The organism is Shewanella litoralis (assembly GCF_009828585.1).
GTDB classification, from domain to species: domain Bacteria; phylum Pseudomonadota; class Gammaproteobacteria; order Enterobacterales; family Shewanellaceae; genus Shewanella; species Shewanella litoralis.
In genome coordinates, this window is the sequence record NZ_WSRZ01000020.1 from 1 (window position 1) to 57,671 (window position 57,671).

The 57,671-nt window shown below is 42.8% G+C and carries 44 protein-coding genes and 2 tRNA genes (1 of these 46 running past the window's edge); 15 read left to right on the forward strand and 31 right to left on the reverse strand.

Translation table 11 applies throughout. From position 1 onward, the window contains the following. Nucleotides 1-420 precede the first annotated feature (420 nt). The 6 genes from GQA99_RS15225 to GQA99_RS15250 all read left to right on the forward strand — a co-directional run bounded on the left by GQA99_RS15225 (nt 421) and on the right by GQA99_RS15250 (nt 10,439). Entirely contained in the window at nt 421-1,524 is a 1,104-nt protein-coding gene (locus GQA99_RS15225) for an efflux RND transporter periplasmic adaptor subunit (protein ID WP_160055180.1), read from the forward strand. Beyond that, the gene (locus GQA99_RS15230) at nt 1,524-4,628 is read left to right on the forward strand and encodes a multidrug efflux RND transporter permease subunit (RefSeq protein ID WP_160055183.1); all 3,105 of its coding nucleotides are present in this window, start codon (nt 1,524-1,526) and stop codon (nt 4,626-4,628) included. Before GQA99_RS15225 ends, GQA99_RS15230 begins: the two co-directional genes overlap by 1 nt. A gap of 17 nt (nt 4,629-4,645) precedes the next feature. Further along, nucleotides 4,646-5,119 (forward strand): LabA-like NYN domain-containing protein, encoded by a 474-nt coding sequence (locus GQA99_RS15235; RefSeq protein WP_160055185.1) that lies wholly within the window; start codon nt 4,646-4,648, stop codon nt 5,117-5,119. Nucleotides 5,120-5,237: 118 nt separating this feature from the next. Continuing rightward, nucleotides 5,238-9,050, forward strand: a complete 3,813-nt coding sequence (locus GQA99_RS15240; protein WP_160055188.1) for an EAL domain-containing protein — start codon at nt 5,238-5,240, stop codon at nt 9,048-9,050. A 116-nt stretch (nt 9,051-9,166) separates the two neighbouring features. Next, nucleotides 9,167-9,982: a substrate-binding periplasmic protein gene (locus GQA99_RS15245; protein WP_160055191.1), complete on the forward strand. Its 816-nt coding sequence runs from the start codon at nt 9,167-9,169 to the stop codon at nt 9,980-9,982. 19 nt (nt 9,983-10,001) lie between these two features. Further along, on the forward strand, nt 10,002-10,439 hold the full coding sequence (locus GQA99_RS15250; protein ID WP_160055194.1) for a thioesterase family protein: 438 nt from the start codon (nt 10,002-10,004) through the stop codon (nt 10,437-10,439). Nucleotides 10,440-10,463: 24 nt separating this feature from the next. Here GQA99_RS15250 and GQA99_RS15255 read toward each other — a convergent pair whose 3' ends face one another. Then, nucleotides 10,464-11,942 carry a putative bifunctional diguanylate cyclase/phosphodiesterase gene (locus GQA99_RS15255; protein WP_160055394.1) on the reverse strand — a complete coding sequence of 493 codons (1,479 nt, stop codon included), beginning with the start codon at nt 11,940-11,942 and terminating at the stop codon, nt 10,464-10,466. Between the two features lie 153 nt (nt 11,943-12,095). Continuing rightward, nucleotides 12,096-12,938, reverse strand: a complete 843-nt coding sequence (locus tag GQA99_RS15260; protein ID WP_160055197.1) for an HDOD domain-containing protein — start codon at nt 12,936-12,938, stop codon at nt 12,096-12,098. Nucleotides 12,939-13,187: 249 nt separating this feature from the next. On the opposite strand from GQA99_RS15260, the gene trhP reads away from it, so the two are divergent. Next, nucleotides 13,188-14,552, forward strand: a complete 1,365-nt coding sequence (gene trhP, locus GQA99_RS15265) for a prephenate-dependent tRNA uridine(34) hydroxylase TrhP (protein WP_160055200.1) — start codon at nt 13,188-13,190, stop codon at nt 14,550-14,552. 6 nt (nt 14,553-14,558) lie between these two features. After that, nucleotides 14,559-14,807, forward strand: coding sequence for a YfhL family 4Fe-4S dicluster ferredoxin (locus tag GQA99_RS15270; RefSeq protein ID WP_160055203.1), 249 nt, complete (start codon nt 14,559-14,561; stop codon nt 14,805-14,807). An 88-nt stretch (nt 14,808-14,895) separates the two neighbouring features. Here GQA99_RS15270 and ubiT read toward each other — a convergent pair whose 3' ends face one another. Continuing rightward, nucleotides 14,896-15,402: a ubiquinone anaerobic biosynthesis accessory factor UbiT gene (ubiT, locus tag GQA99_RS15275; protein ID WP_160055206.1), complete on the reverse strand. Its 507-nt coding sequence runs from the start codon at nt 15,400-15,402 to the stop codon at nt 14,896-14,898. A 140-nt stretch (nt 15,403-15,542) separates the two neighbouring features. On the opposite strand from ubiT, the gene ubiU reads away from it, so the two are divergent. From ubiU to GQA99_RS15295, 4 genes are all read left to right on the forward strand, one after another. Continuing rightward, entirely contained in the window at nt 15,543-16,544 is a 1,002-nt protein-coding gene (gene ubiU, locus GQA99_RS15280; RefSeq protein ID WP_160055209.1) for a ubiquinone anaerobic biosynthesis protein UbiU, read from the forward strand. Nucleotides 16,545-16,552: 8 nt separating this feature from the next. Then, nucleotides 16,553-17,479, forward strand: coding sequence for a U32 family peptidase (locus GQA99_RS15285; RefSeq protein WP_160055212.1), 927 nt, complete (start codon nt 16,553-16,555; stop codon nt 17,477-17,479). Nucleotides 17,480-17,947: 468 nt separating this feature from the next. Next, nucleotides 17,948-19,225: a YjiH family protein gene (locus GQA99_RS15290; protein WP_373291446.1), complete on the forward strand. Its 1,278-nt coding sequence runs from the start codon at nt 17,948-17,950 to the stop codon at nt 19,223-19,225. 170 nt (nt 19,226-19,395) lie between these two features. Continuing rightward, nucleotides 19,396-19,761 (forward strand): PilZ domain-containing protein, encoded by a 366-nt coding sequence (locus GQA99_RS15295; RefSeq protein WP_160055218.1) that lies wholly within the window; start codon nt 19,396-19,398, stop codon nt 19,759-19,761. An 83-nt stretch (nt 19,762-19,844) separates the two neighbouring features. Here GQA99_RS15295 and radA read toward each other — a convergent pair whose 3' ends face one another. Beyond that, on the reverse strand, nt 19,845-21,224 hold the full coding sequence (radA, locus tag GQA99_RS15300) for a DNA repair protein RadA (RefSeq protein WP_160055221.1): 1,380 nt from the start codon (nt 21,222-21,224) through the stop codon (nt 19,845-19,847). A gap of 783 nt (nt 21,225-22,007) precedes the next feature. Between radA and GQA99_RS15305 the strand changes: the two genes are divergently transcribed. Then, the gene (locus GQA99_RS15305) at nt 22,008-24,017 is read left to right on the forward strand and encodes a PilZ domain-containing protein (RefSeq protein WP_229785939.1); all 2,010 of its coding nucleotides are present in this window, start codon (nt 22,008-22,010) and stop codon (nt 24,015-24,017) included. Nucleotides 24,018-24,191: 174 nt separating this feature from the next. Here the strand turns inward: GQA99_RS15305 and GQA99_RS15310 are convergent, their stop codons facing one another. The 4 genes from GQA99_RS15310 to pnp form a co-directional block, all read right to left on the reverse strand. Next, the gene (locus GQA99_RS15310; RefSeq protein WP_160055224.1) at nt 24,192-24,953 is read right to left on the reverse strand and encodes a TatD family hydrolase; all 762 of its coding nucleotides are present in this window, start codon (nt 24,951-24,953) and stop codon (nt 24,192-24,194) included. A 225-nt stretch (nt 24,954-25,178) separates the two neighbouring features. After that, entirely contained in the window at nt 25,179-26,759 is a 1,581-nt protein-coding gene (gene prfC, locus GQA99_RS15315; RefSeq protein ID WP_160055226.1) for a peptide chain release factor 3, read from the reverse strand. Between the two features lie 75 nt (nt 26,760-26,834). Further along, nucleotides 26,835-27,746: a lipoprotein NlpI gene (gene nlpI, locus GQA99_RS15320; protein ID WP_160055229.1), complete on the reverse strand. Its 912-nt coding sequence runs from the start codon at nt 27,744-27,746 to the stop codon at nt 26,835-26,837. 149 nt (nt 27,747-27,895) lie between these two features. After that, entirely contained in the window at nt 27,896-29,992 is a 2,097-nt protein-coding gene (gene pnp / locus GQA99_RS15325; RefSeq protein WP_160055232.1) for a polyribonucleotide nucleotidyltransferase, read from the reverse strand. A 685-nt stretch (nt 29,993-30,677) separates the two neighbouring features. Between pnp and GQA99_RS15330 the strand changes: the two genes are divergently transcribed. Then, a complete protein-coding gene (locus GQA99_RS15330) occupies nt 30,678-32,714 on the forward strand; it encodes a putative bifunctional diguanylate cyclase/phosphodiesterase (protein WP_160055235.1) in 2,037 nt (678 codons plus the stop codon). Between the two features lie 215 nt (nt 32,715-32,929). Here GQA99_RS15330 and rpsO read toward each other — a convergent pair whose 3' ends face one another. The 14 genes from rpsO to rlmE form a co-directional block, all read right to left on the reverse strand. Further along, on the reverse strand, nt 32,930-33,199 hold the full coding sequence (gene rpsO, locus GQA99_RS15335; RefSeq protein ID WP_160055238.1) for a 30S ribosomal protein S15: 270 nt from the start codon (nt 33,197-33,199) through the stop codon (nt 32,930-32,932). Between the two features lie 143 nt (nt 33,200-33,342). Then, entirely contained in the window at nt 33,343-34,290 is a 948-nt protein-coding gene (gene truB / locus GQA99_RS15340) for a tRNA pseudouridine(55) synthase TruB (RefSeq protein ID WP_160055240.1), read from the reverse strand. Beyond that, the gene (gene rbfA / locus GQA99_RS15345; RefSeq protein ID WP_160055242.1) at nt 34,290-34,721 is read right to left on the reverse strand and encodes a 30S ribosome-binding factor RbfA; all 432 of its coding nucleotides are present in this window, start codon (nt 34,719-34,721) and stop codon (nt 34,290-34,292) included. The genes truB and rbfA overlap by 1 nt, the downstream gene beginning before the upstream one ends. 66 nt (nt 34,722-34,787) lie before the next feature. Next, nucleotides 34,788-37,439 carry a translation initiation factor IF-2 gene (gene infB, locus GQA99_RS15350; protein ID WP_160055245.1) on the reverse strand — a complete coding sequence of 884 codons (2,652 nt, stop codon included), beginning with the start codon at nt 37,437-37,439 and terminating at the stop codon, nt 34,788-34,790. A 25-nt stretch (nt 37,440-37,464) separates the two neighbouring features. Next, nucleotides 37,465-38,964, reverse strand: coding sequence for a transcription termination factor NusA (nusA, locus tag GQA99_RS15355; protein ID WP_160055248.1), 1,500 nt, complete (start codon nt 38,962-38,964; stop codon nt 37,465-37,467). Between the two features lie 31 nt (nt 38,965-38,995). Continuing rightward, the gene (gene rimP, locus GQA99_RS15360; RefSeq protein ID WP_160055251.1) at nt 38,996-39,451 is read right to left on the reverse strand and encodes a ribosome maturation factor RimP; all 456 of its coding nucleotides are present in this window, start codon (nt 39,449-39,451) and stop codon (nt 38,996-38,998) included. Between the two features lie 170 nt (nt 39,452-39,621). Then, a tRNA-Met gene (locus tag GQA99_RS15365) sits at nt 39,622-39,697 on the reverse strand. An 82-nt stretch (nt 39,698-39,779) separates the two neighbouring features. Next, nucleotides 39,780-39,866, reverse strand: a tRNA-Leu gene (locus GQA99_RS15370). A 13-nt stretch (nt 39,867-39,879) separates the two neighbouring features. Continuing rightward, nucleotides 39,880-40,215: a preprotein translocase subunit SecG gene (gene secG, locus GQA99_RS15375; protein WP_160055254.1), complete on the reverse strand. Its 336-nt coding sequence runs from the start codon at nt 40,213-40,215 to the stop codon at nt 39,880-39,882. A gap of 4 nt (nt 40,216-40,219) precedes the next feature. Further along, nucleotides 40,220-41,002: a triose-phosphate isomerase gene (tpiA, locus tag GQA99_RS15380; RefSeq protein ID WP_160055257.1), complete on the reverse strand. Its 783-nt coding sequence runs from the start codon at nt 41,000-41,002 to the stop codon at nt 40,220-40,222. Between the two features lie 138 nt (nt 41,003-41,140). Then, on the reverse strand, nt 41,141-42,478 hold the full coding sequence (gene glmM / locus GQA99_RS15385) for a phosphoglucosamine mutase (protein WP_160055260.1): 1,338 nt from the start codon (nt 42,476-42,478) through the stop codon (nt 41,141-41,143). Nucleotides 42,479-42,555: 77 nt separating this feature from the next. Then, the gene (gene folP / locus GQA99_RS15390; RefSeq protein WP_160055262.1) at nt 42,556-43,389 is read right to left on the reverse strand and encodes a dihydropteroate synthase; all 834 of its coding nucleotides are present in this window, start codon (nt 43,387-43,389) and stop codon (nt 42,556-42,558) included. A gap of 69 nt (nt 43,390-43,458) precedes the next feature. Next, complete coding sequence (ftsH, locus tag GQA99_RS15395; protein WP_160055265.1) at nt 43,459-45,408, reverse strand: ATP-dependent zinc metalloprotease FtsH; 1,950 nt, start codon at nt 45,406-45,408, stop codon at nt 43,459-43,461. 45 nt (nt 45,409-45,453) lie between these two features. After that, a complete protein-coding gene (rlmE, locus tag GQA99_RS15400) occupies nt 45,454-46,083 on the reverse strand; it encodes a 23S rRNA (uridine(2552)-2'-O)-methyltransferase RlmE (RefSeq protein WP_160055268.1) in 630 nt (209 codons plus the stop codon). A 90-nt stretch (nt 46,084-46,173) separates the two neighbouring features. Between rlmE and yhbY the strand changes: the two genes are divergently transcribed. After that, complete coding sequence (gene yhbY / locus GQA99_RS15405) at nt 46,174-46,476, forward strand: ribosome assembly RNA-binding protein YhbY (protein ID WP_160055271.1); 303 nt, start codon at nt 46,174-46,176, stop codon at nt 46,474-46,476. A 72-nt stretch (nt 46,477-46,548) separates the two neighbouring features. Here yhbY and secF read toward each other — a convergent pair whose 3' ends face one another. The 9 genes from secF to GQA99_RS15450 form a co-directional block, all read right to left on the reverse strand. Beyond that, complete coding sequence (gene secF / locus GQA99_RS15410) at nt 46,549-47,457, reverse strand: protein translocase subunit SecF (RefSeq protein ID WP_160055396.1); 909 nt, start codon at nt 47,455-47,457, stop codon at nt 46,549-46,551. Nucleotides 47,458-47,520: 63 nt separating this feature from the next. Continuing rightward, on the reverse strand, nt 47,521-49,344 hold the full coding sequence (secD, locus tag GQA99_RS15415) for a protein translocase subunit SecD (protein ID WP_160055274.1): 1,824 nt from the start codon (nt 49,342-49,344) through the stop codon (nt 47,521-47,523). Nucleotides 49,345-49,482: 138 nt separating this feature from the next. Then, entirely contained in the window at nt 49,483-49,992 is a 510-nt protein-coding gene (locus GQA99_RS15420) for a hypothetical protein (RefSeq protein WP_206194583.1), read from the reverse strand. Between the two features lie 333 nt (nt 49,993-50,325). Further along, a complete protein-coding gene (greA, locus tag GQA99_RS15425; protein WP_160055279.1) occupies nt 50,326-50,802 on the reverse strand; it encodes a transcription elongation factor GreA in 477 nt (158 codons plus the stop codon). Nucleotides 50,803-51,027: 225 nt separating this feature from the next. Further along, nucleotides 51,028-54,249 (reverse strand): carbamoyl-phosphate synthase large subunit, encoded by a 3,222-nt coding sequence (carB, locus tag GQA99_RS15430; protein WP_160055281.1) that lies wholly within the window; start codon nt 54,247-54,249, stop codon nt 51,028-51,030. Between the two features lie 22 nt (nt 54,250-54,271). Further along, the gene (carA, locus tag GQA99_RS15435) at nt 54,272-55,429 is read right to left on the reverse strand and encodes a glutamine-hydrolyzing carbamoyl-phosphate synthase small subunit (RefSeq protein ID WP_160055398.1); all 1,158 of its coding nucleotides are present in this window, start codon (nt 55,427-55,429) and stop codon (nt 54,272-54,274) included. A gap of 172 nt (nt 55,430-55,601) precedes the next feature. Continuing rightward, nucleotides 55,602-56,414, reverse strand: coding sequence for a 4-hydroxy-tetrahydrodipicolinate reductase (dapB, locus tag GQA99_RS15440; RefSeq protein WP_160055284.1), 813 nt, complete (start codon nt 56,412-56,414; stop codon nt 55,602-55,604). A 73-nt stretch (nt 56,415-56,487) separates the two neighbouring features. After that, entirely contained in the window at nt 56,488-57,105 is a 618-nt protein-coding gene (gene bamJ, locus GQA99_RS15445) for a BamJ family beta-barrel-assembly machinery protein (RefSeq protein ID WP_160055287.1), read from the reverse strand. Between the two features lie 81 nt (nt 57,106-57,186). Continuing rightward, nucleotides 57,187-57,671: the 3' portion of a M48 family metallopeptidase gene (locus GQA99_RS15450; RefSeq protein WP_160055290.1), read on the reverse strand. The gene runs 322 nt beyond the window's last position; only the last 485 of its 807 coding nucleotides appear in the window; the start codon falls outside the window, past its right edge; it ends in the stop codon at nt 57,187-57,189.

The following is a 57,671-nucleotide window of genomic DNA, read 5'->3' on the forward strand; positions in this document are numbered from 1 at the left end:
CCATCTCTAATTCATATTGCTGTGGACTAGGCTCTCGAAGCATGATGATAAACTTGGTTATTATCTGTACTTCTATTAGATCAAAGCCCTAGACGAATGTCTAGAGCTTTGTCAGCAGTCTGAAGCCATATCAAATGATATGGCTTTTTTGTGGGTAAATGAGCGTAAAGGTCTCAATTTGGCAAGTACAACAGTGAAGGGTTAGAGTATTTGAGCTTGATGGTTTAAATATGATGGTTTAAATATGATGGTTTAAATATGATGGTTTGAATATGGTTATTTGAAAAAGTGCCTTGTTACAAACAAACCAAAAGCTTTACATTACTTTACGCTCATTTTTGTCCAACATAATTACAATATGTTCATATGCTAATTCACCACCAGCGGCTCCCCGCGCATTGTTTATAGAGATGTCCCAACATGATAATAAAGCATGGCTTGAATACGCTTTCAGCGGCCTTGATGATCCTCACCACCAGCATATTAAGTGTCAATGTAATCGCGGCGCCAAAACCACAACGGGTTGAAAAAGTGGTTCCGGTGGTCACCGCAAGTGTTGAACAACATGACTTATCTCAATCTATTACGCTAATTGGTAAGTTAGCCGCAACAGATTCGGTCATGATTGCGCCACAAGTGGGCGGAAAAATAGCCAATATTGCAGTGACCTCTAATCAACATGTTTCCAAAGGTCAGGTCTTACTGACTTTAGACAATAGCAAGGCAAAAGCCAGTGTTTTAGAAGCTCAGGCATACCATAAAGATGAAGTGCGTAAACTCAATGAGTTTTTAAAGCTGATTAATGTCAATGCTATCACTCAAACCGAAATAGAAGCGCAAAAGTCGAGTGTCGACATTGCCCTCGCCCGTTTACAGTCAGCGCAAACTGACTTGGCCTATCACACCTTAGTGGCCCCTTTTAGCGGCAATACCGGCCTAGTTAACTTTAGCCGCGGAAAAATGGTCAGCATGAATGAAGAATTATTGTCATTAGACGACCTATCGATTCTGCAATTAGATTTACAAGTCCCTGAGCACTACTTATCACTATTAAGCACAGGTATGCCGGTCAATGCCATCAGCAGAGCCTGGGCCAAAGAAACCTTTGTCGGCAACATTATTGCTATCGACCCACGCGTTAATGAACAAACCCTAAATCTGAATATTCGCAGCCAGTTCGACAATCAACACGGTAAATTAAAACCAGGCATGATGATGTCGGCCACCCTCACCTTTCCCAGCGTTTCAGCCCCTATCGTTCCAGTGCAAGCGTTAGAGTACTCGGGCACCAAACGATTTGTGTATGTTATCAACCAGGATAACATCGCTAAACGCACTGAGGTGGTTTTAGGTGCAAGGATTAAAGATCAGGTATTAATTGAATCTGGGATCAAAATTGGCGACAACATTGTGGTCCAAGGGTTAGTGAATATGCGCGATGGCATTAAAGTGAACGACCTTGCCCATTCAAGCTCTGCAAATCAGGCCAGCATGAAAACTGCGCAAACTCAGGAGCGTAAATAATGTGGCTAAGTGATACTGCAGTTAAGCGCCCGGTTGTTGCTATTGTACTCAGCTTGCTCCTTTGCGTGTTTGGCATGGTGTCTTTTTCTAAACTGGCTGTAAGAGAAATGCCTGATGTACAAAACCCGGTTGTTACTGTGATGACAACCTACAGCGGAGCATCAGCAACCATTATGGAAAGCAAGATCACTAAAGCCCTTGAGGATGAACTCACGGGGATCAGTGGTATTGATGAAATCACCTCAACAACCCGCAATGGCATGTCACGCATATCAATTGAGTTTGAATTAGGTTGGGATTTAACCGAGGGTGTCAGTGATGTCCGGGATGCAGTAGCCAAAGCTCAACGCCGTTTACCCGACGAAGCAGATGACCCCATAGTGTCAAAAGATAACGGCACTGGTGAGCCTTCAATCTATGTCAACTTAAGTTCAGAAAACATGGACCGGACACAATTAACGGACTACGCGCAGCGCGTTTTAGAAGACCGATTTAGCCTGATCACCGGCGTCAGTTCTGTCAATATCTCTGGCGGCCTGTATAAGGTCATGTATGTACAATTAAAGCCTCAGTTAATGGCCGGCAGAAATGTCACAACCAGCGACATTATTAGTGCATTAAATACCGAAAACCTTGAAACACCCGGCGGTGAAGTCCGTAACGACACCACGGTAATGTCAGTGAGAACCAAGCGTCTCTACTTCAGTCCAGAAGATTTTAATTACTTAGTGGTGCACACAGCCTCTGATGGTACGCCAATTTACCTCAAAGATGTAGCCAATGTTTTTATTGGCGCAGAGAATGAAAACTCAACTTTCAAAAGCAATGGCATTGTTAACTTAAGCCTTGGCATTGTGCCGCAGTCAGATGCCAATCCATTAGATATTTCAAAACGAGTTCAACAAGAAGTCGATAAAGTGCAAGGCTTTTTACCACAAGGCACTAAGCTCGTCGTTGACTATGATGCTAACGTGTTTATCGACCGCTCGATTAACGAGGTCTACAACACCTTACTCATTACCGGGATACTGGTTGTCTTGGTCTTGTATATTTTTATTGGCCAGGTCAGAGCCACATTGATCCCCGCAGTAACGGTACCAGTGTCATTAATTGCGGCATTTATGGCCGCATACAGCTTGGGTTATTCGATAAATCTATTAACGTTAATGGCCTTAATATTAGCCATTGGTTTGGTGGTTGATGATGCCATTGTGGTAGTAGAAAACATCTTTCATCATATCGAAAAAGGCGAGGAACCATTACTTGCCGCCTATAAAGGCACTCGTGAGGTGGGTTTTGCGGTCATATCGACCACACTGGTATTAGTGATGGTCTTTCTTCCAATTTCATTTATGGATGGCATGGTCGGCCTGCTTTTTACTGAGTTCTCAGTCATGTTAGCGATGTCAGTGATTTTTTCATCACTGATTGCGCTCACACTGACCCCAGTGATGGGCAGTAAGCTTCTTAAAGCTAACGTGAAAAAAAGTCGCTTTAACCTCTGGGTTGATAAAGGTTTTGCTCGCCTTGAATCACGCTATCGCCAAATGGTGACGTGGGCACTCGCTTGGCGCATTGCCGCCCCTGTTGTTATCTTAGCCTGTATAGGCGGCAGTTACTTACTCATGCAACAAGTCCCCTCGCAGCTTTCACCGCAAGAAGACCGTGGTGTGTTATTTGCCTTTATCAAAGGTGCTGAAGGCACAAGTTACAATCGTATGATAGCCAACATGGACATTGTTGAGAGCCGATTGATGCCGCTTTTAGGTCAGGGCGTAGTGAAATCATTTAGCGTTGAAGCCCCTGCTTTTGGTGGTCGTGCGGGCGATCAAACTGGCTTTGCGATTATTCAATTAGAAGATTGGGCCGATCGTGATATCGATGTCAAACAAGCACTCGGGTTAATCAGTCAAACCTTAAAAGACATTCCAGATGTGATGGTTCGACCTATGCTACCCGGCTTTAGAGGGCAATCAAGTGAGCCAGTGCAGTTTGTGCTCGGCGGTTCTGACTACCCAGAATTGTTTAAATGGGCGCAAATTCTGCAACAAGAAGCTGATGCCAGCCCGATGTTAGAAGGTGCAGACTTAGATTATGCCGAAACCACACCTGAACTGGTGGTCACCGTCGATAAACAACGTGCGGCAGAATTAGGCATTAGCGTTTCTGAAATATCAACCACACTTGAAATCATGCTCGGGGGCAGAAGTGAAACCACATTTGTTGAGCGTGGTGAAGAATATGATGTGTATCTTCGTGGTGACGAAAACAGTTTTAACAGCGTAACGGATCTCAGTAAAATTTACTTCAGAAGCGGTAAAGGTGAGCTCATCACCCTAGACACGGTGACCCATGTAGAAGAAATTGCCTCGCCGCAGCGCTTAAGTCACACCAACAAACAAAAGTCGATCACCATTAAAGCTAATTTGGGTGAAGGTTATACCCTTGGCGAAGCGCTCGATTTTCTAGAGCAACGGGCGGTTAGCTTGTTACCGACGGACATTTCTATTGCCTATACGGGTGAGTCAAAAGACTTTAAAGAAAACCAATCAGGCGTGTTGGTGGTATTTGGTCTAGCACTACTCATTGCATATCTGGTATTAGCTGCACAGTTCGAAAGCTTCATTAACCCAGCAGTGGTTATGTTCACAGTACCTATGGGAATTTTAGGCGGCTTTATCGGCCTCGCGCTCACCAATCAAGGCATGAACATTTACAGCCAGATAGGTATGATCATGTTAATTGGCATGGTGACCAAAAATGGCATTTTAATTGTCGAGTTTGCCAACCAATTACGCGATAGAGGTTTTCCACTTGATACCGCTATTATCGATGCTTCTGCACGTCGTTTACGGCCGATTCTGATGACCGCATTTACCACCTTAATTGGCGCGATCCCGTTAATCATGTCAACAGGTGCAGGCAGCGAAAGCCGTATTGCAGTTGGAACTGTGATATTCTCCGGTATGGCATTTGCTACCTTCGTCACCTTATTAGTGATCCCTGCAATGTACCGTTTAATCTCAGCCTCAACTCACTCACCAGGGTACGTTGAAGCGCAACTCAATGACGCCATTGCCGCTCAACAAGCGCAGCAGCCTTAATCAATACAGGTGTAATAATGACTAACCTTGCAGTATTTGTAGACGTACAAAACATTTATTACACCTGTAAACAAGGCTTTGGCCGCGCGTTTAATTACCGCGCCTTATACCAACAATTGTCAGAGCGCGGTCACATCAGCCATGCTATTGCGTATGCCATCGCACCTGCTGACGACGGCCAAATTAAATTTCAAGATGCCCTCAAACACATTGGCTTTACCGTAAAAACCAAACCTTATATTCAACGCAGTGACGGTTCAGCAAAAGGTGATTGGGATGTTGGCATAACCATTGATATGCTGGAGATTGCGCCACAGGTCGATGAAGTTATTTTATTGTCTGGCGACGGTGATTTTGATTTACTCCTCAAAAAAATCAACCAAAGCACACAGTGTTATACCCACGTAATAAGTGTTGAGCGATTAACCGCGAAATCGCTCAGTGACCAATGCCAACAATTTACCCCTATAGACAACACATTATTGCGTTAATGATTTGATCATTCGCTGCATTTCATATACAACTTACCGTCAGTTTTTTACAATATTTCATCCGGTATGGTTGTGTACAACACATCTAGCAATGAGCACTCAATAATAAAGGTATGTCATGTTTTCCCCTTGCCACAAAATAACCCATTACCTATTAGGATTATTGCTATCGCTTACCCTCGTTTTAGATGCTAACGCCAAACAATATCAAATAGAGCGTCTCAATGTCGCCGATGGTCTCCCCTCTACGATGGTGACCATGATTTACCAACAAAAAAATGGCTTTATGTGGTTTGCAACCGATGCTGGTGTTAGCCGATATGATGGCCAAGAGTTTGTTAATTTTCAGTTTTCACCTGGCACAAAAACACATATTTCCAATAACTTTGTGACCGATGTTATCGAAGACAGCCAGGGCAATATTTGGTTTGCCACTGAAGACGGTTTAAATCAACTCAACCTTGATGATGAGGTCGTAAACTTCCCGCTATCGCAACAGCACTTTAGCCAAAACACCAATTGGATAATGAAAATGTATCAAGACACAGAGCAAAATCTGTGGGTCGGTACGGGCAGTGGCTTACAATTAAAGCAGCCTAATTCTAGCCAATTTATTTCCATACCTTTATATTTAGATCAACAAAATATTGCGGTTGAAACATCGATTTACAGCATTATTGCCGATACACAAAATCGATTATGGCTTGGAACCGATTATGGTTTAGCCATTGTCGAACCAGAACAAAAAATCATGCGATTATTTGATGCCAGTAAAGCCACTTCGACTATAGACAATAGCGCTGTATCCAAGTTATTTAGTGATTATGTGCTCGCAAGCGAGATTGATGAAAAAGGCCTACTTTGGCTGGGTACCCAACATTTTGGACTGGTTCACTTCAACCCTCATTCAGGTGAATACCAACAATATGCAAACAGCAATAAGAAAGGCGCTATTCCAAGTGATTATGTCACCAGTATTACCATCGATACAGACAGCAATATATGGGTAAGTACAGACAAAGGTGCTGCGCTCTTATCTGTTAAAACCGGCCAGTTTGACTTGGTTCAAGCGCAAGCATTTAATGAACACACCATCCCGAGTAATTTTGTCGATGATGTGTTTATTGATGCATCTGGGCTCGTTTGGTTTGCCACCACTCAAGGTGCTGCATATTACAGCCCACTGAAACAATCAAGCCGGATATATAAACCTTTAGCAACGCTATCTGAACTCTCAGGAGCCAATACTTACGCTATCAGCATTAATTCCCAGGGCGATGCTTGGATAGCCAATAGTAACGGCCTGGATAAAATTGATACCCAAAAACAAACGGTCAGCCTGTCACCATTAACGGTAAAGAACAATGACGCGTTAACAGGCAATATTTGGAACGTAAAGGCCGATAAAAAGGACAATCTTTGGGTTTCACACTCCAATGGACTCAGCTACCTGGACAATAACACTCAGCAAGTGAGTCACTTTGGTAACAAACCTGGCAATATTTATGGTTTTCCAGATACCGACTTCTACACAGTAAACCCTGATAATCGGGGCAATGTGTGGGTGACTGGCTATTTAGATGCTGGTGTGATGCTATTTAACCCAAAACAGGGCCTGTTAAAGCATTACTTTAACGACAATAATAACCTTTACACCTCAGGCGGTAATTTTACTTTTGATTCAATCATCGCCAACAATGGTGATTTATGGCTTGCGACAACCAGTGGCATTTTTATTATTGACCCTTCATCCGATACAACCGAACATTTAAGCTTGGGTAATGAACGGGAAAACATACGTATTGGTGGAATTTATCAAGACGAACAAGGCAATATCTGGGCAGCAACTCAAGGCCTTGGGTTAGCCAAAATAACCCCGACACCCAATGCTGAACAGCCTTACCACATTGAGTATATTACCAGTAAAGAAGGCTTAGCCGACAATAGAATTAAAGCGGTAACCGGAGACGGTAAAGGTAATTTATGGTTAACCAGCCGCCATGTATTAAGTAAATACGTTATACAAACAAAGCAGATCACCGACTATCCTAGTGCCATCAATGACACAAACTTAACCTTTAATGAAGGTGCAATTGAGTTAACTCAAACTCAACTATTACTGGGCAGTAATAAAGGGGTGATACAAGTTGATACCGACCGTATTACCCAAAATCACTTCATTGCTCCGGTGCATATCACTTCGGCTAAAATAGCCAATAAAGCTTACACTTACGGTAACACTAACAAGGTCATTGCACCGCCCAGTGTCGATTACGACAACAATATGATCCAATTCTCTTTCGCCTCACTCGATTACACGGCCCCAGAGCGAAATATTTACCGTTTTATGTTAGCCGGATTTGATCAAGATTGGATTACCACTCAACAACCCAATGCGATGTACACTAACCTTGCGGCGGGCGATTATGTCTTTAAAGTTCAGAGTACCAACAGCGATGGCATATGGAGTCCGCATCAAGCTGAGTTTACCTTTACGGTTAATAAAGCATGGTGGTATTACGCGTTAATCGCATCGGCTATGATCATTTTATTGATTGTTATGCTGTTTATTTTATCGCGCATTAAACAAATTAAAGAGCTGAGCAGTAGAGCTAATTATGACAGCCTGACTGGACTTGCAAATCGATTTAACTTCAATCAGCAATTAGCCTTACTCATTAACGATCCGCAAAAGACAGCAGCCGTTGTCTTTATCGATTTAGATCATTTTAAAGAAGTGAATGACTCAATGGGCCACGATATTGGCGATGAGCTAATTATCCAGGTCAGTAAACGCTTACAACACTGTTTAAAACAACAAGATGTGCTGGCTCGTTTAGGCGGAGATGAATTTGCCATCATCATTGAGTATGAGCCCGCAGAGGAAGAAGTTAATCAAGATTTAGTCAACATCATCGAGCGAATTAGAATCGCGCTTAACGCCGGCTATCAAATTAGCGAATATTGGCTCAATAGCTCCGCCAGTATTGGTGTTGCTTGTTACCCAAGTGATGGGCTCGATGCCAAAACCTTATTAAAACACGCCGATACCGCCATGTATGCGGCTAAAAAAAATGGTCGAAATGGCAGTTACTTCTTTAATGAAAAACTCTCTACTGCACTTTTAGAAAGACTATTGATTAAAAACCAATTAAATAATGCCTTACCAGACAATCAACTCAGCGTGTTTTATCAACCAAAATGTTGTGTCAGCACTCAACGTATTTTAGGGCTTGAAGCGCTATTGCGATGGGACCACCCAACTCATGGGATGATTTTACCTAATCGTTTTATCGATGAAGCAGAAGACAGCGGGTTAATTATTGATATCGGATTATGGGTATTAGCACAAGCATGTCAGCAAGGTTATCACTGGCATCAACAAGGTATTTTACACGGCAATATTTCGGTAAACATATCGCCATTGCAATTGTCTCAGCCCAATATTGTGAACGATATTGCGACCATTTTACAGCTAAGCCAATTTCCGCCACATATGCTAGAACTTGAAATTACCGAATCGTTATTGATTAAAGACATCAAAGCCGCCAAAGCGGTATTGTTCCAGTTAAAGCAACTCAACGTACGTATTGCACTTGATGATTTTGGTAAGGGCTATTCATCACTTAACTACTTAACCCAGTTTCCTATCGATACTTTAAAAATTGATAAAGCGTTTATTAATTCAATGCTCCCAAGAGAAACCAGTAATATCGTATTAAAAAACATCATAAAACTAGGTCATGAACTAAAACTAGACGTGGTTGCAGAAGGGGTTGAAACCCATGCACAATTAATAAAACTCAAGCATTACCAATGTAAAATTGTACAAGGCTTTCTTTTCAGTCCAGCGCTTAACTCGGCGGGAGCCCAAAATTTATTACAACAAAGTTGTATTATGAACGACGAGCTCGAAGCAATGTATCCTTAATATTTACTGCGCTCGTCAACACTCAATGAAGCAAGGCCTTAGTGCATTGCATATCACTTTAGTGATAAAAGGTGTATCATCCGCCCGTTAATGTTGAACCTGACAAAAAGGATTTCATGTTGTTCATCGCTGGCTCAGTAAACCTACTTAATACCATTTTTGCGCGTTATTTTCCGCGAATATTGACTCGTGCCGCGTTATGTTCACTTGCAATCGTTTATGCCAGTATTCTTCCTCATACTGCGATGGCTGAACCCATAAAAATTACCTTAGCAGCCGAAGATGGGTGGCCGCCATTTGCCGACGAATTTGGTAGCGGTATATCTCACAACCTTATCCAACATGCTTTTAAACAAGTCAATGTCGAAGTCTCAACCATTGTCGTGCCTTATACTCGCGGACTCATTATGACCGAGCGCGGTACTGTTGATGGTGTGTTTAACGTCACCAAAGAACAAAGTACACAAGCTCGATTCATTTTTGGCAAAGAACCGTTATTCACAGTCAATGCTTCATTTTTTTTCGCCAACACACAAACGGTCACAGCCAAAAGTAAATGGCAATTACCGCTCGGTAGCGTAGTAGGCATTATCGATGGTTACGAATATGGCGATGAACTACTCCAGCTAATTGACCAACGCCAATTGAAGATAGTGAAGGTAAACAGCCAACGACAACTGATTAATTTACTGTTAGTCAATCGAATAGACAGTGCGATTATGTATGACATGGTCGCTGATGTTTACATTGAGCAAATGGGCGTTGAGCAAGATATTGTGGCTAAGTTTATGAACCATACCAGTGAAATATTCGTCGCATTTTCAAAACATAATCCTCAAGCTACAGAGCTAAGTTTACTGCTTGATAAAGGCTTACAACAATTAAAGCAACAAGGCCATTATCAACAATTACTTGTGCCACTCGATTTATGAGCCCTAAGGTCGCAACAAAATGAACCCAATTTCGTCTATAAAATACAGTCCAGTCCATACCTTTAAAGTACAAATTTACTATGAAGACACGGACTTTTCTGGCGTGGTATATCACCCTAATTTTTTAAAGTATTTTGAGCGCGCGCGGGAACATGTCATTGGCGCAAACGTACTCAGTGAGTTATGGCAGCAACAGCAACTTGGCTTTGCGGTTTATCGAACAGACATGGTGTGCCATGACGGAGTTGAATTTGCCGATATAATCGAAGTACGCACTCAGTTTTATTTTGAAAGTAAATTTCGCACGGTTTGGCAGCAATCTATTTGGCGCCCTAATGCAACCAAAGCAGCGGTTACCGCTAATATCGAAATGGTGTGCATGAATCAAAAACGACAGCTCGCCCCTATGCCGCCATCATTGATTACACTCTTGTCGGACGGGATGACAAGCACTTAACGATAAGCGCTACTGATAAGCCAGTTATAGAGAATGAGTTAATTGCGGGTAGATGTGTTCAAACTCATCTGCGGTGGCGGGTTTAGCAAAGTAATCACCTTGAATCGTATCGACACCAAATTCATGTAATGTCTCTAACACAGATTTAGATTCAACCCCTTCTACCGTGACCTCAAACCCTAAACTTTTTGCCAGTTCAATACTGGTTTTTACAATTTGTTTGGCCGCGGTTGAGGTTTCAAAATCCTCTAAAAATGCCTTGTCTATTTTCACTTCATCTACAGGTAAAAAGCGCAAATACGCTAACGATGAATGCCCAGTACCAAAGTCATCAATGGCAATTTTCACCCCGGTCTCACGAAGCTTATTAAGAGTAGCAATGGTTTGCTCTAACGACACCATCAATGCACTTTCAGTGATTTCAATCATAATGCATTCTGCTGGCACTAAATACTGCGCCAGCTTAGTGGCGACATCGTTCGCCAAATTAGGATTATCAAGGTCGGTGGACGATAGATTAAGGGCAACTTTAACGTAAATCCCCTTTTCTCGCCATTTGGCTTGCTGGGCAATAACGGCATCGAGCACCCAGGTGCTTAACATATCAATCATGCCCGTTTGTTCCGCTAAGGGGATAAATTCATTGGGTGATATTAACCCTAACCCTTCATGCTGCCAGCGAATTAACGCCTCAACCTGTTGGCACTGACCACTTTGAATATCAAGCTTAGGCTGAAACACCATATACAACTGATTTTGCTTTAATCCTTTTGGTAAACCATTAATGATCAGTAGTTCACGATATTGCGCTTTGTCATCGTCTTGATCGTAAAAAGCAATCGGTTGCTTTAAGGTTTTGGCTTTTTTAAGGGCTAAATCTAAGCGCCTTAACATCAAACTCACGTCAGCATGGTGCTCCGATAATGACAGCACACCTAACTGCATTTTGATGCTTATTGGCTGCTGTTCAATCTCAAAAGGTAATTGTAAATCCTGCTTTAACTGGGTCAGTTGTGGGAGTGTTAACGCTTTTGGAAAAAACAACAGAAACTCATTACCATTCATTCGGGCAATAAATTGCGGTTTGTTGTCGATATTCTCTATGCGTTTTGCAAACGCCTTAAGCAGCTTGTCGCCAAATAAAAAGCCGAATAAATCATTCACAAATCGAAACTGTTTAATGTCCACCAGCACTAACATGCCTTGAGAAACTGGCATTTTAGCCAGCATCTTACGTTTAAATCCGACACGATTTGTTAAGCCGGTTAATTTGTCTCGCTCAGTACTAAATAAGCTGGATTGATGAAAGTTTTTAAGCGCGATAATGAGGGGTTTTAACGATGAGGATGACGTATCTAAGGTAAAGGTATCTTGATTGAGTATTTGCAACGCTAATGCTTGGGTTAATTGCCGCAGCGCACGTTGCTGCCGCCAATGAATAACGCCGATGATACCAATCAATATCACCGCAATAAACGCTATCAGTGTCAGCAAATTATTCATTTGGAATGTTTCATTAATAAGTGCTACTTCATCATTATAGGCTAATGGATTATATCTCCAAGCCACTCGGCTTTGACCTATGCTGTGATTATTTACACACTAGGCACTTAATTGACGGGAGAGCATACCGTCAATTAAGTCAGGGCATGAAGATTACTCGTAACTTTGCTTAATCGAATGATACATATCGATAAACTCATCACTGGCTAAATCTTCTGGCGTTACGGGTAAACCGCGTTGGGCAAACACGCCTAACCGCTCGTCTAGCTCTTCACCTGCGCGCAATTCACCGGTGTAAAATGCCGCAGAGCGAATAAAGTCTAAATAAGTGACTTTTTCTGGCATGTAATGCAAGTCAGCCCAACGCTCAACCACTTCCATCACTTCTGGGGCAAAGTCCCATGTTTTGAGCACAGCACGGCCAATTGGACCTTGCATTTTGCGCACAAGACTGCGCAACTGATCGATTTTACTGCACAGTTCAGGATGAACTTCAGCTTCGGTGAGTACAGGTAAGGCGCCAATGTTATGCACTAAACCAGCAAGTGTTAATGTATCACGATCTAATTTTTTACTTGGATTACGCTTATTGTATATTTCTAACATGGCGCACGATGATGCTGTCACCTCAATAGAGGTTTTCCACACTTCATCCATCACTTCCCATACCATTTCATTGGTAGAAATAAACAACTGCTCCATGGCAACTGAAGTGGTAATTGACTTAATTTGCACTAGGCCAATACGGTTTACAGCTGCGCTAATGTTCTCGGCTTTGTTACCGCGTGAATATAATGCACTGTTAGCCACTTTAATAATACGCGCTGAAATTGCTGCATCCTGGCCAATAATGTCACCAACCTGCTTGAGACTGGAATCCTTACGCGCCACCACCTCTTGCACTCTCATGGCCACTTCTGGCAATGTTGGCAATACCAACGCATCGTCTTTAAGCTTCTTTAATAATCCAACCAAGAGTTGATGTTCGGTAGACATGCGGTCTCCATAAAATAATGTTCACTAATGCCAAGATTATATACCCAAACGCATATTATTTGCGATGACTCAAAAACCACCAAGCCAATTAATTACGCTTTTTAGAATATTTGTTGATAAGGATGACGGCGAGAACCACAAAAGTACAACCCACTTCACATTTCCCAAGCCTATATTTGTACCCACTAATGTCCTTAAGTAAGCTTTCGTCCCCTATAGAGACTAACCCTGTTGTAGACCGAGAAAACTATGTTTAAACCTGAATTATTATCCCCTGCTGGCACATTAAAAAATATGCGCTACGCCTTTGCTTATGGTGCTGATGCTGTGTATGCAGGGCAACCTCGTTATAGCTTAAGGGTGAGAAATAATGACTTTAAAATGGAAAACCTCGCCACAGGGATTGAAGAAGCACATGCGTTAGGTAAGAAATTGTACGTGGTGAGTAACATTGCCCCACATAACGCAAAACTCAAAACCTATATAAAAGACATGGAGCCAGTGATTGCCATGAAGCCTGATGCGGTCATCATGTCAGACCCAGGCTTAATTATGATGGTGCGCGAAGCGTTTCCTGAGCAAGTGGTGCACTTATCGGTTCAGGCTAATGCCATTAACTGGGCTTCGGTAAAATTTTGGCAACAACAAGGGATTAAACGGGTTATTTTATCGCGCGAATTGTCTTTAGATGAAATTGAAGAAATTCGCCAACGCTGCCCTGACATAGAACTTGAAGTCTTTGTTCATGGGGCGTTGTGCATGGCCTATTCTGGCCGTTGCCTACTATCAGGATACATTAACAAACGCGACCCTAATCAAGGCACATGTACTAATGCTTGTCGCTGGAAATATGACGTACACCCTGCCCAGCAAACTGAAACAGGCGATGTGATAGCCATGCCTGCTGAAGTACAAATAGCAACACCAACGTTAGGCGCTGGCGAGCCAAGTAGTGAGATAGTGTTACTGCAAGAAGCAGGTCGTCCTGGTGAATACATGCCGGCTTTTGAAGATGAGCACGGTACCTACATTATGAACTCAAAAGATTTACGCGCCATTCAACATGTTGACCGATTAACCCGTATGGGCATCGACTCGTTAAAAATTGAAGGCCGCACTAAGTCATTTTACTATGTCGCGCGCACCGCACAATTATACCGCCAAGCCATTGAAGATGCCGCGGCCGGTAAAGATTTTGATCGCACGCTAATGAGTAACCTTGAAGGTTTAGCGCATCGAGGCTACACCGAAGGTTTTTTACGCCGTCATGTGCATGATGAGTATCAAAATTATCAGTACGGTCATTCTGTGAGTAATAGCCAGCAATTTGTAGGTGAGTTTACCGGCAAACGTAATGAGCAAGGCCTTGCTGAAATTGATGTTAAGAACAAGTTTTCGCTAGGCGACAGCGTTGAAGTAATGACAACCGAAGGTAATTTTGTTATCACTATTGAATCATTAGTCAATCGCAAAAACCAACCCATCGAGGCAGCACTAGGGTCAGGGCACTTTGTCTTTATGCCCATTCCAATGAATATCGATGTCGAAAAGGCAATGCTAATGCGTAATTTACCTGAGGGAGTTGATACCCGAAACCCTCATCAACCAGGTTAACCTTATATGGCATTAATCATTGACGATAGCTGTATCAATTGCGACATGTGTGAACCCGAATGCCCCAATGAGGCGATTACCATGGGTGAAGAAGTGTATGAAATTGATCCGGCATTGTGTACCGAATGCGTGGGGCATTACGATAAACCCACCTGCGTATCGGTTTGCCCTATCGATTGTATTGACCCAGACCCTTTGCACGTTGAGTCACAAGATGAGCTGTTAATTAAGTATGCAGCCATTACGGGCAAGTAAACACGCCCTTTTTGCGTAACCCAAACGGCGCATTGGCGCCGTTTAAGTTATCTGTATATCTAATCTCATTAAAATAGAATAGCAATCGTTAACCATAGTCTTTTGTCGACGTTAACGTTTGTAAAAGTTGCGCCAATTTATTTACCGCGATATTCACTGGCGCCGGTAACGAGTCGAGTTCAATCGACAACAATATATTTTTCACTTCTAGCCCTAGTTCTGTGTCACCCTCGATGCGTAATTTACGTTGAAAGAATAGAGTGTCAGGGTCTTCTTTTCCCGCAGCGACTAATAATAATTCAGGCACATTTGCACTGAAGATTACATTCGGTTGATTCATCGGTTGTACCCATAATTTATGATCCATACCGACTTGAAACTGCAAATCGATATCGTCAACACAAATACCCACCGATTTATCGTTTAAGAATGCCAATTCACCTGACCGAACTTGCTCAGCCAACACCAAATTAAGAATTTGAGCAATGAGTACCATTTTCATGCTTACCGGCACTAACGCGATTGAACGCCGACTCAGCCGCGGCGCAAAATGTAAGATATGTTCAGATAAACGGTGTTGAAATGCTTGAGCCATTAAGGGTTCCTACCTGCAAAGAGAGCGACTTAGCAAGCTAGTTTACTGGCAATTTATCCTAGGAAACCTGTTTTAAATCAATTCATGTTAACTCAATCACATTTACACTCCTGTTCTTTTAAAATAATGAGCACATCAACATGGAACTCTTATGCCCAGCAGGTAATTTAGCCTCGCTAAAAGCCGCTTTAAATGCTGGCGCCGACGCGGTGTATCTGGGACTTAAAGATGACACTAACGCACGGTCATTCGCAGGTTTAAACTTTTCAGCACCGCAGTTGGCTCAAGCCACTCAATTAGCCCATAGCCAAGGCCGTAAAGTGTTTTTAACCTTAAATACCTTCCCTAAACCTGGACATGAACAACGTTGGTATCAGGCGGTTGATTTAGCGGCGCAACTCAATATGGATGCATTAATCGTGGCGGACTTATCATTACTCAGCTACGCCCATCAACATCATCCGCACTTGCCTTTACACTTATCTGTGCAAGCGAGTGCCACTAACCTAGGCGCGTTATCGTTTTATAAAGAAGCATTTAATATCGAGCGCGCAGTGTTGCCTCGAGTGTTATCGATAAAACAAGTCAGAGATTTAGCAAAAGTAAGCCCTGTTAAACTTGAAGTGTTCGCCTTTGGCAGTTTATGCATTATGGCTGAAGGACGCTGCCACTTATCATCTTATGTAACAGGCCAGTCACCCAACACCGGCGGTTCGTGCTCACCTGCCAATCATGTTCGTTGGCAAGACAGTGGCTCCGATAAATTAACTCGACTCAATGATGTGTTAATCGACAAAGCTGATGCCAGTCAGCAGTTAGGCTACCCAGTTGTGTGCAAAGGCCGCTATGTGGCTCAATATGATCACGATGCCAAATACTTACTTGAATCACCCACCAGCTTAAACACCTTAAGTTTATTACCTGAGCTAGCCCAAGCGGGAATTGCATCACTTAAAATTGAGGGACGTCAAAGAAGCCCTGCTTATGTCAGCCAGGTAACCCAGGTGTGGCGCAGTGCCATTGACACTTATCTAAACTCGCCGGCATCGTTTACAGAGCAACCTCAATGGTCACAGGCTTTGGCTAAAGTCTCAGAAGGACAAATTACTACATTAGGTGCTTACGAGCGCCAATGGCAATAAGGGAAAGTATGAAAATATCACTCGCGCCAATAAGTTATTGCTGGTCCAAAGCGGATGTTGAGCAATTTTACCAACACGTCGCCACCAGCAGTATTGATACCGTATACCTCGGCGAAACCGTCTGTAGCCGTCGCCGAGAACTCAAGTTTGCTGATTATTTGGCTTTAGCGCACATGCTCAAAAACCACGGTAAACACGTGGTATTGTCGACAATGGCGTTAGTCGAAGCGCAATCTGAACTCAACGAACTTAAACGGGCAATCAATAATGGTGACTTTAGTATTGAAGCCAACGATATGGCGGGCGTGTATTATGCCCATCAAGCTAAAATACCCTTTGTTTGTGGACCAACAATCAATAATTACAACCGTGCAAGCTTAGATTTATTACATCAAAAAGGCATGTACCGCTTTGTAATGCCTTGCGAATTATCAAAAGATTGGCTGCAAGCTGTTATCGACTCAGGCAGTCAGCTGCAATATGAAATTGAAGTATTAGGCCACGGCTATATGCCATTAGCGCACTCTGCTCGCTGCTTTACCGCTAAACACTACCAGTTGCCAAAAGACCAATGCCAAACCATTTGCCAGCGGCATAGCAAAGGATTGCTAGCCCAAACGCAGGAGTCACAACCCTTGTTGAGGTTGAACGGCATTCAAACCCAATCTGCGGCGCAGGTGGATCTCATCAGCCAAATACCACAAATGATCAATATGGGTGTCGATTACTGGCGTATATCGCCTAATAAACTAGCGGATGTCACATTAGGTGATACGTTAGCTACTTTACTTAATCAAGCTCTATTGAATGATAATGCAACATTGCAAGACACGTTGACACAATTTGAGCAGTCAAATACCGCGACTCACCATTGTAATGGGTATTGGTTCGGGCAGCCTGGAATGCACTTCTCGGAACAATCGGCTGCATCATAGTATCTACATCACATCCAACGACTGCGCGCGACTATTGGATGCCATGCTTTTCTTCCACATAAATGATTTAGCTATGTCACGATACAGGCATAACAACATGGCTAAATCATTATTGTCGGGAGCACATCAACAGCTAAAAAACCTAATGACTTGGTAACTATCAATGAAGATGTTGCCGATTTATTAGGACAAATACGTGATAAATATGACGTATATCTACCCACATTTAACTAATATCTATTCGTCTCAGTTATCATTTTACATACCGCAAATAAGGGGGTAACCTTGCCACCCTAAAAAGTACAACTGAATGGACATTCACTTATCGTCCATGACTCACAGTGGCCTTGCACAGCGAGCCACTTTAAAGCACATACGTAAGGTGTATTTAACGTGACACACAAAAAACATAACATTAAAACAATACTGACCTTTATTATCCCATCCTTGATTGGTCTTTTACTGTTTATGACGCCTATCAGTGTTGATGGCGCGATCACCATTCCGATTGCCATTATTTCTAAAGCACTACAAACAGAAATGGGCAGTTCAATTCAGCTAATTGTTGCGGGCATTGTGGTATTGATGGCGATAGCCTCTTTACTGACACGTATTATTAACCCTCAGTTTGTTCGCAAAAACCACTTTTTACGCACCCTATTAAAGGTCAATTTATTTTGGCTGGCGACACGTATTTTGGGCGCAATATTCATTGTGATGGTGTATCTGCAAGTGGGGCCTGAAATGATCACTTCTTCAGCGACAGGTGGGCTAGTCCTCAACGATTTAGTGCCAGTGTTGTTTTCAGTGTTTATTTTTGCCGGCATGCTATTACCGCTACTATTAAATTTCGGTTTGCTTGAGTTTTTTGGCACCTTACTCACCAAAGTGATGCGTCCGATTTTTAACTTGCCAGGTCGAAGCGCTATCGATTGTATGGCGTCCTGGTTAGGAGATGGCAGTGTTGGCATTTTAATGACCAACAAACAGTACGAAACACGCTTTTATACTGAAAGAGAAGCTGCGGTTATAGGCACGACCTTTTCTGCGGTATCGATCACCTTCAGCCTAGTAGTGATTTCACAAGTTAAGCTTGAGCACTTGTTTGTGCCATTTTACCTTACCGTCTGCCTAGCCGGAATTGTTGCCGCGGTTATTGTGCCTAAATTACCACCATTGTCGTGGAAGAAAGACACCTATATCGACAACACCCCACGTCATGAAGATGACGAAAGCATACCTACAAGTCATGGGGTATTCTCCTGGGGTTTTGAGCAAGCGATGCAACGGGCATCGACTGCAGGTGGCGTAAAGCACGTGTTAGTCGAAGGAATAAAAAACGTTGTCGACATGATATTTGGCGTCATTCCTGTCGTCATGGCCATTGGTACTGTGGCGCTAATGCTTGCAGAGCACACACCAATATTTAACTACCTGGGGATGCCATTTATTCCTTTGCTAGAGCTACTGCAAATTCCTGAAGCGAGTGAAGCCTCTAAAACAATTGTGGTTGGTTTTGCGGATATGTTTATCCCTTCTATCCTAGCCAGTTCAATAGAATCTGATTTAACCCGCTTTGTGATTGCAGCGTTATCTGTGACTCAGTTAATTTACATGAGTGAAGTCGGCGCGCTCTTAATCGGCAGTAAAATCCCGGTTAACTTTTTTGAGCTGTTTGTTATCTTTATCCTGCGTACATTGGTTACACTGCCAATTATCGCACTCATGGGCCATTTGCTCGTATAAATCAATACTTGCTATATTTGTGACTTACCCCATAAGGAGCGCAATGCGCTCCTTTTTTTAGCTTAAAAACTCAGCGAAAAAAATAAATTTCGAGTATGCTTAAGCAATAACAACATACTCAATGGTTGCGGGCAGTATCCCGTTATCACTCAATGCATTAAGGGTACCCCATGGACGATAGACGTAAGTTTTCTCGTATTTTATTTGCTGCTAGTGCTCATATTGAGCAAACAGAACAAACTTGGCGCACAAAGATTTTAGACTTGAGTCTTAATGGGGCATTGGTGGAATTGCCTTCAGGCTACACAGGGCAGCTCAACACTATGGTCACGTTGCAATTTGTGCTACCCGACTCCGATATTGAACTGCAAATGCAAGCAGCTATTGTACACAAAACCCCAGAACATCTCGGGCTCAAATGTGTTCATATCGACCTTGATAGTATTACTCATTTACGCCGCATTATAGAATTAAACATGGGTGATGCAGAACTACTGGACCGCGAGCTTAATTTACTGGTTACACCAACGCCTTAGCAAGGTGTAGCGTTTTAGCACTAACAAAAATGGCAAACCAATCTGGTTTGCCATTTTTTATCAATTGCCCTGCCGATTCATCGTTAATTAATCAGTTCAAGTAACTCGTGGATTGTTTTAACCGGAGTAATTTTAGCCCCCAAGCCTTCCATCGATTTATGGTAATTACGAAATGGAATGAAAATCTCAGTAAAACCATGTTGCGCAGCCTCTTTTACTCTGGGCACGCCACTGTCAATAGGCCTGACATCGCCATTTAAACTCAGCTCTCCCATAATGCAGGTGGTTCGTGGGATAACAAAGTCATTCAAACTGCTGAGTAACGCGGTGACTAATGCCAGGTCGATACAGGTTTCTGATTCATCGATTTTTAAACCTCCGACGATATTAAAAAACGTATCATGGAAAATTTTGGTCTTGGTGTGTTTGCGCAAAATACCGGTTAACATTTTAATCCGATTCATATTCAAGCCCACGCAAACACGTTGCGGAAACTCAGACTCAGTTTCTGTGGTTAAACATTGAATCTCTAATAATAAGTTACGGTTACCTTTACGAATGCAGGTAATGGTAGAACCTGGCGACTCCGTGGTAGAACCTGACAAAAAAATCTCGCTCGGATTATCGACGCTGATCATACCGCGCTCGCTCATGCGGAAAATACCTACAGTATCGACGTCGCCAAAACGGTTTTTATTGGCTCTTAAGGTGCGAATTTGCCCATCATTAGTATCAATGTGCAATAACGAATCAACAATATGTACCAAGGTTTGCGGCCCAGCAATTTCGTTATTTTTATTCACATGAGCAATAATAAACATGGTCACGTTATTTTTTTTACAATATTGGGTAAAGGCCTGCGCCGCCGTTTTGACTTGCGAAGGTGAACCAGGGCTACCATTGGCATTATCTGTAATAACGGCCTGAATTGAGTCAATCACGGCAAACTTAATTTGTTTTGCTTCAAGTTCTTCGATAATTGACTCAACACTGGTTTCAGATAACAGATATAAATTGTCTTCGTCATAATTCAGTTTTAAGCGATTTACCCGATTTTTAAACTGAGATAATGACTCTTCTGCAGTACAGTATAACGACGCTGTTGATTGCGACATTCGCGCAACAAGATCTGACAATAAAGTGGTTTTACCCGCTCCAGGATCGCCCGAAATAATATTCACCGATCCCGTCGTCAAACCGCCACTTAATACTCGGTCTAACTCGCCTATACCAGTCAGCCTTTTTTCAGCTTCAACAGACTCGACTTCATTCAGTTTTTTGGCCCCGCCGCCAGCGGCTCCAGCATAACCTAATACCGCAGGACGAGACGCCGCAGTTTTAGCGTTAGACAGACGGACTTCAACTAAGGTATTCCAGGCACCGCAACGACATTGCCCCTGCCAACGCGGATAATCCATACCACAATCGTCACACACAAATGCCATTTTTGGAGCTTTAGCCATGCTACTTCCTACCATTATTTTCAATATACTGTGCTATTGGTTTTGCTTGTACTAGGGCGTGTCTATCTTTGTTTATTTTTTATGTTGAGAGCTAAAATGGATTTAGGCAAGGCGGATAATTGTGGGCATAGTTGCCCTCGGCAACTGCTCCAGCCTTGCTCTACCTCCTGCATCCATGCAGTCGTACGTCGAGATTATCCCACGCGGCATAAAACCATTTTAGCCTCAACCCGACGGGCTGTGACAATTTTCCAGTCATACTGCCCACAAATTCACTTATTTAGCTGGCTAAACGGCATTCATTTGCGACTGTCTGACAGAAAAATAACCGACTACATCATTTATCAACAAAGATAAACACGCCCTAATCATTCCATTTGTGCAGTCCATCCTAGAAGCGCTGGGCTTGTGCTAGTGACTCAGTAAGTGGTTATGTAAACCAATGAGACTCGATAAACAGATGGATAGATTTAAAAATGATTAATTGATTCAACGCAAACAAGTGAACATAGACAAACACGAGGATGACTGGTTAAATAAGTTAATAAAATGAACTTAATAGCAATGATATTAATCTTGAACCTTGCCAATGATTACATTCTTGTTCACACTGATTGTTAATTAGCGGTAAACACACTCTGCTAATTATTCAACCTAACCATATTAACGTACCCATTATGGTTTGGTAATGAATAATTATGATTAATATCTTAAAGAGCAGCACTTTCTAGCCGATAAAATATCAGCCAGACTCACAATAAGCCCAATAAAACGATAATATAAATGAGTTTAGACAATCACAGTGCATTAATTGAACAACTTAAGCCGCTATTGATGGAACCTGACTTTCAGGAAATATTTGAGCAGCTTACCGTTGATGAATCCAATTCTACCCGTTTTCTCTTGAAAATGGAGCTTAACCGTATTTCATCACAATGCACCCGAGTTATCGATTTACGTGACAAAACTGAACTCCCTTGCGCAGAAGTCGTTATCGCTAACCAGCGACATTTTCTTGATGAGCCGGCAAAAGAATCATTAATCAACGCACTGCCCTTATATCGAAACAAATACACGCTTGGAGTTTACGAACACGTCGTCAAAGCGCATAAACTGCGACGCTTAAAGCTGAGAAATATCTTACCAGAAGAGGCTACAAACGAAGTTAATCCTTACCTTGTGCCTGGTGTTGTACTTGGTAGCTATTTTAATCGCTGTGAAGAGCGGATGAATTACAGTATCCGCATCTCAGTGACTCAGCCAGGTTTAAGTGAAATCAATGGCGTAACGCTTGATTTGTCTGTCGGCGGTGCTCGGATAAAATTGCCACTCAAGCATCATTTAGATCCAGACAAACCGATCAAACTCAAATTACTCGAGCTCAGTGAAGAGTTTTTTGTAGATGAGATCCAGCATGGCGTTGATTATCAAATTGTCGATATCCAAAATAAAGACGGCAATGCTATTTTAAGACTTAAACGCCTAGGAGATGGTGAGGCCCTCGACAAAGTGATATCGATGGTCATTCGTAGTTATAAATTCCGCTATAAAGTCGATGTAAACGATGTCATCGTTACTGCAACAGGTTTAGGCTATGAGCGCCATTATTTACCCTTGCTAACCCATTTACCCTTATATGTCAGTATGAAGGGGGATGTACCGCACATTACTTATGAGTTACTCGGGCGTGGTAATCAACCCATACAGCACTATTTTCAAGATGAAAATGAAGTCAGTCAATTACCGAGCTTCATTAATACTCGACGCTTAACTCAGGTGCTCAAAAACAGCACAGACACCGACCATAATTTGTTTTTTAGCTTTACGCATAATGCTCAAGGTAAATTACACTATTATTCGGCGACATTAGCCGAGTTAAAAGCCACCAAAAATCTTAACTTATTTCTTGGGTTTGCTTCATCGAAAGCCAGCTGGCGGGTATTTAAATTAATCGCCCGCCCTATTGAACATAATAAAAACTATAAAACCTCAACGCTCCCAGGTGATGATGCCCGCTATAGCGCATTAACCGAACAGCAGTTGGCGCAATTTAGCCATACTTTACAGCTTATAGATTTAACCAATGAAGATGTACGCAGAGACTATCAAAGTTGGTTTAACAAAGCCGATGCCAATGGATTAAAGATTTTTGCTCAAGCAAAGGTCAAAAGTCACACTATCAAAAAAGTGTCGATGCCTTTTAGCGAGCGACGCCATGAAGCTCGTTTTGCTTTTAAAACCTCAGTGACTATCCAGCAAGGGGATAAAAAAGCCACCGGGATCACTCACGATATCTCGAGCCGTGGTTTACAGCTCATACTAGAACAAGCTATCGACTTTACCGAGCCAGCTCAGGTGACCTTGTCATTTCCGCGACTCCAGGCTGCTGCAGGTAAAACCAATTTATCTAACTTACCTTATCAATTAATACGCAGCCGTATGAACGGCCTCACGTTGCATTTAAGTGCATTAATTGGGCATACACCTCATGAAGGTGTTGAGTTTTTAAATAAGTTGATTGCGCATAACAAACAAAAACTCGAACAATTATCAGACAATGAAGGGCAGCTAAAAGAACTGGCAGACGGATTAAAAAATCTGTTTATGCGTCAATTACCTGGTGTGCCTTATTTTATTGAGAAAACAGTAAAATCAGCCCAAATGGCCTATATCGGCATTGGCACAACCACAGATGAAATTAGCCATTTATTTGCCCAAGATACTGACCAGGTACTGATGTATAACCTCATGCCATTGTTAGACAATAATGTCTTAAAACAGCAAATCATTTAATCATCACCCTTTTGTTAACAGTTTTTTTGAATGTTGTTAACTCACCTAATTTCCGTTGATGATTATAACTGAGCGTGAAACGAAAAGCGTCGTTTTGATCAACTTTTTAGAGTTTAATTTCAATCCCTTAGGCAATTAAATAGATTTTATACGATTCCGTTTCAAGAAAAACAATTAAAGCTCAAATAGTTGCACTGCATTTTTATTCAACTGTTCTAATATACAAACAGTTTCACTTTTCTTTAAAAATGAGATTTCGGACACAATTCTGTTCAAGGTTAGTGGGGTGTTGCGCGATTTTGGCTGGTCAAAAGGGCTCATACTGGGCGAGTCAGTTTCCAATAAAAAGTGCTCTATAGGTAATTCGGTCACTGCTTGCCGAAGCTTTTTAGCACTGGGATTGAGCAATAATCCACCAACACCTAATTTAAAACCAAGTGCAATGTATTGCTTTGCAGTTTGGCTATTGCCATAAAAGCCATGGATCACACCACCTCGACTCAACCTTGTCCTTGTTAATAGAGCCAGTAACTCTTGATGGGCTTTGACCGCATGTAAAATGACTGGTAATTGATAAGTTTGAGCAAGCTGCAATTGTTTTTCGAGTAACAACAATTGCTTATCTGACCAATGATGTAATTTATCTAAACCACACTCCCCCACAGCCACCAAACGCCTATTTTCTCTACATTCCTGCAGCTTTGCATCCAAAAGAGAGATTGCACGGTCGATGTCATCTGGAACATACCAAGGGTGGATCCCAAGCGCAAAGTACCATTGGTATTGCTCGGCAAGCTCCAGCTGCTTTTGCCATTTATCAGCAGCAATCCCCGGAATGATTGCAGACAAAATACCGTGCCTTTTCATCTCAGAAACAAGTTCGTTGCGGTCATTATCAAATTCAGGCATATCAAGATGGGCATGGGTATCGATCATATATCACCTACTAATATTGTAACGGTCAAAGACAAAACACCTTAACGATGAGCATTGTTCCAATGACCTATAATGAAATATAAATAGCTGTAAATCACTGACATTTGCAAACAGCAACCTTGGCTCACACAAAAATGATAATTACTGTGACGTCAGACGTAAAAGCATAATAAAAAAGGTGGCAAAGCCACCTTTTTTACATAAATGAAACAAATTGATTAACAATTAGTGTTCGCGGGTCTTAGCAAACTCAATGTCTGGATAACGTTCCATAGACAGATTCAAGTTAACCATGGTTGGCGCAATATAAGTTAGGTTATCACCACCATCCAAAGCAAGGTTTGGACTACACTTACGACGAAACTCTTCAAGTTTACGTTCATCTTTGCAATAAACCCAACGTGCGGTGCTCACACTAATGCCTTCGTAAATGGCTTCAACGTTGTATTCACTTTTTAAGCGCCCTACTACGACTTCAAACTGCAACACACCAACGGCTCCAACAATCAAATCATTGGAATCAATAGGTCTAAACACCTGCACAGCGCCTTCTTCAGACAACTGCACGAGGCCTTTAAGTAGCTGCTTTTGTTTTAATGGATCTTTTAAGCGAATTCGGCGGAACATTTCTGGTGCAAAGTTAGGTACACCCGTAAAGCGAATTTTTTCACCTTGCGTAAAGGTATCACCGATGCGCATGGTGCCATGGTTATGCAAACCAATAATGTCACCTGGGTATGCGGCTTCTGCACGATTACGGTCACCGGCCATAAAGGTTAACGCGTCACTCACGTTGACATCTTTACCAATACGCACATGATGCATTTTCATGCCTTGCTCATAGCGACCAGAACAAACACGCATAAAAGCGACACGGTCACGGTGCTTAGGATCCATGTTTGCCTGGATCTTGAAGATAAAACCAGAGAATTTCTCTTCATTTGGTAATACTTCACGAGCATCTGTTTCTCGTGGCAGTGGCTTAGGCGCCCACTCAACGATACCATCGAGAATATGGTCAACACCAAAGTTGCCTAACGCGGTACCAAAATATACAGGCGTTAATTCACCTTTCAAAAATGCATCTTGGTCAAACTCATGCGAGGCACCAGCAACTAATTCCATTTCATCACGGATATCCGATGCGTATGAGCCTAGCACTTTATCGAGTTCAGGATTATTCAATCCTTTAATGATGCGCTCTTCTTGGATGGTATGCCCCATACCACTTTGGTACAGAATCACCTCGTCACGCAGAATATGGTAAACACCTTTAAACTCTTTACCTGAACCAATCGGCCAAGTAATTGGCGCACAGGCCATTTTTAAAATGTCTTCAACTTCATCCATCAACTCAATTGGATCACGAATGTCACGGTCACATTTATTCATGAACGTTACGATAGGTGTATCGCGTAAACGAGTGACTTCCATCAGCTTAATGGTTCGGTCTTCTACACCTTTGGCTGAATCGATCACCATCAAACAAGAGTCTACAGCGGTTAGTGTACGGTAGGTGTCTTCTGAGAAATCTTCGTGACCTGGCGTATCAAGTAAGTTGATAAGTGCGCCACCGTAAGGAAATTGCATCACAGAAGTCGTGATAGAGATACCACGATCTTTTTCCATCTCCATCCAGTCAGACTTAGCATGTTGTCCTGACTTTTTACCTTTTACCGTACCGGCTTTTTGTAAGGCCTGTCCGAATAACAGTACTTTTTCGGTGATGGTGGTTTTACCCGCATCGGGGTGCGAAATGATGGCGAAGGTACGACGCTTGTCGACCTCAACGTTGTTGCCTGACATGTTAACCTTGCACTAGCCGCTAAAAAAGGCGCAAATTATAGCGCCTATCGACAGAATTGGCTAGGCAAACTATGTTTAGCTCTTATTAGCTAATTCAGCAGCCTGCTGAATGAAGTTTTTCATCCTTGCCAATTCAATCCTGGCATAACGATGCTCAACAAAATCATAAATGTTTGTCGCCAAGGTTAACCGATAAAAATTCGCCGCTTGTTGATACTGACCATTAGCGGCAGCTTGCTTCGCTAAGTAAAAATAGGCTTCACATAAACGTTCTGCGTATTCTTTAGGTTGAGATAAGCCGACTTTGGCCGCAGCAAACACTTGCTCTTGATTAATTTTACCTAAATAAAAATCGACTAGCACACTCGCCCAGTCTTCACTTTTTAACTGTTGGCGTTGAAGTGCTAAGTCAGCTAAAGCTTGATTCTTATCTACCGCAGATGACATCAAATACAGCCACAAAACCCGATAACCGTCACTCGGGTCGCGCGCGAGAAAAGCTTGCATGTCTTCTACGGCTAATTGAAAACGTTCACCATAATATAATGCGATGCCGCGATTGAGGTAAGCGTAGTCATAACCAGGAGAAAGCTCTAATACGCCATCAAATGCTTCATAGGCGCTGTCAAATTCACCTTCTTGGGTGTAATAAATACCTAAAAAGTTATAAGCATCGGCTAAATCAGGTTGTAGCTTAATCGCTTGATGAAAATCAATTCTGCCTAATAAACGTAAACCGACACTGTCGTAGATTACGCCACGGTCGTAATGAAAACGTGCACGTTGTTCGTCTGTCAGTTCCATTGTCGCTAAAATTTCATTCAACTTAGCCAATGTGACTTCCATTTTATAATCTGGCATAACCGGTGCAACGATCATTTGCCCAGTGACATTCTCACTCGAGCTTTGCGTAGCTGCACAGCCTGACAACAACATACTTGCACCGACAACAACGGCAATAACTGTGGTGCGTAGTTTACATTCCATCCGCTTGACCTTATCAGGTTGTATTAATATTCAATATCATAGCAATCTGGCCATCTAAGAGCTATGGACGAACACAGATTATTTTAATAAACATAAAAAAAGGAGATCATATGATCTCCTTTTTTAATCGCTTAACACGCTAAACTACATTACTCAGCACTTTCTTTAGTCTGCGCTTCTTTAATTGACAGTCTTACGCGGCCTTGACGATCCACTTCCATTACTTTAACCGCAACTTCTTGGTTCATTTCAAGGTGGTCAGATACGTTAGCTACACGCTCATCACTGATTTGTGAAATGTGAACTAAGCCATCTTTACCAGGTAGAATGTTAACGAATGCACCGAAATCAACGATACGAATGACTTTACCGTTGTAAATACGACCGACTTCAACTTCAGCAGTGATCTCTTCAATACGACGTATCGCTTCTTTAGTCGCTTCACCATTTGAAGAAGCAATCTTCACAGTACCGTCGTCATCTAATTCAATCGTAGTACCGGTTTCTTCGGTAAGTGCACGAATAACCGCGCCGCCTTTACCAATAACATCACGGATTTTTTCTGGATTGATCTTGATGGTCGTAATACGTGGCGCGTGATCAGAAATATCATCGCGATGAGAACCAATCGCTTGGTCCATTACATTAAGAATATGAACGCGAGCGCCATATGCCTGTTGTAATGCGATATCCATAATTTCTTTGGTGATACCTTCGATTTTGATATCCATCTGCAATGCAGTGATACCATCACGAGTACCGGCTACTTTAAAGTCCATGTCACCTAAGTGATCTTCATCGCCTAAGATGTCAGAAAGTACAACGAAATCGTCGCCTTCTTTAACTAGACCCATCGCGATACCTGCAACTGAAGTCTTGATAGGTACACCCGCATCCATTAATGCTAATGAAGTACCACAAACAGAAGCCATAGAGCTTGAACCGTTTGACTCAGTAATTTCAGATACAACACGAACACTGTATGGGAATTCTTCAGCCGAAGGCATCACCGCGTTCATACCACGCCAAGCTAATTTACCATGACCGATTTCGCGGCGCTTAGGTGAGCCAACCATACCCGTTTCACCAACTGAATACGGAGGGAAGTTATAGTGCAGCATAAAGCGGTTTGTACGCTCGCCCATGATGCTATCTATTTTCTGTGCATCACGCTCAGTACCTAAAGTACAAGTCACTAACGCTTGAGTTTCGCCACGAGTAAATAATGCACTACCGTGTGTACGAGGTAATACGCCAGCAAGCACGTTAAGAGCACGGATCATGTCTGGTTCACGGCCATCGATACGTGGCTTACCACTGATGATACGACCACGAACAACTTTCTTCTCTAGGCTACCTAACAAGTTGTCAACTTCACGTAAGTCCACATCTGCGTTTTCGGCAACTAAAGCGGCTTTAGCAGCAGCTTTAACAACACCAACTTGAGCATAACGATCTTGCTTAACTTCGATTTGATAAGCATCAGTTAAGCCAGCTTCAGCCAATGTTTTGATTTTAGCAACAAGCTCTTGATCTTGAACTGGAGCAGTCCAATCCCATGTTGGTTTGCCCGCTTCAGCTTTAAACTCACTAATGGCATTAATCACCACTTGTTGTTGATCATGACCATAAGTCACAGCACCTAACATGATTTCTTCAGCAAGCGCTTTCGCTTCTGATTCAACCATAAGTACTGCACCTTGAGTACCTGCAACAACTAAGTTCAGATCGCTTGTAGCAAGTTGATCAACACTTGGGTTTAATAGGTATTCGCCGTTAACATAACCAACGCGTGCAGCACCTAGTGGGCCACTGAAAGGAATACCAGAAATAGCTAACGCAGCAGAAGTACCAATCATCGAAACAATATCAGGCTCGATTTGTGGATCAACAGACACCACAGTGATGATAACTTGTACTTCGTTTTTAAAACCGTTAGGGAATAAAGGACGAATAGGACGGTCAATAAGGCGTGCGATCAGAGTTTCATCTTCTGACGGACGGCCTTCACGCTTAAAGAAACCACCAGGGATTTTACCCGCAGCATAGGTTTTTTCTTGGTAGTTAACTGTTAGTGGGAAAAAGTCACGGCTTAAATCCGCTACTTTTTTACCAACGACAGTAACTAATACTGTGGTATCACCCATGCTAGCTAAAACTGCAGCATCTGCTTGACGCGCGATAACACCTGTTTCTAAGGTGACTGTATGTTGACCATACTCAAAACTCTTTACAATTGGATTCACGTGACCCATTCCTTAATTTAATGACCTTTAATTACGCGCACAAGTATACTTCAATTAGATTGAATAGTTAAATAGACGCGATATCGAGAATGAAAAAAAAGTAAAATAATCATTTTCCTATAACAGAAACGCATATTAATCACGCTTTTGTTATAAATGATTCAATTTTTGTTACAAATGAGCCATCATAGGTCAAGCTTTACTCGAATAGCGAATGACAAAAGCCGTCAATTTAACTAGAGTTGATTGAGTGAACCAACAGTTAGACGCGATATACAGATCGATTAAGACTTTATTTGGATTCAGGGTAGAAGTAATAACTCATTGGTATTTTTATACCCAAACAACCTGAAGATGCTCGATTTTAGCAAGAATTTACACGCGTTTAGGCAAGGCATTGATTGCGGGTAATGGTTGTTCCCTTTCCAAAATCAGCTAAATTAACAAAAGCCGCAGCATAAACGCGTGTAAAAATTGCTCCTTGGGAGTTTCACCGTGTTCCCCTGATTGTTAAATCAAGGGCTCTGTTGCGTTAACTTATAAGGTACCTACATTACCGCATTAACACGCCTAGTATTGAAAACACGGTGAAGCTCTGAAGCACGTATCTTCAAGTTGATTGGGTCTAGCCCTGAAAGCTTTGCAATTTAAACACATTAGTCACCTACGCGACACGGAATATGACATGACTGCCAGCTTTAAGTCTTTAACATGGAAGCAAACAAATCTAGTGGTTTTCACAGCATTGTTTTTTGCTATTGCGATTTTTGTGGTAGAAATCGCCATTCAAGTGATTTCTACCAAAAATCAACTTAGTGATGCACAACAAGAACTGCTTAATTCTGTTGAACAAACCACTACCAATGCTGTCTGGTCACTCGATGACAAACTTGCCAGCCAAACCCTTGAGGGCATTATTAAGGTCGACAACGTCGGTTCTGCAGTGATTGAACTCGATGACGGCTCACTGTTTGTTACCACCTCTAATCCAGTCGATAAATCCTCGGCGACTTACACAACGTTAAGTCAACGCTTGTTTGGAGATTTAAGAGAGATTTCAAGGCCTTTATATCGACCGTTTTATTTTGAAGGCAATAAAGAGCAGCAACTCATTGGCACCCTGACTGTTTTTTACGATACCAAAAAGCTAACCAATAAACTTTTCAGCCAGCTCCAATTAGGATTAATCGCCACTTTAGCTCGAGCTCTGTTGCTTACATTAGTGCTTAGTGTTGTGTTTCATCGGTTTTTAACCCAGCCAATTGCTAGAATAAGTGAGGCTATTGATAAAATCGATCCTGATTCGCCAGATGAAAACCTTTTGCCCATGTCTCCAGCGCACAAAGATGATGAGCTTGGCTTAGTCACCAGTAAATTTAATCAAATTCTTTTACAGTTTAGCCAAACCCAAAACAAGTTACGTAAAATGGCCACTCGCGATCCATTAACTGGCTTGCCTAACCGCACGCTGCTTCTCGAAACACTTAACGTAACGATTCAGCGTTCTCGTGTACATAAGCGTAACTTTTCGCTTTTATTCATTGATTTAGACCGCTTTAAAAACGTCAATGACTCGCTAGGACATGCACTTGGCGATCAATTCTTAGCACGAATTGCACGTATCTTAGAACGTGTGGTGGGTGATAGAGGTAGCGTTGCAAGACTGGGTGGCGATGAATTTGTCATTTTAGCCGATGAAATTCAAACACCCGCTCAAGCAGCAGACTTTGTTGATAAACTATTAATTCAATTAAATGCGCCTGTTCAATTAAATGAGCATGCAATTCATCCCGCAGCGTCAATTGGCATTTCGATTTATCCTGAAGACGGCGATACTGCAGAAGATCTCATCCGCCACGCTGACATTGCCATGTACAGTGCAAAAGCCGCCGGCTCAAACCAATGGTCTTTCTTTAAACAACAAATGACCGAACGTGCAGCCGTGAGATTGCGTACAGAAGCATCTCTGCATGACGCATTGAAAAACAATGAGTTCTTATTATATTTCCAACCAAAGTTTGATTTAAATACCCATAAAGTAGTCGGTTGTGAAGCACTTATCCGCTGGCAAAAAGATGGTAGGTTAATTAGTCCTATGTCGTTTATCCCGGTAGCAGAAGAAACCGGTATTATTATTCCTATTGGTCGCTGGGTTATTGAGCAGAGCTGCAAAGTCATTCGCGAATGGCAACGTAAATACAATTATGCAATCCCCATTGCTGTCAATGTGGCGTCTCAACAGTTTGCCGATGCCAGTTTAGTGCCCGACATTAAGCAGCTTGCTATCCGCTACCAAATCCGCCCTGAGTTGCTAGAAGTTGAAATTACTGAAACATCATTAATGAACGATGTAGAACAAGCCATAGTAAAGCTTGAACAGCTTAAATCAGCTGGGTTTGGTATTGCTGTCGATGATTTTGGCACTGGTTATTCATCCTTATCTTATCTTCGACATTTACCCATTACCACAATGAAAATCGATCGAGCTTTTGTGAGTGACTTGCCTGAAGACAGCGCGATAACATCAACTATTTTGATGTTAGGTCGCCAGTTGGATTTAACCATTGTGGCAGAAGGAATTGAAAATGAGGAACAGTTACAATGGCTTAAAGATAATCAATGTGAAATCGGCCAGGGCTTTTTCTTTAGCCAACCCTTGCCACTAGAAGAGTTTGAACAGAAATACATCATGTCTGAAACTGCACAAATCGTTCGCATATAGTAGCGTTTGAACAGTCTTTTAAATCGAACGGTTAAATAGTGAATTTTAATCTAGATGTATTGAAGCAATACCAATCAGCTTTAGATTATGCTTTTTTGGCAAAATTTTTCAGTGCGTCATTTGAGATTAATGACAGATTTCAGGCAATAAAAAAGGAGGCAAAAGCCTCCTTTTTTACGGTTTAGTTCACTTACAGATGTAAGTGATACATCGAATTAACGACGTAAACCTAACTTCTTGATCAGAACAGCATAACGCTCTGAGTCAGTACGCTTTAGGTAAGCAGTAAGCTTACGACGAGCGCTAACCATGCGTAATAGACCACGACGTGAGTGGTGATCATGGATGTGCTCTTTAAAGTGACCTTGAAGGTGGTTAATTTGAGCAGTTAACAAAGCTACTTGAACTTCAGTTGAACCTGTATCGTTTTCGCCGCGACCAAACTCAGCTAAAATTTTTGCTTTTGCTTCAGCACTTAGTGACATGTGTATCTCCAAAAAAAGTAAATGTATCTCTAGCCGATCACTAACTCAGCCAGAGCGAGCGCGATATTCTAACTAGATTAGCGTCTAACCGCAATAAAAAAGCGTATAAACTTGATCAATAAAGCCATTAAACGGCAATAACATTACTCAGCCGTATCATGCATGACAATGAGTCGCTTAGGCGCTAATAAACCATCATCATTCATACTGCCAATGCCGACAAACTTGCGCTCATCACCAATAGTAATACGCACTAAGCAATCTGGTTTTAATCCAGAGGCTTGAATGGCCTGTCCCTGCATAACATAATAAAGCATGGCATCTGGGAGGTTAATTTCAGGAAAATTAGCCACTGCGGTATCCATTGGCAATAATAATGGATCAAGCAAGGTTTTAGGGGCAATATCTTGCTCTTGTGCTTGCGCTAATAGAGCTTCAAGTTCAGCAAGGCTAACCATTTTTTCATATGGGTATTTAGCAACCTGAGTACGACGCAACATTATCACATGCGCACCACACCCTAACATTTCACCTAAGTCATCAATAATCGTGCGAATATATGTCCCTTTAGAGCAGTGAATGTCTAAGGTTAATTCATTACCTTCAAGCTTGATAAAATTAAGCTCAAATACCGTTATAGGACGCGATTCACGCGGCACTTCTATGCCTTCACGCGCATATTTATACAACGGCTGACCCTGGTATTTTAATGCCGAATACATTGACGGAATTTGTTGAGTGGTTCCACGAAAAAACTCGAGCTTTTCATCTAGAAGCGCTTGAGTAAAATCCACCGGACGGGTTTGCACCACTTCGCCATCAGAGTCACTGGTATCTGTACGTTGGCCCAGTTTTGCGGTAACAAGGTAACGTTTATCTGCATCTAATAAATGCTGAGAAAACTTAGTTGCCTCACCTAAGCAAATCGGTAACATACCAGTGGCTAATGGATCTAATGCCCCGGTATGACCGGCTTTATTAGCATTAAAAATGCGCTTAACCTTTTGCAAAGCAAAGTTAGAGCTCATGCCAGTATCTTTATCGAGTAACACGATTCCGTCGATGAAGCGACCTTTAGGGCGACGAGCCATTAATCTTGCTCCTTGTCACCATCAACAGATTCACTGCTATCAGATGCTTGTGGGTCATATTGCTGCTGCTTAGCTTTATCTTTATTGATGACTTGGGTCACTAGGTTAGACATACGCATGCCTTCTACTAGTGAGCTGTCATAGACAAAGCGCAATTCAGGCATTACACGTAATTTCATACGTCCTGCCACTAATGTGCGAATGTATGGAGCTGCAGCACTCAGTGCATCAATTTTCTGTTGAACAAGCTCAATGTCTTCTTCAAAGAAAGTCACAAACACTTTTGCGTAGCTTAAATCACGTGAAACGTCTACGTCGTTTACGGTAACAAAGCCAATGCGGGGATCTTTCATATCGCGTTGTAACACCATTGCAAGTTCTTGCTGGAGTTGCTGTGCGATACGGCGGGTACGACTAAATTCTTTTGCCATGATGATGTGCCATAACGTTGGGTATACAATCAAAAAGGGCGGCTAATGCCGCCCTTCCAATGGTGCTTACAAGGTGCGAGCTATTTCGACTGTTTCGAAGACCTCAATTTGGTCTCCTACGCGAACGTCGTTGTAGTTCTTCACGCCGATACCACATTCCATGCCATTACGGACTTCTTGTGCATCGTCTTTAAAGCGACGTAATGATTCAAGTTCACCTTCGAAGATAACCACGTTTTCACGAAGTACACGAATAGGTGCGCTACGCTTAACCAGACCTTCAGTAACCATACAACCGGCAATAGCACCCAGTTTAGGTGACTTAAACACATCACGAACTTCAGCAAGACCAATAATCTCTTGTTTAAATTCAGGTGCAAGCATACCAGTCATTGCAGCACGAACTTCATCAATTAAGTTATAGATGATGCTGTAATAACGCAAATCAACACTTTCAGCTTCAATCGTTTTACGAGCCTGTGCATCAGCACGAACGTTAAAGCCAACAAGGATTGCATTAGAAGCTGCTGCAAGTGTTGCATCAGTTTCAGTTAATGCGCCTACGCCACGTGCAATAATGTTCACTTTAACTTCGTCTGTAGACAGTTTAGTTAATGAATCACAAATTGCTTCTAGTGAGCCTTGTACATCCGCTTTAAGGACGATGTTCAGTTCTTGTACTTCACCTTCTTCCATGTTGGCAAACATGTTTTCTAGCTTAGACTTCTGCTGACGAGCTAATTTAACGTCACGGAATTTACCTTGACGATAAAGTGCAACTTCACGCGCTTTACGTTCATCACGTACAACCGTCGCTTCGTCACCTGCTGATGGCACACCTGAAAGACCTAAAATCTCAACAGGAATAGACGGGCCAGCTTCAGTGATTGCTTTACCATTTTCGTCTTTCATCGCACGGATTTTACCGTACTCTAAACCACATAAAACGATATCGCCTTGGCGTAATGTACCTTCTTGAACCAGGATAGTTGCCACAGGGCCACGACCTTTATCAAGTTGTGATTCAATAACCACACCTGCAGCCATAGTATCGCGAACTGCTTTAAGTTCTAATACTTCAGCTTGTAACAAGATACCTTCTAACAGTTCATCGACACCAGCACCTGTTTTAGCAGACAAGTGGACAAACATGTTGTCTCCGCCCCAATCATCAGACATAACACCATGCTGAGAAAGTTCACTCTTCACGCGGTCCGGATCAGCTTCTGGCTTATCCATTTTGTTAACCGCAACGATTAGTGGAACATTACCTGCTTTAGCATGTTGAATTGCTTCAATCGTCTGCGGCATTACACCGTCATCAGCAGCAACAACAAGGATAACAATATCAGTCGCTTTAGCACCACGAGCACGCATTGAAGTAAATGCAGCGTGACCAGGTGTGTCTAGGAAGGTGATCATGCCATTGTCAGTTTCAACATGGTAAGCACCAATATGCTGAGTAATACCACCGGCTTCACCTGCGGCAACTTTAGCACGACGAATATAATCAAGTAGTGACGTTTTACCATGGTCAACGTGACCCATAATGGTAACTACTGGTGCACGAGACTCAAGCTTGATATTGTCATCACGATCTTGCAGTACTTGGTGCTCTAATTCGTTTTCACGGATTAGTACCACTTTATGGCCCATTTCTTCAGCAACCATTTGGGCTGTTTCTTGGTCAAGTACCTGGTTAATAGTAACCATTGAACCCATTTTCATCATTTGCTTGATGATCTCAGTGGCTTTAATTGCCATTAAGTGAGCAAGTTCAGAAACGGTAACTGTTTCACCGATACGCACATCGCGCGTTACAGCTGCGGCTGGTTTGTTAAAACCATGAGCCATAGACTGTGGTGCGGTGCTGCGGTTACGCATGTGTTTTTCACGACCGTCTCGTGCATCTTTACCACCACGTTTCTTGTTGGTGTTTTTGTTGCGTGCACGGCGACCACGTTTTTCATCATCCGCATCTGAGCTATCTTCTGCTGCACGAGCAACTTTAGACGTCGTAATGTGGTGATCACTGTTCTTTTCAGCTTCTAAGCGCAAACGCTCTTCTTCGGCCCAACGCTTCGAGTTTTCTTCAGCTAATTTGCGAGCTTTTTCTGCCGCCTGTGCTGCTTCTTCTTTCTGCTTTTCGGTTAATACCGCTTCTTGAGTTGCTTTTAAGCGCTCAGCTTCTGCTTTTGCTGCTGCAGTTTCTGGATCAGTTACTTTAGACGCTTTTGGCTCTGCTTTCGCTTTTTCTGATTTCACTTTGGCTTCTGCTTCTGCTTTTTTCTTGGCTTCTGCATCAGCTTTTGCTTTCGCTTCTGCTGCTGCCTTTGCTTCTGCTTCAACCTTTGCTTTAGCTTCCGCTTCGGCCTTGGCTTTTTCTTGCGCTTCTAATTCAGCTTGTTTTGCTAAATCAGTGTCGTCACGCTTTACAAAAGTACGTTTTTTACGAACTTCTACTTTTACGTCTTTAGACTGTCCACCAGTACTGGCAACGCTTAACGTTGACACTGTTTTACGCTGAAGCGTCATTTTAGTTGGTGCAGTATCTGCGCCGTGTTGCTTTTTCAGATAGTCTAAAAGCTGCTGCTTTTCCTGTTCTGAAACGGTATCTTTTTGTTGCTTTTTAATACCAGCATCCGAAAACTGTTCGATTAAACGATCAACCGATTTTCCTACTTCTGCTGCTAATTTTTCTACGCTTGTATCTGCCATCAATTAAATCCCCCTGTTGATCGACTTATGCTTCTTCGCCAAACCAACAGATGTTGCGGGCAGCCATAATAAGCTCACCTGCTTTTTCTTCTGTTAATTCTTCAATATCAATTAAATCGTCAATACCTTGCTCGGCCAAGTCTTCTAAAGTCACTACACCTTTGCTCGCAAGAACATAAGCTAAATGTCTTTCTAATCCTTCCAATGCTAATAAATCATCACTTGGCTCTGCACCATCTAACGCTTCTTCAGTAGCTAGTGCTCTTGTTGAGATAGCTGCTTTTGCACGTTCACGTAATGCCGCGACGATTCCTTCGTCAAAGCCATCTATTGCGAGTAGTTCAGATTCTGGGACATAAGCGATTTCTTCAAGTGAAGTAAACCCTTCATCAGCCAGTACACCCGCAAAATCTTTATCTACATCTAATGAAGCAACAAACAAATCAATCACTTTTGCACTTTCTGCTTGGTGTTTCTTGTTCATGTCTTCTACTGTCATTACGTTTAATTCCCAACCTGTTAGTTGAGTCGCTAAACGTACGTTTTGGCCATTACGACCAATAGCCTGTGCTAAACTGTCTGCTTCAACAGCGATGTCCATAGAGTGATTATCTTCGTCCACAATAATAGACGCAACATCGGCTGGCGCCATGGCATTGATCACATATTGAGCAGGATTATCATCCCACATCACGATATCAACACGCTCGCCACCTAATTCGTTTGATACGGCTTGTACACGTGCACCACGCATACCCACACACGCACCAATTGGATCGATACGACGGTCATTTGATTTAACCGCGATTTTAGCACGCGCGCCTGGATCGCGAGCCGCACCCATAACCTCAATCATTTCGTCGTAAATTTCAGGTACTTCAACGCGGAAAAGCTCAATTAACATTTCTGGCTTGCTACGTGTTAGAAATATCTGAGCGCCACGCGCTTCTGGGCGTACTGCGTACAATAATGCACGAACACGGTCACCAGGGCGGAATGATTCACGACTAATTAAATCTTCTTTAAATAATACGCCATCAGCGTTATTACCTAAATCAACCACTACGCTTTCACGGGTGCTTTTTTTAACAACACCAGTGACGATTTCACCTTCACGCTCAATAAACTGTTCAACAATTTGCGCGCGTTCAGCTTCACGTACTTTTTGTACGATAACTTGCTTAGCGGTTTGCGTGGTAATACGGTCGAAAGCAACTGAGTCAATTTGATCTTCAATAAACTCACCCACTTGGATGCCAGGCTCTTCAAATTGAGCGGCTTCAAGTGTGATTTCGCTGTATGGATTCTCTAAGGCTTCACCCTTATCATCAACCACCATCCAACGACGGAAAGTATCGTAGTGACCGGTTTTACGATCAATCGCAACACGAACTTCAATATCACCTTCGTATTTTTTCTTGGTAGCAGTAGCTAAAGCAATTTCTAGCGCTTCAAAAATTTTTTCGCGCGGAACGCCTTTCTCATTGGAAACCGCTTCTGCGACTAGCAGGATCTCTTTATTCATTTGGTCTTGCCTCGTTCTTCACCTGAAACTATCAAAACTTAGCGATAATGTTGCCTTTGCGGATATTATCCAAAGCAACAATCAAGTCTTTACCATCAACTTTGATGGTGAGCATTTGCCCATCAACACTAGTGATGACGCCTTTTAAATTTCGACTACCCGCAACAGGCATAGTCAACTGTACTTTCGCATCTTCACCGATGTAAGCGGCATATTGCGCTGCTGTAAATAACGGTCTATCTACTCCAGGCGAAGATACTTCTAATGTATATTCTGTAGAAATTGGGTCTTCAACATCCATAACTGCGCTAACTTGACGACTGGCCTCAGCACAATCTTCAATGTTGATGCCATTCTCGTGATCAATAAACACACGAAGAATTGAATGACGACCAGCTTGAACATATTCAATGCCCCAAAGCTGAAAGCCTGACGCTTCAACTGGAACCGTTAACATTTCAACTAGCTTGGATTCTATTGTTGCCAAAAATGACCCCCGAAAAAACAAAAAAAGGGCTAAAAGCCCCAGAGCAATCCGTCAAAATCACGGATATTTAAAAGTCCATATAACAAAAAACCCCGTAATCACGAGGTCATTTTATTATAGAACCTGTAAATTGCGATTTAAATTCTAACAGAAAATAAATCGCAAGGAGCTGGTTGCGGGGGCCGGACTTGAACCGACGACCTTCGGGTTATGAGCCCGACGAGCTACCAACTGCTCCACCCCGCGTCAACTGCATGCAAGTATATTGATTTACGTCATATCTTGCAATAACTAATCAAACACAATCCTTGGTTTGTTAGTTATAATTTGGTGCCGAGAGCGGGACTTGAACCCGCACGTCCGTTAGGACACAGCCACCTCAAGGCTGCGCGTCTACCAATTCCACCACCTCGGCGTCACCTGGTTTACTAGTCAGGAATTTTAGTTTCTGACTGTTCGGTTTGCACAGGCGCTTCATCTATGATTTGCTCTGCTGCAGTACCTAAATCGTTCCATTGATCATTCTGCTGTGTGTGGTTGGCACTTAAGTTACCAATCACTAAACTTAACGCGAAAAAACCAATCGCTAAGACAGCAGTTGAACGGGTCAGAAAGTTACCTGAACCGCTTGAGCCAAATAATGTGCCTGAAGCACCGGCTCCGAAAGATGCGCCCATATCGGCACCCTTTCCTTGTTGGATTAAAATTAAGCCGACTAGACCTATCGCAACCACCAAGTATACAACTATAAGAACTTCGTACATATTATTACGCGCTCATCGCTATGGTACATAAACTTAAAAACTCAGTAGAGTTCAGACTTGCACCGCCAATCAGACCACCATCAACATCAGGTTGGGCAAAAATATCTGCCGCATTATTGGGGGTAACACTACCACCGTAAAGAATCCTGATATTCTCTCCAATAAATGGAGACACTTCAGAGAGGCGATTGCGAATAAACGCATGTACTTCTTGTGCCTGCTCTGGTGTAGCGCTTTTACCTGTCCCTACTGCCCATAAAGGTTCGTAGGCGATAATTGCGTTATCGAAAGCCATGGTACCGTTTTTTTCAATTACTATATCTAACTCTTCAGCAATCACCTCAAAGGTGCGTCTTGCCTCTCGAGCCGGACCTGATTCACCGACACAAAGTATCGGGGTGAGTCCGTATTTTTGTGCAGCAGCAAATTTTTCTGCCACAATATTACTCGTCTCTCCGTACATACGGCGACGTTCGGAATGGCCGATAATAACATATCGACATCCTGAATCTTTTAGCATCTGCCCGGATATTTCACCGGTGTACGCGCCAAAGTCATGTTGACTAAGATTTTGCGCGCCCATTCTAACAAGCGCACCGTCTAAGGTTTGCTTATTGGCTTCAAGCAGCTGCCTAACACTTTCAAGATAAATTGAAGGCGGGCATAAAACCACTTCAGCTGAATCATTTTGGAGCTTCGTTGCAAACTTTTTAAAAAGCTCTTCAGCTAATGCTGAATTGCCATTCATTTTCCAGTTGCCAGCTACCATAGGACGTCTGAGTGCCATCACTGTCTCCTTTGAAAGCGGCGTGAATAATAGCGAACCACTTATCAAGTTACAATAGGTAAAAGGGGAATATTTCAGTTTAATGGTCGAAGCGTCTACTTTTTGAGCGCGCAACGACATTCCTGAATATTCAAATAATTAACATGCTGCTTTTACCGCCTCTGCGATGCTATTTGCATGTGCAAGCACTTGTGCATGATCATCTCCTTCGACCATGACTCGGATTAACGGTTCGGTACCCGACTTACGTAATAATACTCGTCCACGGGCTCCCATTTGTGTCTCCACTTTAGCCTGCGCCATTTTAACGGCATCGGTGTCAAGTGGATTAGTCGTTCCTTCAAAGCGAACATTGACTAACACCTGAGGTAACATTTTCATTGGTTCAGTGAGTTGTTCAAGCGTGGCTTGCTGTCTGCGCATTGCTGCTAGTACCAAAATACCCGCTACGATGCCATCACCAGTTGTACCGTGATCCAGGTTTAGAATGTGGCCAGAGTTTTCACCACCAATACGCCAGTCATGTTGTTTCAACATTTCCATGACGTATCTGTCACCAACATTTGAACGAACAAATGGAATATCAAGCGCTTGCAATGCGAGATCTAACCCTAAATTCGACATAAGGGTACCCACTACACCGCCTTTTAAAATACCACGTTTTTGCGCATCTACGGCTAAAATATATAATATTTGGTCACCATCTATCACTTCACCAAGACGATTAACCATCATAATGCGATCGCCATCACCATCTAGGGCAATACCTAGGTCGGCTTTTTCAGCTATTACTGTCTCACAAATTTTGGCCATTGAAGTGGCGCCAACTTTATCATTAATGTTTAAACCATCAGGCTTATCACCAATGGCAAACACCTCTGCACCTAATTCACGGAATACATTGGGGGCGATGTGGTAAGTTGCGCCATGGGCACAATCAACCACGATTTTTAAACCTTCGAGGGTTTGATCTGCCGGAAAGTTACCTTTGCAATATTCAATATAGCGGCCAGCTGCATCATCAATTCGACGCGCTTTACCTAATAAGTGCGATTCAACACACACAAGTGGTTTTTCAAGCTCGGCCTCAATTTCAAGCTCAATGGCGTCATCAAGTTTACTGCCATCGGTTGAAAAGAATTTGATGCCATTGTCGTAATAAGGGTTATGTGATGCACTGATAACCACGCCGGCTTCAGCTCTAAAGGTTCGGGTTAAATAAGCAACGGCAGGTGTCGGCATTGGGCCAAGTAACAGCACATTTAAGCCCGCAGCAGATAAACCAGCTTCTAAGGCTGATTCAAATAAATAACCTGAAATACGCGTGTCTTTACCAATAATGACTTTTTGAGTGCCATTTCTCGATAACACACGCCCCGCAGCCCAGCCTAACTTTAACGCGAGTTCTGGGGTCATTTTACCGTCCCCTACTTTACCGCGAATGCCGTCGGTTCCAAAAAATTGTCTTTGTTTCACAGGTCCCCACTTAAGTGATTCACTTTGTGATTAATATTATTATGTTTTTTATAAATGATATGCACTGACCCATTTATTTATAACTGTTCCATGGTGGCAGACATCACTTTAAGCACATCGACTGTTTCGGCAACATCATGCACACGAATAATCTGCGCGCCTTGTTGCACCGCAATTAATGCCCCCGCAAGACTACCAGCAATGCGTTGGTCTGTATCACGACCTAACAAGTTGCCAATCATACTTTTACGAGATAAGCCAACTAATAGCGGTAAGTGAAACTCATGCAGCTTAGGTAACATGGCTAGTAGGCGGTAATTATGCGCTAAAGTTTTACCAAAGCCAAAACCTGGATCAAGAATTAATCGCTCACGCTCAATGCCAGCGGCTTCACAATACGCGATACGCAATTCGAAAAATGCGGCAACCTCGTCAACGACATCATCATATACGGGTGCATCTTGCATCGTTTGCGGTTTGCCTTGCATGTGCATTAAGCAAATTGGCACATCAAGCGACGCGGCCATGGCTAACGCGCCCGGCGCTTGCAATGCTCTTACATCATTAATTAAGTTGGCACCTGCATTCACTGCAGCTTCCATCACTTCGGGTTTGCTGGTATCAATTGAAATCCACACATTATGTTTTTTAGCGGTATATTCAATAATGGGTAGCACTCGTGAGAACTCTTCAGCCACAGAAACTTCAGCAGCCCCAGGGCGAGTCGATTCACCGCCAACATCAATTATTAATGCACCTTGCGCAACCATATCATCAACATGACGGCACGCCTGTTCAAAGTCACTATATGCGCCGCCATCAGAAAAAGAGTCAGGAGTAATATTAACAATCCCCATCACGATGGGTGATGTTAAATCAAGGGTTTTACTGGCATGAGTTAATTGAAACACAGGTAATGTCCTAACGTAGATTAAAAACAAGAAAACCCCTTTCGGGGTTTTCTTTATTGGCTTGATTATTTATTTAGCAGGAGATTCATCTGCATCACTAATATCAGCTTTAGGAGCCTCTTCAGACTTTTCTTCTTCAACTTTAGGAGCGCTATTTCCGCCACCTTTGTCGTCAGACGATTCATCCTTTTGCCATTCGGCTGGCATCCGTACTTCACGGCGATTCATCAAATCATCGATTTGCAGCGAATCAATCGTTTCGTATTTCATTAACGCATCTTTCATCGCATGTAAAATATCCATATTTTCTGTCAACATGGTTTGCGCACGTTGATAGTTTTTATCGATAAACATTTTGATTTCAGAGTCAATTAATGTTGCCGTATCACCTGACATCGCTTTTGATTTACCCATACTGCGTCCGAGGAAAACTTCGTTTTCTTCTTCAGCGTACAGCAAAGGGCCTAGCTTGTCAGAGAAGCCCCATTGAGTCACCATGTTACGCGCAATGGATGTTGCGTATTTAATGTCTTGCGATGCACCGGTAGACACTTGCTCGCTGCCATAAATAAGCTCTTCAGCTAAACGTCCACCATAAGCGACTGAAATTTGTGATTCAAGCTTGCGACGACTTTGGCTAACAGCATCGGCCTCTGGCAAGAAGAAGGTCACACCTAATGCACGCCCGCGAGGAATAATGGTCACTTTATGCACAGGGTCATGCTCTGGCACTAAACAGCCCACAATGGCATGGCCAGCTTCATGATAAGCAGTCATCTCTTTGTCAGATTCAGACATCACCATAGAGCGGCGTTCAGCGCCCATCATGATTTTATCTTTAGCACGTTCAAACTCTTCCATGCCAACAACGCGACGGTTACCACGAGCAGCAAATAGTGCAGCTTCGTTGACTAAGTTTGCTAAGTCTGCACCAGAGAACCCTGGTGTACCACGAGCAATAACACTGGCTTTAACATCGTCAGATAAAGGTACTTTGCGCATGTGCACTTTAAGGATTTGTTCACGACCACGAACATCAGGTAAGCCAACAACTACTTGACGGTCAAAACGACCCGGACGAAGTAATGCAGAGTCCAATACGTCAGGGCGGTTGGTTGCAGCAATAACAATAATACCTTCGTTACCTTCAAAGCCATCCATTTCAACCAACATTTGGTTTAATGTTTGTTCACGCTCATCATGACCACCACCAACACCGGCACCACGTTGGCGACCTACCGCGTCAATTTCGTCAATGAAGATAATACAAGGCGCAGACTTTTTAGCTTGTTCAAACATGTCACGCACACGAGATGCACCAACACCCACAAACATTTCTACGAAATCAGAACCTGAAATAGTAAAGAAAGGCACCTTAGACTCACCAGCAATCGCTTTAGCAAGTAATGTTTTACCAGTACCTGGTGGCCCCACCATTAATACGCCCGTAGGAATTCGGCCGCCTAATTTTTGGAATTTAGTTGGGTCACGTAAATAATCAACCAGTTCTTTTACTTCTTCTTTTGCTTCATCACAACCCGCAACATCAGCAAAGGTGGTTTTGATTTGATCTTCGCTCATCAATTTGGCTTTACTCTTACCAAATGACATAGCGCCTTTACCGCCACCGCCTTGCATTTGTCGCATGAAGAAAATCCACACGCCAATCAGCAGTAACATAGGGAACCAAGAAATAAAGATTTGGGTCAGGAAGCTTGATTCTTCAGCTTCTTGGCCTTTCATGGTAATACCTTTACGATCAAGATCATTAATTAAATCTTGGTCATACATAGGCATTATGGTGGTGAACTTCTCGCCGGTACGTTTTGTCCCTTCAATCGTTCTTTGGTCGCTTTTAATTTCGACCGTGTTAATTTGACCATTTCGGACATTGTCCAAAAAAGCGGAGTAATCCATCTTCTGCGAATTCGAAGAAGAGGGGGAATAACCCTGAAATACTGACATCAGCACAACAGCGATGACAACCCAGAGTATTAAATTTTTTGCCATGTCACTCAAATTACTAGACCTCTTAACAGTCCTGCGATTATTAACGTTAGACTACTACAACTTGTAACCAGTCGCCACTAGATAGACTTCTCGAGAGCGCGCTCTAGAGGAGTCTGGTTTTCGGGTTTTCACTACTTTGAATGCCTCTTTAACTGTTTTCATGTAATCGTCAAAGCCCTCCCCCTGAAAGACCTTAACAGCAAAACAGCCATTAGGCGCCAACACTTGATGACACATATCTAGCGCTAATTCCACTAAATACATGGCTCTAGGTTGGTCTACAGCATCCGAACCACTCATGTTCGGTGCCATATCCGATAATACCACATCCACTTTATCTTGCCCTACTCGGTCAAGCAATGCCTGTAGTACTTTGTCTTCTCTAAAATCACCTTGCAGAAAATCAACACCCACAATTGGATCCATAGGTAAAATGTCACACGCAATGACTTTACCTTTTTCCCCAGCCAATTTCACCGCAACTTGTGACCACCCACCAGGTGCTGCGCCCAAATCAACAACCGTCATACCGGTTTTAATTAAATGATCTTTTTGTTGGATCTCTTCTAACTTAAATGCAGCACGAGAACGTAACCCCCGTTTTTGGGCTAATTTCACATAGTGATCATCAAAGTGTTCTTGCATCCAACGAGTTGAACTCGCCGTACGTTTTTTGGTTACCATTTAAATTCCGCAACGATTCAGAGTTACATAAGCCTTATATAAGGGTAGAATACCGGTTTTTCAACAGTAACTCAGCAAAAGTTGGTACAAATGAACTTAACAACCAAACAAAAACAGCATTTAAAAGGTCTGGCGCACAGTCTAAAGCCAGTGGTGCTGCTTGGTGGCAACGGACTGACTGAAGGTGTTCTGGCTGAAATTGATAGCGCTCTTACACATCATGAATTGATTAAAGTGAAAGTAGCCTCTGCCGACAGAGAGCTAAAAAATGCCATCGTTGACGCCATTATACGTGAAACCCAGTCTGCGAAAGTGCAACTTATTGGTCATGTATTAGTTATCTTCCGTCATTCACCAGAAATGAAGATAGCTTTGCCTAAGGCAAAAAAATAGTTAAACATTCAATATAAAAAAGCCGCTGATTTCAGCGGCTTTTTTTATGAAAAATAATTAATCGATTTATTTTTACGGTGTATCAGGTAACGGCACTATCAGATAATGCTCGGTTTTAAGCCCTAAAAACTCTGGTAATGTTGCACCAACAGAAATAGAAGACCATGTGCCAGTTAAAATCCCAATAAACATTGCGATTGAAAAACCTTCAAGCGGCGCACCGCCCATAATCCACAATGCCACCACTGTTAGCAAAGTCGTACCTGATGTCACCATAGTGCGAGAAAAAGTAGACTTAACCGCCAAATTATTAATATCCGTCGTATTCCATTGCGGTTTTGCCACTAATTGTTCACGCACTCTATCGGCAATAATGATGGAGTCATTCAGCGAATAGCCTAAAATGGCCAAAATAGCGGCAAGCACCGTTAAATTGAATTCCATTTGGCTTAAGGCAAAAAAGGCTAATACAAATACCACATCGTGCACTAGCGCAAACAAAGCTCCTGATGCAAGACGCCATTCAAACCGGTAACTTAAATACCCCATGATACATAACATCGCGACCAATAAGGCTAAGCCACCTTGCTCAACTAGCTCTTGGCCCACTTGTGGTCCCACTATGCTACTGTTCAGTACTGTCAGATTAGACGTTAAAGGAGCTAAAACTTGCTGTAATTCAGGGCGTTGATTTTCATCGGGAATATTGGCATAGCGCAGCACCCAACGTCCTGGATCGCTGGCAGATATGACACTCACATCTTGTTGATAAGCAGCGGTCATTAACGGTTGAATTTCGCTAGCGGTAATGTGTTGATCAATTTGAATCTCAGTCACCACACCGCCGGTAAAATCTAAGCCCCAATTAAACCCTTTTACACCGATAACCGTTAACGACAACAACATTAATACGACAGAAATTAAGCTTGATGCATAACGCCATTTGGTTAAGTACCGTAAGGCGTTTGATGAGTTGGTCATCTGTACAGAATTCATTTGTTTTAAGTTCACTTTTTTTGAGTTTAATTCATTTGAGTTCATTGTTTACACCTTAATCGCGCGACGAGTGTCACGGCCATACACTAAATTAATGATTGCACGAGACGCAAAAATGCCAGTAAACATGCTAGTTAACAAACCCAAACCCAGCGTTAATGCAAACCCTTGGATAGGCCCATTGCCAATTGAAAACAACACAACCGCGGTTATCATTGTGGTAAAATTCGCATCGATAATTGTTGAAAAAGCGCTGTCAAAACCGACATCAATGGCACTAGCAAAACTGCGCCCGTCAGCTAATTTATCCTTAATGCGTTCAAAAATAAGCACGTTAGTATCAACCGCCATACCGACAGTAAGCACTAACCCAGCGATGCCAGGTAACGTCAGTACAGCGCCAGGAATCAGTGCCAATAAGCCAAACAACATCACCATGTTGGCAATCAATGCTACGTTAGCCACCCAACCTAAACGGCGATACCAACATGCCATAAATAACAGCGTTACCGCCATGCCCAATGCCAGCGCGGCAAATCCGTTCACAATATTCTCTGCCCCTAAGCTTGGGCCAATGGTGCGCTCTTCCACTATTGTTACTGGCGCCGTCATTGAACCCGCTCGAAGTAATAGCGCTAATTGCTGTGCCTCTTGATGTGTTCCTGCGCCAGTGATTTCAAATTTGCTACCTAGCTGGCTTTGAATAGTCGCAACACTAATAATTTTAGTGGTCTGTTGAGCTTGGCCTTTATCATTACGGCTATATTCGCTATACGCTGTCGCCATCGGTTTACCGATATTGTCACGGGAAAAGTCCGACATAAGCTTGCCACCGGCAGAATCTAAGCTGATATTCACTTTTGACATGCCAAAGTCACCTACCGCAGCTCGAGCATCAACAATATGATCGCCGCCTAATACGGGCTTGCGAGCAACATAAACCGGTTGATCGCTTTCATCTTTAAGCACGATGGCATTTACCGACCCGGTTTCTGCTACCGGGTAGAATGCTAAGCTTGCAGTTGCGCCAATGACATTTTTAGCCGTTGCAGGGTCTTGCACTCCAGGTAACTCGATGCGAATACGATTTTCGCCCTGGCGTTGCACCAAAGCTTCGGTAATACCGAGTTCTTCAATCCGGCTTCGCATAATTTGTAAGTTTTGTTGCACGGTAAGATTCGTGAGCTTTACTTGCTCACTGTCGCTTAACGACACTAAAAGCGTGTCTTGGTGCCCTGAGACTTGCCATAAGGGATACTGCTCGGCAATAAATTGCCTTATCAGTCCTCGATCATCTGTTTGCGTTGTCTCAATTGACACTTCAGCGCCGCCAGCTTGGCGTACCAGTACACCACTAATGTGCTCTTGACGCACAAATTGCTTTACCGAATCACTTACCATAGTCGATTGATTTTTAAATACTAAATCCAGATCGACATCAAGTAAAAATTGTACACCGCCACGTAAATCCAAACCTAATTTGATAGGTTCAAAGCCCATGTTTAATAACCAATTAGGCGCCGCTGGCGCTAATGCCAACGTGACTTGTGCGCGGTCGGCAAATGATTCTGACAAGATATTTTTAGCCAGGGTTTGCTGATCAGCTTGTTGTAACACCACCAACACATTTTGCTGCTGTTGATCTATTCGTTTACTGCTAATCCCGGCATGACTTAATACTTTATACACCTGTTCAGACGAAATAGTATTCGTGGGTTTGGTCGATAACTGCACTGCTGCATCTTCGCCATACCAAGATGGCAAAGCACTTAAAAAAAGTATGATTAACGTCACAATGAGCACCCAGTATTTCCACTGAGCATATTTATTAAGTTGCTTATTGAACGGTTTATTGTTGTCTATTGATGTCATAACACTTGCTCTCACTACACCGCGGCCAATGGCCACGATAAAAATGCATAGCGAACGATACAATGCCTAAAGCAGTGACCTGTTCACAATGAAATCCATTAGCTTAGCTAATAGAATCGGTAGTCAAAGAAATGTTAGCTAACAGGTTTGAGCGTTTACGAAGAGTAAGTTTGATTCTTTCCAGGCGGAAATACGAGAAGGGCCAGATGCTGATGATAATACCCAGTCTAATTGCGGACTAAAGTTAACTTGATAGCCAATTTCCAAGCTCGGGATCGGCGGGGACACAAACTCATAAGCGAGTAAATAATTGGGATTTACTTCATCAGGTTGATGTTGAGCAAGGTTAATGTAGCGCGCAGAATATGTTGGCACATAATGGATGTCGTTTGGACTAGGTTGCGGATTGATATCAGTATTGGCACTGTCAAAACCAACATAGCCTAATAATGTTGTTTTCACATCGATTAAACGAGGATTAATGACAACGCTTGCACTGATCTCAGCGCTAAAACTGTCAATAACGTTTACTTGATTTGTAGACGCCGCGGACAAACCACAGTTAGCCAAATGCTGAGATGGTGTGACCACACAATCGCTCAATGAAACGCTATTTAATTGTGGCGCACTAATTTGAGCCGTCGACATTATTAAGACACGGCTATTGATAAGGAAGAGTGAACCCAACCCCACAATAAGCAACATCAGTAATATTCGAGCCCAGGGAAACGTCATTTATACCTTAACGCATGAGTGTCTATGTACATTTTAGTCAACCGACGGTTGTTTTAAGCCGATAGCACAATCAAAATGTAACCATAATGTAAAGTGTGTTGATAGTAGCGATACACTCAATATTGCGCAAATGAATTCTTATACATGTAGTAATAAAAAAACACTTACTGTGAGCAGTAAGTGTTTTTAGTCAATCGCATAATTTAAAAAACGTAAAATGCAGCTTTAACGGCTGATTACGTGCCATTAAATATATTGTACAGACATGATTTCGTAGTCAGTTAAGCCACCCGGCGTAGTGATTGACACTTCATCGCCTTCACTTTTACCAATTAATCCACGCGCAATCGGTGAATTAACTGAAATGAGGTTTTGCTTAATGTCTGCTTCATCATCGCCCACAATACGGTAGGTCATTTCAGCGTCTGTATCGATGTTTAAAATCGTAACGGTTGTGCCGAAAATAACTCGCCCCGTGTTTTGCATACTCTGTACATCAATAATTTGGGCATTAGAAAGCTTGCCTTCAATATCACGAATACGCGCTTCACAAATACCTTGTTCTTCACGTGCTGCATGATACTCAGCGTTTTCTTTTAAATCGCCTAATTCACGAGCCGATGCGATGGCTTCTGTAATCTTTGGACGGCGATCAAATTTTAAAATTTCCAGTTCTTTACGCAATTGATCTGCGCCAACGACTGTCATTGGAACCTTACTCATAATGTCTTTGTCTCCTTTAAAAACAAAAGCATCCCGTGTTAGCTAATGCCAACACAGTGAAAATTCAATTGGAAATACGCAATCGAGTTTGGTTGCGTCTTTGGGATGCATCTCTTCGATGATTGCAGACAGCTTACCTAAGCTTTTAACGACTTGCTAGTGGTCCATCATCAAAATGTCATAAAAAAGGTCGCCATATGGCGACCTTTTAGTACGCTTTATGGTTTAGCCAACAATACGCTTATGTAGCTCTTGTACCGAACTCACTTTTACGCGGTCATCGGCAGCGTGCGCAAGGCAAGTTGCAAATGCAGCGTTAAGTGTGGTGGTGTAATTCACTTTATAACGTAATGCACCGCGGCGAATTTGACGCGAGTCTTCAATTGCTTGACGACCTTCGGTGGTATTAACGATGTAAGTGTATTCACCATTTTTGATACGGTCTAAAATGTGCGGACGGCCTTCATGTACCTTGTTAACTAAACGTGGATTAATACCCGCTTCGCCCAAGATAATGGCAGTACCGTGAGTCGCATCAATTTCGTAGCCTAATTCAATCAGCTTAGACGCTAAATCGGCGACACGTTTTTTATCGCTGTTACGTACAGACAATAACGCGCGACCTGATTTTGGCACTTCAGATGTAGCACCAAGCTGAGCTTTTGCATACGCTTCTGCAAACGTATCGCCCACGCCCATGACTTCGCCTGTTGAGCGCATTTCAGGGCCTAACAATGGATCAACACCTGGGAATTTATTAAATGGCAATACCACTTCTTTAACCGAGAAATACGGTGGAATCACTTCTTTAGTAAAGTTTTGTGCTTTTAAGCTTTGACCGGCCATAACACGTGCAGCGATTTTAGCTAACGGTACACCAGTGGCTTTTGACACAAACGGCACAGTACGTGCGGCGCGAGGGTTAACTTCAATCATATAGATTTCGTTATCTTTTACCGCAAACTGCACGTTCATTAAACCAACTACGCCGAGTTCAAAAGCAAGTTTTGTCACTTGATCACGCATTCTGGCCTGAATATCGGCACTTAATGTGTAAGGCGGTAAAGAACAACCAGAGTCACCTGAGTGCACACCGGCTTGTTCAATGTGTTCCATGATAGCGCCAACCACCACAGTTTCACCATCACATACCGCATCAATATCCACTTCAATTGCGTCATCTAAGAAGTGATCAAGTAACACTGGTGATGCGTTAGACACTTTAACGGCTTCGTTGAAATAACGTAGCAAGTCTTGTTGGTCATATACGATTTCCATCGCACGGCCGCCCAACACATAAGATGGACGAACCACTAACGGATAACCAATTTTTTCAGCTTCAATCACTGCACTTTCAACCGTGGTTACGGTCGCATTTTGTGGCTGTTTCATGTTTAAACGCTGGATCGCTTGTTGAAAACGTTCGCGGTCTTCTGCACGGTCGATTGCATCTGGGCTAGTACCAATAATCGGTACACCAGCAGCTTCAAGGGCACGAGCAAGTTTTAGTGGCGTTTGGCCGCCGTATTGCACAATGACACCTTTTGGCTTTTCGATACGCACAATTTCAAGTACGTCTTCTAGGGTTACTGGCTCAAAATACAAACGGTCAGACGTGTCGTAATCGGTTGATACGGTTTCAGGGTTACAGTTAACCATAATGGTTTCGTAACCGTCTTCACGTAATGCAAGGGCTGCATGAACACAGCAATAATCAAACTCGATACCCTGGCCAATACGGTTTGGGCCACCACCTAACACCATGATTTTGTCACGGTTTGATGGATTAGCTTCACATTCTTCTTCGTACGTTGAGTACATGTAAGCAGTGTCTGTTGAGAACTCAGCAGCACAAGTATCTACACGCTTATATACAGGGAAGATTTCATGACGGTGGCGTAATTTACGAACTTCAGCATCGCTAACACCTAATACATCAGCAAGTCGTGCATCAGCAAAACCTTTACGCTTTAACTTACGTAAAATGTCTTCGTTTAAACCCGACATGCCTAATTCCGCCACTTTGGCTTCATCTGCAATAAGGTCTTCAATTTGAATTAAGAACCAGTGATCAATATTGGTCAACTTGAAGATTTCATCGCGCGATAAACCCGCACGGAATGCATCAGCAATGTACCAAATACGGTCGCAGCCAGGCTCTTTAAGCTCAAGACGAATGCGCTGTAAACCTTCTGCAGACTTATAATCAACGATGGAGTCAAAGCCATTACGTCCAACTTCAAGACCACGAAGCGCTTTTTGTAACGATTCTTGGAAAGTACGGCCAATGGCCATGACTTCGCCAACCGATTTCATTTGCGTGGTTAAACGGTCATTAGCACCGGCAAATTTCTCAAAGTTAAAACGCGGCACTTTGGTTACAACATAGTCAATGGCTGGCTCAAACGATGCAGGTGTTTTACCGCCAGTAATGTCGTTGCTTAACTCATCTAAAGTAAAACCAACCGCTAACTTGGCAGCAATTTTTGCAATAGGGAAACCTGTGGCTTTAGAGGCTAATGCAGATGAGCGCGATACACGCGGGTTCATCTCAATAATCACCATTCGGCCGGTATTAGGGCAAATACCAAACTGCACGTTTGAACCGCCCGTTTCAACACCAATTTCACGCAGTACTGCTAAAGAAGCATTACGCATAATTTGGTATTCTTTATCGGTTAAGGTTTGTGCAGGAGCGACGGTAATCGAGTCACCAGTGTGCACACCCATTGGGTCAAAGTTTTCGATAGCACATACGATAATACAGTTATCGTTGCGGTCACGAACCACTTCCATTTCGTATTCTTTCCAACCGATTAGCGATTCATCTATCAATAATTCGTTGGTTGGCGACAAGTCTAGGCCTTGAGAACAAATCTCTTCAAACTCTTCCTTGTTGTAAGCAATACCACCGCCACTGCCACCCATAGTGAAAGAAGGACGAATAATACACGGGAAACCCACCATGTCTAATACGCCGTAAGCTTCTTCCATTGTGTGTGCAATACCTGCTCGTGGGCAGTCCAAACCAATGGCTTTCATTGCTTTGTCAAAACGGCTACGGTCTTCAGCTTTATCAATTGCATCTGCCGTAGCGCCAATCATTTCAACGTTAAATTCTGCGAGTACGCCCATTTCTTCAAGCTTGAGCGCGCAGTTTAATGCAGTTTGTCCACCCATCGTTGGTAGAATCGCATCTGGACGTTCTTTAGCAATAATGTTGCGTACCACTTCCCAATGAATCGGCTCAATGTAAGTTGCATCGGCCATTTCAGGGTCAGTCATGATGGTGGCTGGATTAGAGTTCACCAGAATAACGCGATAGCCTTCTTCACGAAGGGCTTTACAGGCTTGCGCACCTGAATAATCAAACTCACATGCCTGACCAATGACAATTGGGCCGGCACCGAGAATTAGAATACTTTTAATATCTGTACGTTTTGGCATTGCGTCGTCTACTCCCAGATAATTACTTAGCGTGCTGACGGTATTGTTCAATAAGCTCGATAAAATGATCGAACAACGGTGCGGCATCATTTGGACCAGGGCTTGCTTCAGGGTGTCCCTGGAAGCTAAACGCAGGTTTATCGGTTAAGTGAATACCTTGAAGCGAACCATCAAATAATGACTTATGAGTCACCTTAATATTGGCAGGTAAAGTGGTTTCATCTGCAGCAAAACCGTGGTTTTGGCTGGTGATCATCACATTGCCTTTTTCAATATTACTCACAGGGTGGTTTGCACCATGGTGACCAAATTTCATTTTTAAGGTTTTCGCGCCAGACGCTAATGCCAGCAATTGGTGACCTAAACAAATACCAAAAACAGGAACTTCTGTTTTTAAGATTTGTTGAATGGCTTCAATTGCGTAGTCACATGGCTCTGGGTCGCCAGGACCATTTGACAAGAAGACCCCGTCTGGGTTCATCGCCAGTACTTCTGCAGCAGAGGTTTTTGCAGGCACAACCGTGACATCACAACCACGGTCAACAAGCATGCGTAAAATATTTCGTTTTACACCATAATCGTAAGCCACAACTTTGTATTTAAGCTCAGACTCTGGCGTATCAGACGGTAAACCACCGACTAATTTCCAGCTACCACTACGCCATTGATAGGCTTTATCGGTAGTCACTTCTTTTGCTAAATCCATGCCTTTTAAACCAGGGAACGCTTTTGCTTCCGCCAGGGCTTTTGCTTCGTCTAGGTCTCCCACCATAATACAACCGGCTTGAGCCCCTTTTTCACGCAAAATTCGAGTTAGTTTGCGAGTATCTATATCCGCAATCCCGACAACATTATTCGCTTTTAAATAATCGCTTAATGATTGTTGATTCCGGAAATTACTCGCCATAAGCGGTAAGTCACGAATGATTAAGCCACATGCATGAACCGAATCCGATTCTGTGTCTTCATCATTGGTCCCTGTGTTACCGATGTGAGGATAGGTTAATGTTACTATTTGGCGTGAATATGAAGGATCCGTAAGAATCTCTTGGTATCCTGTCATTGAAGTATTAAATACTACTTCACCAACAGAGATGCCTGTAGCACCAATTGCGGTGCCAGAGAATACGGTTCCATCTTCGAGTACGAGTAAGGCAGACTGTGTCAACGCGACCTCCAGAAAAGAGCCAAGCCACTGAAATTATGTGTTTTTATTTTGCACTAAGATACCAATTTCCGTGTCATTACGAAATTTTGACAAATTCTGACGATTATATAAGAAATTGGTAATAGCGTCTATATTATGCTGGATTGTTTTCAAAAAAAAACACCACGAATGGTGTTTTTCATTGTTAATGCAAACCAAGCACTTGCTGCATGTCATACAGACCTGCATTTTGATCTGAGAGCCAATAAGCCGCTCTCATCGCCCCATTTGCAAAGGTCATTCGACTCGATGCTTTATGGGTTATTTCTAACCGCTCGCCTATATCAGCGAACATAGCGGTGTGTTCACCGACTATATCGCCCGCGCGAACAGTCGCAAATCCTATGGTGTTTCGATCGCGCTCACCGGTAATGCCTTCTCGGCCATACACAGCACATTGCTCTAAATCACGACCTAACACATCAGCAATCACCTCGCCCATTTTCAATGCGGTACCAGACGGCGCATCCTTTTTATGGCGATGATGTGCTTCGATTATTTCGATATCGGTATAATCGCCCATGACTTGTGCGGCTAGCTCAAGTAGCTTCCACATCACGTTCACACCAACAGACATGTTTGGCGCCAACACCACAGGGACTTGTTCAGAATAAGCGTTAATTTGCTCTTTTTGAGCATGATTAAAGCCTGTGGTACCAATCACAATCGCTTTGCGGTTCTTGGCACACCAATCGAGGTTAATAATTGACGACTCTGGCGAGGTAAAATCAATCAGCACGTCAAAATCATTAACCACTAAATCAAGTGAATCAGTGATCGTCACATTCATGGTGCCCACGCCAGCCAGTTCACCAGCATCCACACCAATGAGACTTGAACCTGTACGTTCAATCGCGGCACCCAATACGATGAGATCTTGCTGCTTAGCGGATTCTATTAGTGTACGGCCCATACGGCCACTGGCACCAACTACAGCAATTTTCACTTTAGCAGTCATATACTTCTCCCAGTGTTGACCGAAAAACAGCTTATACAAAAACGCCTAAGTTAACTTAGGCGTTTTTAATGTGTTAGATAATGTCTAACAACTCAACTTCGAATACCAAAGCTGAGTATGGCGGGATTGAAGCACCCGCGCCACGCTCACCGTAAGCTAAGTGGTGTGGTACATATAATTTAAGCTTAGTCCCTACTGGCATTAACTGAAGTGCTTCAGTCCAACCAGCGATAACACCAGATACTGGGAATTCTGCAGGCTGACCACGAGTCACTGAACTGTCGAACACGTCACCATTAAGGAAAGTACCGTGGTAATGAGTACGTACAGTAGAATCATATGTTGGCTTTTCGCCATCACCTTGTACTAATACTTCATATTGAAGACCAGACTCAGTAACTGTTACGCCGTCACGCTTAGCGTTTTCAGCTAAAAATGCATCACCTTCTGCGGTAGCGGCTGCAGCTGCAGACTCTTGCGCTTCTTGTAAACGACGGCTAATTTCAGTAAAAGCAACTTGTAACTCTTCCATTGTTACTTGGCTTTCTTTACCGGCAAATGCATCAGCAAGACCAGCTTGAACAGCAGGGATATCAATACCTTCAAAAGAGTTTGCAGCTAGTTGCTCGCCCATTTGACGACCTACACCGTAGCTTGCATGCTGTTCCATAGTGCTGAACAAATCTGACATAATAAAGTTTCTCTCAATAATTCATTAAAAATTCGCACAAGAGTTTATCACAATAATTAACGCTCATGTTGGCAAAAAACGTTATTTAACTTGAGCAATTTTACACTCAGTCAAAGACTGTTTTCTTGCCTGTGTATAAAGTGGCATCACTTGATCCTGTGCCGCTTGTAAGTCTTCAATACGATGGCTATGAGACGGGTGCGTTGACAGTAACTCAGGCCCTTGTGCCCCACCGGCTTTGGCCATGTTTTGCCATAAATTTATGCTCTGTGCAGGATTAAAGCCTGCCTTGGCCATTAACTCTAAGCCCACAATATCGGCCTCTGATTCTTGATTGCGGCCAAAAGGTAAAATAATCCCCACATTGGCGCCTAATCCCAGTGCTGCCATGTATAAGTCTTTATTGGCTACGCCAGACACACCAATCGCAGCATCGGCCACTTGCATCCCTAAACCGGTGAGTTGTGCGCGTGACACCTGCTCGTTACCATGTTGTGCTAATACATGCGCAACTTCATGACCCATTACGGTCGCAAGTTGATCTTGATTACTGGCCACTTTCAGTA

Excerpts from the sequence above, each read along its gene's own strand:
- GQA99_RS15255 (WP_160055394.1), bottom strand. The coding sequence starts at position 11,942 with ATGAATAATTTGCTGACACTGATAGCGTTTATTGCGGTGATATTGATT.
- yhbY (WP_160055271.1), top strand. The coding sequence starts at position 46,174 with ATGAACTTAACAACCAAACAAAAACAGCATTTAAAAGGTCTGGCGCAC.
- GQA99_RS15235 (WP_160055185.1), top strand. The coding sequence starts at position 4,646 with ATGACTAACCTTGCAGTATTTGTAGACGTACAAAACATTTATTACACC.
- GQA99_RS15270 (WP_160055203.1), top strand. The coding sequence starts at position 14,559 with ATGGCATTAATCATTGACGATAGCTGTATCAATTGCGACATGTGTGAA.
- ubiT (WP_160055206.1), bottom strand. The coding sequence starts at position 15,402 with ATGGCTCAAGCATTTCAACACCGTTTATCTGAACATATCTTACATTTT.
- infB (WP_160055245.1), bottom strand. The coding sequence starts at position 37,439 with ATGGCAGATACAAGCGTAGAAAAATTAGCAGCAGAAGTAGGAAAATCG.
- GQA99_RS15330 (WP_160055235.1), top strand. The coding sequence starts at position 30,678 with ATGACTGCCAGCTTTAAGTCTTTAACATGGAAGCAAACAAATCTAGTG.
- GQA99_RS15225 (WP_160055180.1), top strand. The coding sequence starts at position 421 with ATGATAATAAAGCATGGCTTGAATACGCTTTCAGCGGCCTTGATGATC.
- secF (WP_160055396.1), bottom strand. The coding sequence starts at position 47,457 with ATGACCAACTCATCAAACGCCTTACGGTACTTAACCAAATGGCGTTAT.
- GQA99_RS15285 (WP_160055212.1), top strand. The coding sequence starts at position 16,553 with ATGAAAATATCACTCGCGCCAATAAGTTATTGCTGGTCCAAAGCGGAT.
- GQA99_RS15260 (WP_160055197.1), bottom strand. The coding sequence starts at position 12,938 with ATGTCTACCGAACATCAACTCTTGGTTGGATTATTAAAGAAGCTTAAA.
- nusA (WP_160055248.1), bottom strand. The coding sequence starts at position 38,964 with ATGAATAAAGAGATCCTGCTAGTCGCAGAAGCGGTTTCCAATGAGAAA.
- GQA99_RS15230 (WP_160055183.1), top strand. The coding sequence starts at position 1,524 with ATGTGGCTAAGTGATACTGCAGTTAAGCGCCCGGTTGTTGCTATTGTA.
- GQA99_RS15245 (WP_160055191.1), top strand. The coding sequence starts at position 9,167 with ATGTTGTTCATCGCTGGCTCAGTAAACCTACTTAATACCATTTTTGCG.
- greA (WP_160055279.1), bottom strand. The coding sequence starts at position 50,802 with ATGAGTAAGGTTCCAATGACAGTCGTTGGCGCAGATCAATTGCGTAAA.
- GQA99_RS15310 (WP_160055224.1), bottom strand. The coding sequence starts at position 24,953 with ATGATCGATACCCATGCCCATCTTGATATGCCTGAATTTGATAATGAC.
- truB (WP_160055240.1), bottom strand. The coding sequence starts at position 34,290 with ATGGCTCGTCGCCCTAAAGGTCGCTTCATCGACGGAATCGTGTTACTC.
- carB (WP_160055281.1), bottom strand. The coding sequence starts at position 54,249 with ATGCCAAAACGTACAGATATTAAAAGTATTCTAATTCTCGGTGCCGGC.
- GQA99_RS15290 (WP_373291446.1), top strand. The coding sequence starts at position 17,948 with ATGACGCCTATCAGTGTTGATGGCGCGATCACCATTCCGATTGCCATT.
- tpiA (WP_160055257.1), bottom strand. The coding sequence starts at position 41,002 with ATGGCACTCAGACGTCCTATGGTAGCTGGCAACTGGAAAATGAATGGC.
- secG (WP_160055254.1), bottom strand. The coding sequence starts at position 40,215 with ATGTACGAAGTTCTTATAGTTGTATACTTGGTGGTTGCGATAGGTCTA.
- GQA99_RS15420 (WP_206194583.1), bottom strand. The coding sequence starts at position 49,992 with ATGTCGACGGCTCAAATTAGTGCGCCACAATTAAATAGCGTTTCATTG.
- prfC (WP_160055226.1), bottom strand. The coding sequence starts at position 26,759 with ATGTCAGGCAACAACGTTGAGGTCGACAAGCGTCGTACCTTCGCCATC.
- radA (WP_160055221.1), bottom strand. The coding sequence starts at position 21,224 with ATGGCTAAAGCTCCAAAAATGGCATTTGTGTGTGACGATTGTGGTATG.
- rlmE (WP_160055268.1), bottom strand. The coding sequence starts at position 46,083 with ATGGTAACCAAAAAACGTACGGCGAGTTCAACTCGTTGGATGCAAGAA.
- secD (WP_160055274.1), bottom strand. The coding sequence starts at position 49,344 with ATGACATCAATAGACAACAATAAACCGTTCAATAAGCAACTTAATAAA.
- bamJ (WP_160055287.1), bottom strand. The coding sequence starts at position 57,105 with ATGTCAGATTTGTTCAGCACTATGGAACAGCATGCAAGCTACGGTGTA.
- trhP (WP_160055200.1), top strand. The coding sequence starts at position 13,188 with ATGTTTAAACCTGAATTATTATCCCCTGCTGGCACATTAAAAAATATG.
- GQA99_RS15240 (WP_160055188.1), top strand. The coding sequence starts at position 5,238 with ATGTTTTCCCCTTGCCACAAAATAACCCATTACCTATTAGGATTATTG.
- rpsO (WP_160055238.1), bottom strand. The coding sequence starts at position 33,199 with ATGTCACTAAGTGCTGAAGCAAAAGCAAAAATTTTAGCTGAGTTTGGT.
- ubiU (WP_160055209.1), top strand. The coding sequence starts at position 15,543 with ATGGAACTCTTATGCCCAGCAGGTAATTTAGCCTCGCTAAAAGCCGCT.
- dapB (WP_160055284.1), bottom strand. The coding sequence starts at position 56,414 with ATGACTGCTAAAGTGAAAATTGCTGTAGTTGGTGCCAGTGGCCGTATG.
- rbfA (WP_160055242.1), bottom strand. The coding sequence starts at position 34,721 with ATGGCAAAAGAATTTAGTCGTACCCGCCGTATCGCACAGCAACTCCAG.
- nlpI (WP_160055229.1), bottom strand. The coding sequence starts at position 27,746 with ATGGAATGTAAACTACGCACCACAGTTATTGCCGTTGTTGTCGGTGCA.
- GQA99_RS15295 (WP_160055218.1), top strand. The coding sequence starts at position 19,396 with ATGGACGATAGACGTAAGTTTTCTCGTATTTTATTTGCTGCTAGTGCT.
- GQA99_RS15250 (WP_160055194.1), top strand. The coding sequence starts at position 10,002 with ATGAACCCAATTTCGTCTATAAAATACAGTCCAGTCCATACCTTTAAA.
- GQA99_RS15305 (WP_229785939.1), top strand. The coding sequence starts at position 22,008 with ATGAGTTTAGACAATCACAGTGCATTAATTGAACAACTTAAGCCGCTA.